Source organism: Bdellovibrio sp. ArHS (genome assembly GCF_000786105.1).
GTDB lineage: Bacteria > Bdellovibrionota > Bdellovibrionia > Bdellovibrionales > Bdellovibrionaceae > Bdellovibrio.
The window spans coordinates 57,672-112,465 of record NZ_JTEV01000012.1 but is presented as its reverse complement, the minus strand read 5'-3'; the positions used below and the strand labels follow the sequence as shown (position 1 = coordinate 112,465).

General features: G+C 45.3%; 62 protein-coding genes and 1 tRNA gene (2 of these 63 cut by a window edge). 42 read left to right on the top strand and 21 right to left on the bottom strand.

Going from position 1 to position 54,794, the window contains the following annotated elements:
- Window positions 1-71 carry the 3' end of an HNH endonuclease signature motif containing protein gene (locus tag OM95_RS17520; protein ID WP_363228101.1) on the top strand. 484 nt of this gene lie to the left of the window's left edge, so 71 of the gene's 555 nt are visible here — the last part of the coding sequence; its start codon lies beyond the left edge, outside the window; its stop codon occupies window positions 69-71.
- Window positions 72-116: 45 nt separating this feature from the next.
- Here OM95_RS17520 and OM95_RS06850 read toward each other — a convergent pair whose 3' ends face one another.
- The gene (locus OM95_RS06850) at window positions 117-656 is read right to left on the bottom strand and encodes a hypothetical protein (protein WP_041871771.1); all 540 of its coding nucleotides are present in this window, start codon (window positions 654-656) and stop codon (window positions 117-119) included.
- A 253-nt stretch (window positions 657-909) separates the two neighbouring features.
- Window positions 910-1,329: a helix-turn-helix transcriptional regulator gene (locus tag OM95_RS06845; RefSeq protein ID WP_041871770.1), complete on the bottom strand. Its 420-nt coding sequence runs from the start codon at window positions 1,327-1,329 to the stop codon at window positions 910-912.
- 106 nt (window positions 1,330-1,435) lie between these two features.
- Here OM95_RS06845 and OM95_RS17150 point away from each other — a divergent pair, with 106 nt between their 5' ends.
- The 7 genes from OM95_RS17150 to OM95_RS06810 all read left to right on the top strand — a co-directional run bounded on the left by OM95_RS17150 (window position 1,436) and on the right by OM95_RS06810 (window position 6,368).
- Window positions 1,436-1,696, top strand: a complete 261-nt coding sequence (locus OM95_RS17150) for a hypothetical protein (protein ID WP_291515753.1) — start codon at window positions 1,436-1,438, stop codon at window positions 1,694-1,696.
- Between the two features lie 84 nt (window positions 1,697-1,780).
- Window positions 1,781-2,077 carry a hypothetical protein gene (locus OM95_RS17145; protein ID WP_291515751.1) on the top strand — a complete coding sequence of 99 codons (297 nt, stop codon included), beginning with the start codon at window positions 1,781-1,783 and terminating at the stop codon, window positions 2,075-2,077.
- A 24-nt stretch (window positions 2,078-2,101) separates the two neighbouring features.
- Window positions 2,102-2,404: a hypothetical protein gene (locus OM95_RS17140; RefSeq protein ID WP_291515749.1), complete on the top strand. Its 303-nt coding sequence runs from the start codon at window positions 2,102-2,104 to the stop codon at window positions 2,402-2,404.
- Window positions 2,392-3,354, top strand: coding sequence for a recombinase RecT (locus tag OM95_RS06830; protein ID WP_291515747.1), 963 nt, complete (start codon window positions 2,392-2,394; stop codon window positions 3,352-3,354). The genes OM95_RS17140 and OM95_RS06830 overlap by 13 nt, the downstream gene beginning before the upstream one ends.
- On the top strand, window positions 3,341-4,060 hold the full coding sequence (locus tag OM95_RS06825; RefSeq protein ID WP_291515746.1) for a lambda exonuclease family protein: 720 nt from the start codon (window positions 3,341-3,343) through the stop codon (window positions 4,058-4,060). Before OM95_RS06830 ends, OM95_RS06825 begins: the two co-directional genes overlap by 14 nt.
- Window positions 4,060-4,302 carry a hypothetical protein gene (locus tag OM95_RS06820; RefSeq protein WP_041871768.1) on the top strand — a complete coding sequence of 81 codons (243 nt, stop codon included), beginning with the start codon at window positions 4,060-4,062 and terminating at the stop codon, window positions 4,300-4,302. Before OM95_RS06825 ends, OM95_RS06820 begins: the two co-directional genes overlap by 1 nt.
- Before the next feature lie 986 nt (window positions 4,303-5,288).
- A complete protein-coding gene (locus tag OM95_RS06810) occupies window positions 5,289-6,368 on the top strand; it encodes a site-specific integrase (protein WP_041871764.1) in 1,080 nt (359 codons plus the stop codon).
- Window positions 6,369-6,445: 77 nt separating this feature from the next.
- Here the strand turns inward: OM95_RS06810 and OM95_RS06805 are convergent.
- Window positions 6,446-6,521, bottom strand: a tRNA-Val gene (locus OM95_RS06805).
- A gap of 113 nt (window positions 6,522-6,634) precedes the next feature.
- Here OM95_RS06805 and OM95_RS06800 point away from each other — a divergent pair.
- The gene (locus OM95_RS06800) at window positions 6,635-7,249 is read left to right on the top strand and encodes a glutathione S-transferase family protein (protein ID WP_041871762.1); all 615 of its coding nucleotides are present in this window, start codon (window positions 6,635-6,637) and stop codon (window positions 7,247-7,249) included.
- On the opposite strand, the gene ttcA is transcribed toward OM95_RS06800, so the two are convergent.
- Together ttcA and OM95_RS06790 are read right to left on the bottom strand one after the other, a co-directional pair.
- Window positions 7,179-8,015 (bottom strand): tRNA 2-thiocytidine(32) synthetase TtcA, encoded by an 837-nt coding sequence (gene ttcA / locus OM95_RS06795; protein WP_291515744.1) that lies wholly within the window; start codon window positions 8,013-8,015, stop codon window positions 7,179-7,181. The two genes, OM95_RS06800 and ttcA, sit on opposite strands and share 71 nt — an antisense overlap.
- Window positions 7,996-9,054, bottom strand: a complete 1,059-nt coding sequence (locus tag OM95_RS06790) for a mechanosensitive ion channel family protein (RefSeq protein ID WP_041871760.1) — start codon at window positions 9,052-9,054, stop codon at window positions 7,996-7,998. Before OM95_RS06790 ends, ttcA begins: the two co-directional genes overlap by 20 nt.
- A gap of 111 nt (window positions 9,055-9,165) precedes the next feature.
- Here OM95_RS06790 and OM95_RS06785 point away from each other — a divergent pair, with 111 nt between their 5' ends.
- Entirely contained in the window at window positions 9,166-10,722 is a 1,557-nt protein-coding gene (locus tag OM95_RS06785) for a hypothetical protein (protein ID WP_041871758.1), read from the top strand.
- Window positions 10,723-10,803: 81 nt separating this feature from the next.
- On the opposite strand, the gene OM95_RS06780 is transcribed toward OM95_RS06785, so the two are convergent.
- Window positions 10,804-11,457 carry a DUF222 domain-containing protein gene (locus OM95_RS06780; RefSeq protein WP_041871755.1) on the bottom strand — a complete coding sequence of 218 codons (654 nt, stop codon included), beginning with the start codon at window positions 11,455-11,457 and terminating at the stop codon, window positions 10,804-10,806.
- A gap of 424 nt (window positions 11,458-11,881) precedes the next feature.
- On the opposite strand from OM95_RS06780, the gene OM95_RS06775 reads away from it, so the two are divergent.
- The 5 genes from OM95_RS06775 to OM95_RS06755 all read left to right on the top strand — a co-directional run bounded on the left by OM95_RS06775 (window position 11,882) and on the right by OM95_RS06755 (window position 17,106).
- Window positions 11,882-12,982, top strand: coding sequence for a hypothetical protein (locus tag OM95_RS06775; RefSeq protein ID WP_041871753.1), 1,101 nt, complete (start codon window positions 11,882-11,884; stop codon window positions 12,980-12,982).
- Window positions 12,979-13,686: a L,D-transpeptidase family protein gene (locus tag OM95_RS06770; RefSeq protein ID WP_291515742.1), complete on the top strand. Its 708-nt coding sequence runs from the start codon at window positions 12,979-12,981 to the stop codon at window positions 13,684-13,686. The genes OM95_RS06775 and OM95_RS06770 overlap by 4 nt, the downstream gene beginning before the upstream one ends.
- A gap of 141 nt (window positions 13,687-13,827) precedes the next feature.
- A complete protein-coding gene (locus tag OM95_RS06765) occupies window positions 13,828-14,571 on the top strand; it encodes a PilZ domain-containing protein (RefSeq protein ID WP_041871751.1) in 744 nt (247 codons plus the stop codon).
- A 63-nt stretch (window positions 14,572-14,634) separates the two neighbouring features.
- Window positions 14,635-16,446 (top strand): hypothetical protein, encoded by a 1,812-nt coding sequence (locus tag OM95_RS06760; protein ID WP_291515739.1) that lies wholly within the window; start codon window positions 14,635-14,637, stop codon window positions 16,444-16,446.
- Window positions 16,447-16,470: 24 nt separating this feature from the next.
- Window positions 16,471-17,106 (top strand): RDD family protein, encoded by a 636-nt coding sequence (locus OM95_RS06755; protein WP_041871750.1) that lies wholly within the window; start codon window positions 16,471-16,473, stop codon window positions 17,104-17,106.
- Here the strand turns inward: OM95_RS06755 and OM95_RS06750 are convergent.
- Window positions 17,083-18,252 (bottom strand): class I SAM-dependent RNA methyltransferase, encoded by a 1,170-nt coding sequence (locus OM95_RS06750; protein WP_041871747.1) that lies wholly within the window; start codon window positions 18,250-18,252, stop codon window positions 17,083-17,085. The two genes, OM95_RS06755 and OM95_RS06750, sit on opposite strands and share 24 nt — an antisense overlap.
- A 67-nt stretch (window positions 18,253-18,319) precedes the next feature.
- On the opposite strand from OM95_RS06750, the gene OM95_RS06745 reads away from it, so the two are divergent.
- Window positions 18,320-18,757: a hypothetical protein gene (locus OM95_RS06745; protein ID WP_291515737.1), complete on the top strand. Its 438-nt coding sequence runs from the start codon at window positions 18,320-18,322 to the stop codon at window positions 18,755-18,757.
- Here the strand turns inward: OM95_RS06745 and OM95_RS06740 are convergent.
- Entirely contained in the window at window positions 18,754-19,404 is a 651-nt protein-coding gene (locus OM95_RS06740) for a hypothetical protein (protein ID WP_041871977.1), read from the bottom strand. The genes OM95_RS06745 and OM95_RS06740 overlap by 4 nt on opposite strands.
- Window positions 19,405-19,466: 62 nt before the next feature.
- On the opposite strand from OM95_RS06740, the gene OM95_RS06735 reads away from it, so the two are divergent.
- Window positions 19,467-22,382 (top strand): M28 family peptidase, encoded by a 2,916-nt coding sequence (locus OM95_RS06735; RefSeq protein ID WP_041871744.1) that lies wholly within the window; start codon window positions 19,467-19,469, stop codon window positions 22,380-22,382.
- A 31-nt stretch (window positions 22,383-22,413) separates the two neighbouring features.
- Here the strand turns inward: OM95_RS06735 and OM95_RS06730 are convergent, their stop codons facing one another.
- Window positions 22,414-23,112, bottom strand: coding sequence for a hypothetical protein (locus OM95_RS06730; protein WP_041871741.1), 699 nt, complete (start codon window positions 23,110-23,112; stop codon window positions 22,414-22,416).
- A 163-nt stretch (window positions 23,113-23,275) separates the two neighbouring features.
- Between OM95_RS06730 and OM95_RS06725 the strand changes: the two genes are divergently transcribed.
- The 4 genes from OM95_RS06725 (at window position 23,276) to OM95_RS06710 (ending at window position 25,690) form a co-directional block, all read left to right on the top strand.
- A complete protein-coding gene (locus OM95_RS06725; protein ID WP_041871738.1) occupies window positions 23,276-23,674 on the top strand; it encodes a hypothetical protein in 399 nt (132 codons plus the stop codon).
- Between the two features lie 44 nt (window positions 23,675-23,718).
- Window positions 23,719-24,600, top strand: coding sequence for an alpha/beta hydrolase-fold protein (locus OM95_RS06720; RefSeq protein ID WP_041871736.1), 882 nt, complete (start codon window positions 23,719-23,721; stop codon window positions 24,598-24,600).
- Entirely contained in the window at window positions 24,597-24,920 is a 324-nt protein-coding gene (locus OM95_RS06715; RefSeq protein ID WP_291515735.1) for a KH domain-containing protein, read from the top strand. The genes OM95_RS06720 and OM95_RS06715 overlap by 4 nt, the downstream gene beginning before the upstream one ends.
- A gap of 140 nt (window positions 24,921-25,060) precedes the next feature.
- Window positions 25,061-25,690 carry a GNAT family N-acetyltransferase gene (locus OM95_RS06710; protein WP_291515733.1) on the top strand — a complete coding sequence of 210 codons (630 nt, stop codon included), beginning with the start codon at window positions 25,061-25,063 and terminating at the stop codon, window positions 25,688-25,690.
- Window positions 25,691-25,744: 54 nt separating this feature from the next.
- Here OM95_RS06710 and OM95_RS06705 read toward each other — a convergent pair whose 3' ends face one another.
- Both OM95_RS06705 and OM95_RS06700 read right to left on the bottom strand, forming a co-directional pair.
- A complete protein-coding gene (locus OM95_RS06705) occupies window positions 25,745-26,410 on the bottom strand; it encodes a hypothetical protein (protein ID WP_291515731.1) in 666 nt (221 codons plus the stop codon).
- A 222-nt stretch (window positions 26,411-26,632) separates the two neighbouring features.
- Window positions 26,633-27,106 (bottom strand): cupin domain-containing protein, encoded by a 474-nt coding sequence (locus tag OM95_RS06700; RefSeq protein WP_041871731.1) that lies wholly within the window; start codon window positions 27,104-27,106, stop codon window positions 26,633-26,635.
- 161 nt (window positions 27,107-27,267) lie between these two features.
- Between OM95_RS06700 and OM95_RS06695 the strand changes: the two genes are divergently transcribed.
- Both OM95_RS06695 and OM95_RS06690 read left to right on the top strand, forming a co-directional pair.
- Window positions 27,268-27,525, top strand: a complete 258-nt coding sequence (locus tag OM95_RS06695; protein ID WP_041871728.1) for a hypothetical protein — start codon at window positions 27,268-27,270, stop codon at window positions 27,523-27,525.
- Window positions 27,526-27,596: 71 nt separating this feature from the next.
- Complete coding sequence (locus OM95_RS06690) at window positions 27,597-27,947, top strand: VOC family protein (RefSeq protein ID WP_041871726.1); 351 nt, start codon at window positions 27,597-27,599, stop codon at window positions 27,945-27,947.
- 173 nt (window positions 27,948-28,120) lie between these two features.
- Here OM95_RS06690 and OM95_RS06685 read toward each other — a convergent pair whose 3' ends face one another.
- Window positions 28,121-29,476 (bottom strand): MBL fold metallo-hydrolase, encoded by a 1,356-nt coding sequence (locus OM95_RS06685; RefSeq protein ID WP_041871724.1) that lies wholly within the window; start codon window positions 29,474-29,476, stop codon window positions 28,121-28,123.
- 136 nt (window positions 29,477-29,612) lie between these two features.
- Between OM95_RS06685 and OM95_RS06680 the strand changes: the two genes are divergently transcribed.
- The 3 genes from OM95_RS06680 to OM95_RS06670 all read left to right on the top strand — a co-directional run bounded on the left by OM95_RS06680 (window position 29,613) and on the right by OM95_RS06670 (window position 34,029).
- Window positions 29,613-30,386, top strand: coding sequence for an NADAR family protein (locus OM95_RS06680; protein WP_041871722.1), 774 nt, complete (start codon window positions 29,613-29,615; stop codon window positions 30,384-30,386).
- Window positions 30,387-30,388: 2 nt separating this feature from the next.
- Window positions 30,389-31,570: an aminotransferase class V-fold PLP-dependent enzyme gene (locus OM95_RS06675; protein ID WP_041871720.1), complete on the top strand. Its 1,182-nt coding sequence runs from the start codon at window positions 30,389-30,391 to the stop codon at window positions 31,568-31,570.
- Between the two features lie 188 nt (window positions 31,571-31,758).
- Window positions 31,759-34,029, top strand: a complete 2,271-nt coding sequence (locus tag OM95_RS06670; protein ID WP_291515729.1) for a Fic family protein — start codon at window positions 31,759-31,761, stop codon at window positions 34,027-34,029.
- Here the strand turns inward: OM95_RS06670 and OM95_RS06665 are convergent.
- The 6 genes from OM95_RS06665 to OM95_RS06640 all read right to left on the bottom strand — a co-directional run bounded on the left by OM95_RS06665 (window position 34,007) and on the right by OM95_RS06640 (window position 40,211).
- The gene (locus tag OM95_RS06665; protein ID WP_041871715.1) at window positions 34,007-34,396 is read right to left on the bottom strand and encodes a hypothetical protein; all 390 of its coding nucleotides are present in this window, start codon (window positions 34,394-34,396) and stop codon (window positions 34,007-34,009) included. The genes OM95_RS06670 and OM95_RS06665 overlap by 23 nt on opposite strands.
- A gap of 3 nt (window positions 34,397-34,399) precedes the next feature.
- Window positions 34,400-35,554 (bottom strand): PQQ-binding-like beta-propeller repeat protein, encoded by a 1,155-nt coding sequence (locus tag OM95_RS06660; protein WP_041871712.1) that lies wholly within the window; start codon window positions 35,552-35,554, stop codon window positions 34,400-34,402.
- 12 nt (window positions 35,555-35,566) lie between these two features.
- Window positions 35,567-36,373: a hypothetical protein gene (locus tag OM95_RS06655; protein ID WP_041871709.1), complete on the bottom strand. Its 807-nt coding sequence runs from the start codon at window positions 36,371-36,373 to the stop codon at window positions 35,567-35,569.
- A 218-nt stretch (window positions 36,374-36,591) separates the two neighbouring features.
- Window positions 36,592-37,722, bottom strand: a complete 1,131-nt coding sequence (locus OM95_RS06650; RefSeq protein ID WP_041871707.1) for a Glu/Leu/Phe/Val dehydrogenase — start codon at window positions 37,720-37,722, stop codon at window positions 36,592-36,594.
- A gap of 126 nt (window positions 37,723-37,848) precedes the next feature.
- Entirely contained in the window at window positions 37,849-39,594 is a 1,746-nt protein-coding gene (argS, locus tag OM95_RS06645; protein ID WP_041871705.1) for an arginine--tRNA ligase, read from the bottom strand.
- Window positions 39,591-40,211, bottom strand: a complete 621-nt coding sequence (locus OM95_RS06640; RefSeq protein ID WP_291515727.1) for a hypothetical protein — start codon at window positions 40,209-40,211, stop codon at window positions 39,591-39,593. Before OM95_RS06640 ends, argS begins: the two co-directional genes overlap by 4 nt.
- A 352-nt stretch (window positions 40,212-40,563) precedes the next feature.
- Between OM95_RS06640 and OM95_RS06635 the strand changes: the two genes are divergently transcribed.
- Window positions 40,564-41,100: a site-specific integrase gene (locus tag OM95_RS06635; protein WP_291515725.1), complete on the top strand. Its 537-nt coding sequence runs from the start codon at window positions 40,564-40,566 to the stop codon at window positions 41,098-41,100.
- Window positions 41,101-41,193: 93 nt separating this feature from the next.
- On the opposite strand, the gene OM95_RS06630 is transcribed toward OM95_RS06635, so the two are convergent.
- Window positions 41,194-41,526: a hypothetical protein gene (locus tag OM95_RS06630; protein WP_041871703.1), complete on the bottom strand. Its 333-nt coding sequence runs from the start codon at window positions 41,524-41,526 to the stop codon at window positions 41,194-41,196.
- A gap of 190 nt (window positions 41,527-41,716) precedes the next feature.
- On the opposite strand from OM95_RS06630, the gene OM95_RS06625 reads away from it, so the two are divergent.
- The 14 genes from OM95_RS06625 (at window position 41,717) to OM95_RS06560 (ending at window position 52,772) form a co-directional block, all read left to right on the top strand.
- Window positions 41,717-42,331 (top strand): 2OG-Fe(II) oxygenase family protein, encoded by a 615-nt coding sequence (locus tag OM95_RS06625; RefSeq protein ID WP_041871701.1) that lies wholly within the window; start codon window positions 41,717-41,719, stop codon window positions 42,329-42,331.
- Window positions 42,331-43,083 (top strand): ABC transporter ATP-binding protein, encoded by a 753-nt coding sequence (locus OM95_RS06620; protein ID WP_291515723.1) that lies wholly within the window; start codon window positions 42,331-42,333, stop codon window positions 43,081-43,083. The genes OM95_RS06625 and OM95_RS06620 overlap by 1 nt, the downstream gene beginning before the upstream one ends.
- Window positions 43,080-43,835 carry an ABC transporter permease subunit gene (locus tag OM95_RS06615; protein ID WP_041871699.1) on the top strand — a complete coding sequence of 252 codons (756 nt, stop codon included), beginning with the start codon at window positions 43,080-43,082 and terminating at the stop codon, window positions 43,833-43,835. Before OM95_RS06620 ends, OM95_RS06615 begins: the two co-directional genes overlap by 4 nt.
- A 9-nt stretch (window positions 43,836-43,844) precedes the next feature.
- Window positions 43,845-44,777 carry an ABC transporter substrate-binding protein gene (locus OM95_RS06610; RefSeq protein ID WP_041871697.1) on the top strand — a complete coding sequence of 311 codons (933 nt, stop codon included), beginning with the start codon at window positions 43,845-43,847 and terminating at the stop codon, window positions 44,775-44,777.
- Window positions 44,778-44,953: 176 nt separating this feature from the next.
- Window positions 44,954-45,508: a DUF177 domain-containing protein gene (locus tag OM95_RS06605; protein ID WP_041871695.1), complete on the top strand. Its 555-nt coding sequence runs from the start codon at window positions 44,954-44,956 to the stop codon at window positions 45,506-45,508.
- Window positions 45,509-45,580: 72 nt separating this feature from the next.
- Window positions 45,581-45,766, top strand: coding sequence for a 50S ribosomal protein L32 (rpmF, locus tag OM95_RS06600; RefSeq protein ID WP_041871693.1), 186 nt, complete (start codon window positions 45,581-45,583; stop codon window positions 45,764-45,766).
- A 26-nt stretch (window positions 45,767-45,792) separates the two neighbouring features.
- Window positions 45,793-46,788 carry a beta-ketoacyl-ACP synthase III gene (locus OM95_RS06595; RefSeq protein WP_041871691.1) on the top strand — a complete coding sequence of 332 codons (996 nt, stop codon included), beginning with the start codon at window positions 45,793-45,795 and terminating at the stop codon, window positions 46,786-46,788.
- Between the two features lie 2 nt (window positions 46,789-46,790).
- Window positions 46,791-47,765 (top strand): ACP S-malonyltransferase, encoded by a 975-nt coding sequence (gene fabD / locus OM95_RS06590; protein ID WP_041871688.1) that lies wholly within the window; start codon window positions 46,791-46,793, stop codon window positions 47,763-47,765.
- A gap of 55 nt (window positions 47,766-47,820) precedes the next feature.
- Window positions 47,821-48,570, top strand: coding sequence for a 3-oxoacyl-[acyl-carrier-protein] reductase (gene fabG / locus OM95_RS06585; RefSeq protein WP_041871685.1), 750 nt, complete (start codon window positions 47,821-47,823; stop codon window positions 48,568-48,570).
- A 125-nt stretch (window positions 48,571-48,695) separates the two neighbouring features.
- Complete coding sequence (gene acpP / locus OM95_RS06580; protein ID WP_041871683.1) at window positions 48,696-48,932, top strand: acyl carrier protein; 237 nt, start codon at window positions 48,696-48,698, stop codon at window positions 48,930-48,932.
- A gap of 6 nt (window positions 48,933-48,938) precedes the next feature.
- The gene (gene fabF / locus OM95_RS06575) at window positions 48,939-50,207 is read left to right on the top strand and encodes a beta-ketoacyl-ACP synthase II (RefSeq protein ID WP_041871681.1); all 1,269 of its coding nucleotides are present in this window, start codon (window positions 48,939-48,941) and stop codon (window positions 50,205-50,207) included.
- An 8-nt stretch (window positions 50,208-50,215) separates the two neighbouring features.
- Complete coding sequence (locus tag OM95_RS06570) at window positions 50,216-50,686, top strand: RpiB/LacA/LacB family sugar-phosphate isomerase (protein WP_041871679.1); 471 nt, start codon at window positions 50,216-50,218, stop codon at window positions 50,684-50,686.
- Between the two features lie 182 nt (window positions 50,687-50,868).
- The gene (gene glyA, locus OM95_RS06565; RefSeq protein ID WP_041871677.1) at window positions 50,869-52,116 is read left to right on the top strand and encodes a serine hydroxymethyltransferase; all 1,248 of its coding nucleotides are present in this window, start codon (window positions 50,869-50,871) and stop codon (window positions 52,114-52,116) included.
- An 89-nt stretch (window positions 52,117-52,205) separates the two neighbouring features.
- A complete protein-coding gene (locus OM95_RS06560; RefSeq protein WP_291515721.1) occupies window positions 52,206-52,772 on the top strand; it encodes a M23 family metallopeptidase in 567 nt (188 codons plus the stop codon).
- Between the two features lie 181 nt (window positions 52,773-52,953).
- Here OM95_RS06560 and OM95_RS06555 read toward each other — a convergent pair whose 3' ends face one another.
- The gene (locus OM95_RS06555) at window positions 52,954-53,913 is read right to left on the bottom strand and encodes a hypothetical protein (RefSeq protein ID WP_291515719.1); all 960 of its coding nucleotides are present in this window, start codon (window positions 53,911-53,913) and stop codon (window positions 52,954-52,956) included.
- A gap of 431 nt (window positions 53,914-54,344) precedes the next feature.
- Here OM95_RS06555 and OM95_RS06550 point away from each other — a divergent pair, with 431 nt between their 5' ends.
- Window positions 54,345-54,644, top strand: a complete 300-nt coding sequence (locus tag OM95_RS06550; RefSeq protein WP_041871672.1) for a hypothetical protein — start codon at window positions 54,345-54,347, stop codon at window positions 54,642-54,644.
- Window positions 54,645-54,660: 16 nt separating this feature from the next.
- On the opposite strand, the gene OM95_RS06545 is transcribed toward OM95_RS06550, so the two are convergent.
- Window positions 54,661-54,794 carry the end of a hypothetical protein gene (locus OM95_RS06545; protein WP_041871670.1) on the bottom strand. It continues 478 nt past the right edge of the window, so only the last 134 of its 612 coding nucleotides appear in the window; the start codon falls outside the window, past its right edge — the gene reads right to left on this strand; its stop codon occupies window positions 54,661-54,663.

Here is a 54,794-nt window from a genome sequence, read left to right as displayed (position 1 = left end):
CGAATGGAAAGCGGCGCTGCCTTGTATGTCAAAAAAAGAACTCAAAGAACAGGCGTAAAGTGTTACTTTAAGTTCCAATTTAAGGGGCCATGCATTATAGTGCTTGGCCCTCGTTTTTATTCTGCAATTTCAGCGATAAATGACTTTTTCTTGCTGGCAACGGTTCGGCTCTTGCCGGAGTATTTTGATAGAAGATTGCAAGACTTGTCTTCGGTTCCACTTTGAATGTTATTCTCATTCAGTCCTGTTATTACATACTTTTTGCTATTTCTGAAAACTAAGGACGTGGCATTTCCTTCTGCTTTAACGCCAATAACATCGGAAGCGTCACCGCTTAGCTCAAATGTTTCCGGCTCTGTCCCGCCGCATGTACTATACGAGTAATTCACGGTGTACTTGTTTCCGTTTTTTGTGAATGTTCCGACCGATTTTCTGTAAATGAGGTTGGTTTGACTTACCGGAATGAAAATGGTCATGCCCTTAAAACTGTTTACTCCTTCAATCTTTAAAGCATGAACATAACTTCCCCCCTGAATGTTCTGAACTAAAAAATATTCTCCGGCGTACGGGTCATTTGATGCTGAACTGCCACCGCCACCGCTGTTGGAACAAGATGCTAAAGCCCAGACTAGACCGACCAGTAAAAAAAGTCTCATTATCGACCTCCACGCCAAAGTTTTCGGCCTGAAATAAACAGGGCTTTAATTAAATTTTCTTCACTAGGTGTCGATTCTGAACTTACGGGTTAAGATTTGCGCAAAATAAGCCCCTGTTTGTCGTTAAGATTTTGTTTGACCTAGCCGAAAGCATGGATGAGTTGAAAAGAGGGGTTAGTAAGTGGATCGACTCGATCAAGCCATTGCCTTGTTGCTTATGTTTAAAGCTGAGACATTGAAGTATCAGATTGAATCAAGACCCGATCTTGTTCTTATTCATGGAGGATTGCGCGGCGATGAGCTGCTTGATCGGACCGATCAGAGCCCTCACTTGCGAATCGTCGAGACTGTTGATGAGGTTGATTAGTTCGCCTCTATCTCCGGTTGGCACTTTGACTCTAGATTGTGCCTCCAATGATTCAATTCTTTTTAAGAGCTCGACAATGCTCACGTCGGTATTTTCTTGCTCATCAAAAAATGAATCATCAATTTTTAATTCCCGCTTAAGGGCCTCTTTGTACTCACCTGAAGGATAATAAACTCCCGTTTCCCAACGGGCTATCATAGGTTGATCTACGCCGATTCTATTTCCTAGGTCGGTTTGGGTGGCAAATCCCATTTCTTTACGGCGAGCCTGTAATTTTTTCCCAAACTTTTTCTTCAATGAATCCAACGCGTTACCTCATATGCAGCATATATTACGCATTGCCGCGCGTAAATATCGCATATAGCTACATATTATGCTTGCGATATAACAGTAACTGCGGCATATTGTGTTCATGACGACGAGCAATTCAATGATGAACGATAAAATTAGACAAAAGACAGTTCGTAAGGTGGGCGGGGTGCCGGTTCTTACGCGACTGATCGAGGCTGCACTTAGATGCTCTCACTCTAAAGCTACGAAGATCGCGGGTGGTCGATACCCAAGTCTTCCGATGCCAGTTGAGCGAGAAATTCTCGCAGCAAAAGTATTTGAATGTTCAGAGGCTGAACTGTTTCCCTGTTTGAACCAGGGACGCAATCAAGCAGCCTCCTAGTAGCTTAGTTAATTCAAATTTGAACTTTAAATTTAAAACTTTGAAAAAAAGTAAGGGCACTGCTTTGCCCAAAACGGAGAAAATATGCGCCTTATCAATAACGACGAAAAGCCAATCAATCCAAAATGGTCGGTTACTGCGATTGAAAAGGTCAGTAAGAGCCCATTCAGAACCCATGAGACAGTTTGTTACGTCCACCACTTCGAAAAAGAGTGCATGGGCTACGAAACTTACTGCTCTGTGCTTAACGACTGGGTTTTTGTGAGTGCGCTTGTCTTGGGTGAGTCAAAGAAAAATAAGCTCATGGAACTAGTCAAAGAGACTCAAGACTTCGAGAACGCGTGCTTTCCGAAGCAATTTAATAACGATGACATAGCTTAACAATCACTCAAAGGGGACATTGAGATGAAAAAAACAAAACACACGCCGGGGCCTTGGAAGGTTGGACAGAGGTCTTCTGAATACGAAACAGAGATTCACGACGGTCAACAATTTGGGAGAATAGGCACTGTTATATCCAATAACGCCCACCTAATAGCGGCGGCTCCTGAGATGTTTAAAACGCTTGATGATGTTCTGTCTGTATTGCTTGATTTAGACCAAGACCACCTCAGTAGAAGAGAAGAAAAAGAAGTTTGTGACGCAATTCAAGAGATTGAAGCTGTTTTAGCTAAAGCGAAGGGGGGAGGTTTAAGATGTCAAACCTAACTCTTTTCCAAAAATCAGAATCTCTAATTATGGCTCAAGCGAAGAAATTCGTCGAGCTGGCAAAATCGCACAAGGCTGTAAACTTCGAGCAAGAGGCGCACTTTGCGCTTCAGGCTTTAAAAGCTAATTCTTTTTTGGCTGATACCGCGGCGAAAAATCCAGATTCACTTATCAATGCAGTTCACAACATCGCATCGGTCGGGCTTTCTTTGAATCCAGCATTGAAGCACGCTTACCTTGTTCCTCGTGATGGGAAAGTTTGCCTTGATTTCGGCTATAAAGGCTTAGTGCATTTAGCGGTCGATTCTGGCTCTGTGATTTTTGCCCAAGCTGAAATCGTATATGAAAAAGACGATTTCGTTATAAAAGGCCGAGGTCAAGAGCCTATCCATAATAGAAATCCTTTTGCAAAAGACCGTGGAGCAATCCTTGGCGCGTACTGTGTTGCAAAATTATCTAATGGTGACTTCCTAGTCGAAACGATGAGTGTTGATGAGATCGAAACAATCAGAGACAAGACTCAAGCGTACAAAGCTTTCAAGGCAGGCAAAGCTAAGTCAGCGATTTGGGATACCGATTTCGCAGAGATGGCTAAGAAGACAATCATCCGACGAGCTTCAAAGTCTTGGCCGATGAGTAATGCGGGACGAGTTGAAACTGCGACCAAGATTCAAGATGAAGGTGAGATGGCAATAGACGTGTCGCCTGTATCTGTCGAGGCAACGCCGCAAATTGAAGGCCCAAATCCTCAATTCCAAAAGATCCGCGACCTTCTAGATTCTCTTGGAAAAGAAGAGTCTAAATTCATCGGGTACTTATCCACAGTTAACAATCGCAAGATTGAGGCAATCGAAGATTTGTCGCAAAAAGAAATCGATGCGGCTTTAGTTCAACTTTGTTCATGGGCAAAGGCGACTCAAAAAAAGGAAACTCAAAATGAAAACGCTTAATCAAATCGAAACGCAAATAAAAACTTTCCAAGATAAGTTCGGCGTGGATCTTCTTACAGCAGAGCAAGGCTCTTTGAATTGGCTTTATTCTCGCTTGGGCGTGATTACCGCATCTGAAGTGTCAAAGGCCGTAGCAAAGTTAGGCTCTGAGACTCGTAACACTTATATGTGTCAGCTTGTCGCTGAGGTAGCCACTGGAGTCGTAGAAGAGATCAATTCTAAATATATGGATTGGGGAAAAATGCACGAGGCGGCGGCTCGCGCATCCTACGAGTTTGCAAATGACTGCGAAATTCAGACTGTCGGATTTATCTTTAAAGATGACACCTTCCGTGAAGGCGCAAGTCTTGATGGATTCATTAAGGGGCAGAATAAGCTAGTCGAAATCAAGTGCCCATATAATCCGACTAACTTTATCAAGTTTGTCGTCGAAGACAAAATCAAGGCTGAGTACATGTGGCAGTATCAGTATCAGATGCGCGTGACTGGCGCCGATGTTGCTGACTTTGTTCAATTTGATCCAAGAATGAAAGTTAGTCCTTTTAAGGCTCTAACGGTCGAGCGCGATCCAGAGTATCAAGCGAAATTTGATGAGCTTATCCCTCAGTTTTTAATGGATATGGATACGATGCTTGAAATGATCGGTATAAAATATGGCGATCAATGGTCTCGCTTGGCAGTCAAAGAAAGTGCAGGAGTAGCATAATGAAAAAGAAATATAATCTAGCGGTGAAAACGGGTGAATATCAAAAAGACGGTCAAACAAAAGGCCGCTATCAAAATGTGGGTGCTGTTATGGAGTCTGAAAAAGGACAGTTCATTTTACTTGATAAGACTTTCAATCCCGCAGGCATCCAAGACGGAAAAAACTCTGTTTTGATCCATATGTTTGAAGAGAAAAAAGAGCAAAATAGCGACTCTTTTAATGACGATGTAATTCCATTTTAATCTCAGCGTCCCCTGAGAATCAAGGCCCTTGGGAAAGCCTACCCAAGTGACGGGCGGAGAAAGTGCCGCAGTTTGAATAAAACCCACTGGAAGCCATTGTTGCACAGATGGCCCGTGCAAGGGTCCCATAATTAGCTTGGGAATAGAAGGTGGGTTTTCTTGAGGCTGAAGCGTGGAAGCTGTGTTGAAATGTCGATTCTAAAGACACTCGAGGGAGAATGAGAGCCCATCTTCACTGGAGCACGCTGAATGGAATAGACCGTGGTTGTAAGCCTATGCGTAGCTAGCTTAGTGGCAGAGAACCCTTTCCAAAACGGCACAGTAGGAGTCGCGCCCTGCCAGTCTCAGTTTGAATGAAGTGCTTCCTTTGTTTTGGAGTCTGCGCAGATAAAAAAACATTGGTGTCCGGTTCGAGCCCGGATCTCTGAAGGGACCGGTTGCGCAGCCCTAACCACGGAGAATATGGTTTCACTATGAAGCACTTCCTTGAGACTAAGCGGGCCTCCCGTAAGGGAAACTTAACAAATTATTTTGTGTTCAAATCACGGGTAGCGCGAGTCTTTTTTTGTAGGGGGCGGCGAAATGAAACTGCTTGAAACAGTAGGACTAGGTCTTGGTTTATTTATCGGATTCTTGATTGGTCATCTTTATACAATTTGGGCAGTGGTTAATTTGCCGATTGGAAAGTGAGGAAACATGGGCGCGAGAAACTTGGCAACAAACAGTAGAAGGCTTCTGACGCTCCACGACGTTTGCGCAATGCTTCAATGCGCTCCATCTTTCATTTACGCAAGGACCGGCCCAAACGCACGACGTGAGCCCAGAATCCCGACAGTTAGAAACATGGGAAGTTTACGCTTCCATCCCGATGTTATAGAAGAATTGTTCTTTAAGTCGCCTTCGGCGGCTGAGAATTGTTCTTTGAAAAATAAAGAGATCGGGAAAAGCGCAGCTTTTAAAACCAATAAAAGGGAGAAAGAAAAGCTGTGGTAGCAAAAGTATATTTTTATCAAAACAACAACTCGATTCGAGTGCGAGTCAGAATGGGGCCTGAGAAGTTTGAAAAGACTTTTAAGACCAAATCGGACGCGCAGGATTGGGCGGGGATTAAGAAATTCCAGCTTGAGCAGGCGTATATGCGTAAAAGCTTGGGCGTTAGTGGAGTGTCCTCGGTTGATCCGAAGAAAATCAGTGATGCAATCAAGCACCATGTCGAAATGCGAAAGAAAAAAACTGAAGGCGAAGATAAGGGAGTGGATAAGGCCATTTTTGGGCGATTCTATGACTTTATTTTCGATCAGGGCCGAGATTACCTGCACGAGATTACTTGCGAGGATATGGAGGCATATCAAAGTGAGCTTTTAGAATCCATGAAAGCAAGCTCTGTGAATCGTCACTTTGCAAGCCTTGGCGGGTTTTTCAATCGGTGCATCAAAAGGGGATTTTTAAAAGAGTCGCCTATGCGGTCAGTCGAACCGCTTCAGGTTGAAGAGGTTAAAAAAGTTACCTGGACAGAGGATGAAATCAATATGGTTTTCCCCCTGCTGCCCAAGCATCTTAAGCAATATATTCTCTTCATCTATAGCACAGGTTGTAGACCCAAAGAAGCTACAAATCTAAAATTCAAAGAAGTCTATTTTGATGAAGGCTATTTAAAGCTTAAAAGCAAAAAGGGCGGGAAACTTTTGGAAAGAAGTTACCCCATCGTCGGCGATATTGAGGGCTTACTGAAGCAGATCAAAAAAGAGCGGCCCTTTTCAAAAGGCGACGACTTTGTTTTTTTGAACACAAAAGGCAACAAGATTGTGCCGGATGTTTTATCCGAAAAAGTTCGGGAGATCCGGCGAAGCCTTGGGCTTAGAGAGGCATTAACGCCGTATAAGCTTCGCCATACATTTATTACAGCTTTAGTAGCAAGCGACATAGGGCTGCCAAAGGTTCAAGCCTTGGCGGGCCACAGGCGTTATCAAACGACGCTTGGTTATGTTGATATGCCAGAAAAGGAACTAAAGGGCATCGTAGCCAGTCTCGACGAAAAGCGTCGGGAAAGGAGGGGTGCAATCTAGAGTTCTAAATCAGTTCTAAATCGTTAGTGACCTCTTCCTTTTTAGAACTGATTTTTGGTTAACTACTGGAAAAGACTTGGTGCGAATAACTGGACTTGAACCAGTGACCTCTTCCATGTCAAGGAAGCGCGCTACCAACTACGCTATATCCGCACAGAGGAATTAAATCTACCATCGTAAAGCGGGGGGCGGCAATCATAGATGCAGCTGGTCAGGGATAACCTTTTATAATTAGAGGCGTATGCTGGGGTTTTAAGAGGTAAGTCATGATTGAATTCTATACAGCGCAAACTCCCAATGGCCGCAAAGTGTCTTTAATGCTTGAAGAGCTCGCTATTCCCTATACTCAGCACAACATCGATTTGGGCAAACTTGAACAAAAGTCCCCCGAATTTATTGCAAAAAATCCCAACGGGAAAATCCCCGTCATCATCGACACTCATGGATCTTACGATCATAAAACCACGGTGTTTGAAAGTGGGGCGATACTTTACTATCTGGCGGAAAAACATCAGGCTTTCTTTGGCCATAGTTTGGAAGAAAAAGCGCATGTCATGCAATGGCTGATGTTTCAGATGTCTGCTATCGGCCCCATCTTCGGGAACTATTACTACGGGAAGCACACCTTGAAACCTGAAAATCCAGGTTTCATCGAACGTTTCGAAAAAGAGGCTCTTCGTCTTTTAGGAGTGATGGAAATCCAGCTTGAAAAGAACACCTATCTTGCTGGTGAAGCTTATACCATCGCCGATATAGCCACGTACCCGTGGCTCATTCACTATCTGCACACCAAACCGGAATGGTTTGAATCTAGACCTTCAATTCGTCGTTGGGCTCAGACTTTGGCAGAGCGTCCGGCGGTGAAGAAGGTGATGCCTTAAGGTTTTTAAAATCCCAAAGTTGCGAATCCATCAACTGGCTGGGTTTTACATTGCCCAGCGCAGTTTGAATGGAAGCATAAATATTGGGAATTTCTTTTTCCAAATCACGCACAAGTCTTTTAATGCGTTGGCGCTTTAAGCCATCTTGTGAACCGCAAAGATTGCACGGAATGACCGGAAAATTCCAGGCGGCGGCAAGTTCTTCGATGTCGCGCTCTGAAACATAAGTCAGGGGGCGAACCAAGATATTTCTTTCGTCATCGGATCTCAGTTTGGCAGGCATAGCGGCCATAGTTCCGACATAGAACAAATTCAAAAGTGCCGTGTGCACGACGTCGTCACGGTGATGTCCTAGCGCCAGCTTCGTGAAGCCTTGCGCGTGAGCATAATCATAAAGAATAGCTCGGCGCAGGCGAGAACACAGCGAGCAGTACGTAGCGCCTTGAACTTTTTCTTTGACGATGGAGTAGGTGTCTTTTTCGACAACATGCAATTTCACACCCAAGCTTTCAACCCAAACGCGAAAAGCTGTCGCATCGAAGCCCGGCTGTTTTTGATCTAAAATCGCCGCTTCGACTTGGAATTTTCTTTCCGAGCGTCTTTGAATTTCCGTCAGCAAAGCTAAGAGAACGCTGGAGTCCTTGCCGCCCGAAACGCAAACCATCACCTTGTCGCCGTCTTCAATCATATTGAAGTCGTTCAGCGCCTGGGTGATTTGTTTGCGAATTTTAATCGCTAGGGGATGCTCAAAATTTACCGTGTTCATGATTCACGGTTCTATCTGAAAATTCGATCACTTGTCGAGCTAATTTCAAGTTCGCAGCTCTTAACGCCTCAATGCCGCGGATAAGAACCTTGTCGCCAACATTAAACTGCGAGCCGTAGTTATCCAGGAAGTAAATGATCTTAATTTGAATCCAGTTTTCATTAGATTCATTCACATAAGCCCAGGGGGCTGGAATGCCTCTGATCTCGCCAATTCCCGCCACAGTGCGCTCCAAAACCTGTTTGGCCAGTTCCACATTTTCCCCATACGCCAAGCGGAAGACCTGACTGCGGACGATGGGTGTTTCAGGGGGCGAGAAATTGGAAATAGTGGCGTTCGCCATGAAGCGATTGGGCAAAGTGATAAGTTCGTCCGAGAAGCCCACCAGGGTTGTCGAACGCCAGGTGATCTCGCGAACCTGACCGGTGGTTTTTTGAATACCACTGACGATTTCCAGCCAGTCACCAATTTCGAAATTGCGATCCAACTGCAAAGAAATGCCGGCAAATAAATTTCCTAAAGTGTCTTGCAAGGCCAAACCCAGAATGACCGAAGCCGCGGCTGACGTTGCTAAGAGTGGACCCACTTGAAGTCCGAAAACGTGTGTGACTCCCCAGAAAAGCAGAACGATGGAAAGGAGCAGTGAAAAGATATTCACCAAGAGCAAAGGCACGCCATGCTTCATCGAGCCCAGGAAAAGATACTGCAAAACAATCAGGCGGCTGGTTTTAACAAAGACCACGTTCCCCCAAAGGAAGGTGACGATGGCGACATACGGAGTGATCTTCGCGACCGTGCCGATCTGGGGTTCAGAGGTCTGGAGAAAAATAAATAGCAAAAACAAAAAGCTCAAGACAATGTAGTGGCGTAATAAAGTCCGAAAGTGATTGCGAATACTACGATGTCTTTCCTCGGAGGCCTCCTTCAGGAAAAACTTATAAAACACCCACGTGATGGCGATTAAACAGCCCAAAAGAACGAAGGGTTCAAGCTCAAGGAGCCCGTAAAGTGCCTGAATTTTGATAAACTTTTCTGCCATATCTGCGATGTTCCTCGTAAGTCTGATTATAGTGGCTAAATTTTAGTCTAGTCGAGTCTAAAATTTGTGAGGAAGGTAATCTGTGTCGTAACGGCTGCCGATAAGAAAGGCATGAGAAAACACAGTTTATACTTCGCATTGGGCATGATGATGACAGCCTGCGCACCTCAAGGATTTGATGCGGTTCAAGATATCGCTTCAGAGACAGTGCAGGATATTGCCTGTAAGAATCAACAACTTGAAACCAAACTCTGGGATGGTCTTAAAACTTATCTTCTTGAGCAAAAGAGCATTCCTTCCGCCGACGTCCTGAAACAAGCGTTTCAGGAACAAGTCGACAAGCTTTCTGAACAAAATCCTCAATTGACATCCGCGCAAATCAAGCGTTTGAACCGGGATCTTGAAGCTCTGGTGGATTCTTTATTGAGTGAGGCCCCGGAAGGGGAAAGAGTGGAAACTCCAGAACAGCTTCTTTTACTTCTCTCCGCGATTGATGTCGGAGATCGCACCACTGTTTTTCGCTCGTACATGCAGGACAAGGTGCGTGGAAATTTCAATCAGTTACAAAAAACTGTTCAGGCCCTGGATGTGAATTGTTCTAAAGACAATGCCTCTTCAGGAGCGCCTGCAACGGGCGACGGCGGTCTTTCGACGGAAACTCCCTCGGAGCCCTCGGTTCCCGTGGTTGAAGAACCCAATCGTGATTATGAATGGCATAAAATGCAGGCCTTAAATTCGGGAACGCCTCTTTCTGTTTTCGGGGGACGCTGGGCCTTCGCGACAACTTATCAAAGTTGCCAAAGTGTGCAACTTCCATCGCTGGATGCGCAAGCACCCAATGTGCAGGGGATTAGCATCGTCGGCAAACACTCTGATGGCGTTGGCAGTAAACGCCAGATTGCCAGTTTGGCCAAGGTTCAAGGCTCGCATTACTACATTAAAGATATGACGACTTATGGTGAGGGGTGTTTCAACGTGCGCTCTAATCCGCTGATTTATGACTATGGTGGAAAACCCTATGCGACCACCGCCGCGAATGCGGAAATTGATATGTTCAAGAATAACGGAGACGGGACCAGTGTTCTTGGAATTGACTGCTCAGGCTACGTCTTTACTTCCATGGCTACGGCAGGACTTCGTTTGAAAGCCGGTCGCGCTTTGAAAGCTTCAGATGCTTGGGCGTGGGGATCGTCCTCTTACGTCGAGCCTCAGGATAACGGTCTGACGTGTTTAAATAAAATCTCTGTTTCGCCGGCCACCACGATAAAGGCGGGTGACATTGTCGCGGTCTATGGTCACGTTTTATTGATCGATAAAGTTGGCGCAGACCCCTTTGGTGTTAACAGCGTTAAGTCCGAAAGTGAGTGCGCGAAACTGACGTCTGATCGCTTTGATTTCGTCGTGGCGCAAAGTTCTCCGAATAAGGAAGGGATCGGGATTAACTACTACGAAGCTCGGGACTATCTTCCCACTAGCAGTAAGATGAAAACGGGTTTGGAAAAATACGCCTACTACACATGTCTTGCGAAGTTTAACGGCAAGACATACACCCCCAATGTGGGAACTCTTTCGATCGTTCGCCACAAGGGAACCGCCGACTGTGTGGCCCCCCGGGTGAAGATGGCTCGCGAAAGCTGTATTCAATCTTGTTCTTCGTTGCAGCGTTAGGCTGGATTCTCTATCGATAGTTAAGTTCTTCTACAAGGCCGAGAGGACTTTCCTCTCAGTCTTGTATGTTTGTGATTCAACCTATATCGCTTTTTTTTGATTATGATTTGTCTTAACACTCATTTTCGTTTTTATAAACTTTCTTGCCAATGTTGAAATGACGTCACTCCAAGATCCATCTGGACATGAATGCGAAAGAAGGGATCTGGCTTTACTTAGATCAGAGAAATCTTCTTGGCTTAAAGTCACCTCCAGACGAATACTGGCATCGGACTGAGGCTTTATGAGTGTCCTTTTTTGCGGGTATTGGTTAAACTCTTTGGCGAGAACTTTTTGGGTGTCATAGGTGTTTTTGTGCTCGATTTCTTTAAGAAGTGCTTTAGTATCTATTCTAGTTGCCCCGATGCCTGATGTACGTGTCTCTTCTCTGAGGCACTTATTCAATTGTGTGAGTTGGGATAAATTCAGAGCTCCGTTTTCCAATCTTTCTGCAACCTCAGGGATTTGTCTTAAAAGCCGCGCTGATTGAATACGGCGATAAGCACTGGATTCTGAATACCCCAACCCTTTTGTTAGATAAGAAAACATTCCATCGTAACCCAAATCAGCGTAAAGCCTTCGGGATTCAATTTCATTTATATGCTGTAAAATCAGATGTGTGATTTTTCTTTCTGTGCGCACAAGTTTTTCGAGACGACGAGTTAGTTCGTCATTTGGGATGTTCGTTAGGTTCATAGAAACCTCCTTGCTCAAAATGAATTTAGCACCATTTTTAAAAATCGATTTTAGAGTTTTTTTAATTTATTCGCGGTTTCTAAGTAAGGATGAAAAACCTTGTTATAGCCGCTAATAGACTAGCTAAAGAGACTTTCTTGATAATTCGAGAACCTTCGCGCGATAAAAATATCAATTGGTTTAATCGCGGTATAGAGATCCAAAAAACATGGCAAGTTCTTTTTTATTGAAATTCATTTTTAACTCATAGCTTCAGCGAAACGAAAATGAAAATACCTAAGCCTTATGTGTATCCTTTTAAAAAAGTGGAGAAAAAAGGGATCCGAGAGTAGGTGCCGAAAATGGACCGTGTTTAAAATTTAGACACCCCTATGAACGTACATTTTTACCCAAGGTGGGTCTTAGAATTGCTGTTAATAGCCTTATGGCTATTCTTAAGCTTTTCACTCTAATGGCTTTTCTTATCATTTCCGCATGCTCTTTTAAGAAAGGCAATGAGGAGAAATTTCCTATTGAATCACGAGTTGAGACCTCATCGAAAGAAGATCCTTTAGTTACAGTTGTCCGATCTGGTTCCAAAGAAGAAGTAGAACGGAATCTTGGCGAGAAGTCAGCCAAAGAGCTTGAGAATATTGTAGCCATTAATGGTGATTCTTTAATTTTGGTAGCAGCTCGCAGAGGGTCTATTGAGATCCTTGAACTTCTGAGAGAAAAGGGGCTAAGTCTTTGGTCGTCTAATAGGAAAACTGGCGAAAGTCTAATAACAGATATCAACATAATTTCGGCGGATGTTGATTCAGCCCTTAAAGGCTACTTGGAAAGTTCTCTGCGTAAAGATCTGGATATTGCCAAGCGATATTTTCATAAAGGTCACACAGCTGCAGGTATGAACATTCTTTCTAAAGCGCAAATTCCCTGTCGCGTGTTTACCAGATCTATGATGTTTATGCTATGGGCAAACCCTCATATTGAAGTGCCACCATTTATTCGTGAACTTGTGAAAACTAAAGAGTGCTTACCATCAAAATCTTCAGCTGAGGCGCAAGATTTCTTAATCTTAGAGTTTGCTGCAAGACTGAAGTATGGAGTGAATAATTTTGAAGTTTTAAAGATTCTCTCGGAAGAAGCGAATGTAAAAATACCTAAATTCGAGGCTTCGCCGATTGTAACCTCGCAAACAAAAGAGTTAACACATGCAAAGTTAGTATATTCTGCACTTGCTCTCATCTATTTGTCTGATAAAGCAGAACCTGCTGGGCTGCCCATTTCCAAAGAGGAAATAAGTAAAGCCGCTGCAGAGTTTGCACAGCTAAATGAAGAGCCCGAACTGGTGTTGCAAGTTACGATTCCTGATGAAAATGTCTCGATGAGTATTACTTATAGTGGGATTAAGTACCAGCAAGCCGATCTTTTGATGTTTGCTGATCACGTTAAAGCAGAGTTTAGTCATTACTATGCAGTTCTTTTTAAGAAGTATAACTTACAAAGGTACTCTTTGTATCCTGATAATGAGAGGTCGCAATGAAAGTTCTTTTAGTAGCTTTGTCAGTTTTTGGAGTAGCGCAAAGCGCACTTGCCGGGAAGTATAGCTGTAAGAATATCGATTCAATTGTGGAAGATCGAAACTTAGTAGATTTAACTGGAGAAAGTCTAGAGTCTCTCAGAAACAAAAGAATTCAAGGCACTAAAGTCATTGTTTCTAAAGAAGGAAAGCGTCTTTTCTTATTTAGCGGCGATAGTCTTTTAAGAGTTTATAATGTGGCCCTAGGTAGATCTCCGTACGGACACAAAACTCAAGAAGGAGATAATAAAACTCCGGAAGGAGTTTATCAGATTGATTTTAAAAAGAATGATAGTGAATACCATAAAGCTTTACATGTAAACTATCCAAACAAAGCTGATCTTGAAAGAACTAAAAGAATATCTCAAAACAAAGGTGTAGATTTGAGTCCTGGTGGTGACATCATGATTCATGGGTTACCAAATGACGACACTTCACGTTTTTTTGTTGATAAAGCTCATCCAATCATTAACTGGACACGTGGCTGTATCGCTGTCACGAACGAAGAGATTGATGAACTCTATCAGTTGGTCCCTGTAAAGACGGAGCTTGAAATTTGTCCTGCCAATGAGCGGGGAGCATCCAATAGTGCTTTGAAAATTGCGGAAGATATAGCTAAAGAAGAGAGTGACTTGAAGTCTATTTCTATCCCCGGTAAAGCTCAGTAGAAGAGCATGATTTAAATATTAGGCGAATAGACCACTCTGGTAGGGTGGTCTATTTTTTTTAATTCAACTAAGGTCTGGTATCTCAAAGAATTCGTGCCCCCCCGAGTCCGTTTCGTTTAGCATAATTTTTGGGGGAAATTCATGACACAGACACCACTCAAAAAGCCTACCGGGATTTATTTTCTGGCCGTGCTTTTTCTGTTGGCGCCCCTGGGAAATCTGGCAATCAGTTTCGCGGGAAGCGGGGTTCCCCACTGGTACTTACCACCCACGTTATTTGAATTTCTCAAAGCGGTGACACCTTTGGATTGGGTGTGGCTGGGGCTGCTTTTTTTGTCGGGAATTTTGCTTTTCAAACCGCATAAGACTTCTTGGACCCTGGCCATTTTGTCTCTTGTCTTCGTTCTGGTCGTGAATGGGTATCGTTTCAGCACCCACGCTTTGGTGGGGGACGGGCTTTTTAATCAAACTCATCTGGTTCTTTCCAGCTTCGTCACCGTCGGCGTTCTGCTTTTGGCCTTTTATTTTCGTTTTCCTTATTTGGATCGTCGTGCCCAATGGTTATTTCCAACCGCCCACCGCTATGAGTTTGCGACTCGCGCTGATGTGGTGGCGCAAGATATTTTTGAGGGTGTTACAGAATCTATTTCCGTTTCGGGAGCGCGCATCCGATTGAAAAGAGATATGGAAGCAAGTTCCCGGGGATTGCGCTTTGTGGATGTGATCTTCCCTGAGATCCGCAATGTGAAGATCAAAAGTAAGGTCGTGGAATATCACGAAAACGTGCTTCGTTTGAAATTTAAAGACTTAAGTCGTAGGGATCGTGGATATCTGCATGACTGGTTTCGGTCTCAGATTGAGACAGAACAGAAATCCAAAGGTTAAGTCTAGGTTCTCGTTAAGTATTTTAAAAAGTGTACCGAAAAGACTCAAAAGCATGAGGTCGATATGATTGGGAAGTTTAAACCAAGTTCTTTGCTAAAAAATCTCGCAGCAGGTGTTTCTGTTGTGACAATGTGTATTGCGCCCGTCGCGGAAGGTGCAGCAGCATCGAACCAGAAGAAGTTGATCAATCAATACCTGAAAGAAACAGGTCTGACGACAAAGAAAATGACGGTGGGTGAATACTGGCGCATGGTTCGTCACGTTTATCCGGAAAAACTGCAGTCGCAGATGGATCAATGGGTGGCTTTAAACCGCAATCAGATGATGCCGTCGATCGAGGCGAGCACTTTTAAAGACTCCCATGGCAACGAACAAGTGCGTTTGACTTTGACGAAAGACGGTCAAACGATGAACTTGAATTTCACGGGTGATGAAGAAAATCCGTTGAAGGTAAATGGCGTTCCTGTTCAGAAAAAAGAACTTCTTAACTATAACAGCTTTAATGCTTTAGCTGGCAAGTTAGCGAAACAAGATCCAACGATTAACAAAGCTCTTAAGACAGGTAAACAAAAGCCACTGGGCAGTGATTTTGTTTTATCCTACAAAGAATATGTGAAATTGTCTGCACGGCAAAAAGCAGAGTATATGATTCGCATGCGTCGCGCGATGGAGTCTGCTCAACGCGTTTATACCGCGATTTACGGCGCGCAAGCGATGAATGAATTCAACAGCAACAGCAAATATGAGTTCGTGATGAACTTCTTATTGGGAACCGAGGCTTATGCTGCGGGTCTTACGGGTAAAAACTGTATCGTGGCGGGTTACTTGTCCGTTTATGGCGAGAATGGTTCTTGCGGTGGTAACAAGCAAGGGGCTGACGATTTAAGAGCGAAAATGGCTGCGAGCGGAGCGTCCTGCTCAAACAACGGCGTCGCCTGTAATCCGATGGTGTATGGCTTTAACTCTTCCGGACAAGCATTCTGTGTCAGTCGTGCGGATGTGAAGTATGCAACGCGTACGTGTAACTCGATGTCGCCATTGAATGGCGGCGACGACAAAGCGACCGCTCTTAATAAAAAACGCATTATCGAATCCTATTTGAAAAGCAAAGGTCAAAACATTGATCTTCAATTGAATGATGAAAATAAAATTTCTGAAGAACAGTACAAGCAGATTTCGACGTATCTGACAGATTTGAAATCGTATATTTCTTCAGCAATTGGGGCTTGTGATACAGCACCTTTGAAAGACATCCAAAAACAACGTGAAGACCAGGTGAATGCCTGCCAAGAGATCAAAGACCGTGCATTTGAACTTCAGGCTTTCGCAGTCAACCCTGTACCACCAACGCCGCTTCCTAATCCGGATCCAGGTGTGGGCAATTGTACCGATCAGGGTCGCGGTCAAGCCGGCGCTGATGGAAAATGTAAATGTCCTGAAGGCCAGAAAGAAGGCGAAGGCGGCATTTGTATGATCGTTGAAACCGGCGGGAACGGCGATCTTCCAGGCGGAAAAGAAGTTACGACGGGCGCGAAAGAAGACAGTTGTGGTTTCTGGTGCCGTAATAAAAACTGGATCATCCCCGTGGGTGTGGGTTTGTTAGCTTTAGGTGCCTTCTGGTGGATTTTCAAAAAAGACAGCAAGGCGAAGAGCACAGATCCTGTTTACGTTCCACCAGCTCCTGTGCCAGAGCCCACGGCAACGGCCACAGCAACAGCAACTCCTGTGGAAACGCCACCTCCGGCGCCATGCCCATCACCAAACACTTTGGTGAACGGCGTGTGTGTGCCTCCGGTCGTTGTTCCGCCGCCTACCACCACGACCGAAGGTGGTACGAAGACGGATGATGGAATTAAAGCGGGCGGAGTTCGCTAACTCCGGCCCCTTGCAAGGATGCAAATGGACATTGAAAAAAATCACGAAAAGACCAATTCACAGCGGGCTCCTCTGAAAAGGGAAGCCCCTGTTCCGTTAATAGGCCCCGGGATTCGTCGCCGACGGGCGCCGACGCCTCCGGCCGGCTCTAATAAAGTTCAAGAATTATTCAAGGATCGCAGGCTGAATTTTGACCAGGGCACGGGATTTCATGGCGGAGCCTCACGACGCCAAGGCTACCGTCTGGCTCTTTGGTCGTGGCTGGCATCTTGCATCGATGCTCTGATTCTGATTTCAGCCAGTTGCGCCTTCATTGCCGCTTTTTCTTTGATCATGCGAACTTCCTTGGGGTCGCTATTGGGAACTTTGACTCACAGTCAGCATCAACTGCTATTTTTTGCTGAAGTGTTTTTTGTTTTTGGCTGGGTTTACATGATTTCCATTCGCAGCCTGATGGGTTCGACCATTGGCGAATGGGCGTGTGATTTACGTCTAGGTCAACCGCACGAGCGCTTACAGTCGGGTTATATCCTGCGTGTGGCCCTACGAAGCACATTGATTCTTGTGACAGGTGTGGTGACCTTGCCGCTGCTTTCTTTGCTTTTGGGGAAAGATCTGGCCGGGGTGCTTTCTGGTCTAAGACTGTTTTCTTTGAAGTAATCCTAAAACCTCATAATGATGTGTCTGCGGGAACTGATCAACAATAAAGGTTTCCTGCAACTCGTAGCCATAATCCTGCAAGCGGGCCATGTCTCTGGCCATGGATTCCGGGAAGCACGACATGTAAATGAAAAAGCGCGGGCGCTGGGCAAGTGAAAGTGCTCCTAGAGGATTTAAAAAACCCATCAGTCCTGATCGTGGTGGGTTCGCCATCACCCCATCAAAACGAGAAAAATCTTCAGTGAGTTTTTTTTGGAAATCTCCCCGATGAATTTGAATTTTACTTTGTAAAGAACGCAGGTCTGCAGGCACGCATTCGATTGTTTTACGCAGTCCCTCTAACGAGAGTTCATCAATCTCGCAGGCTAAAATGCTTTCGGCCACTGCTGCTGCGGGAAGCGTGAGATTTCCGATCCCTGAGCCAAATTCAATAAGGCGACTGCGTGGAAAGGTTTGAATCCACGTATTGATAATGTCACAGATAATTTTATTCGCGCGTAGACTGGGTTGGGTGAAGCTTGCGACCTGACAATATAGATCCACAGGGCGATTTTCTATCCAGGTTTGAAACCACACATGCAGTTCAGGATCTCGCAGTTTGTACTCTTGCCCCGTCCACACCGGAACTTTGCGTCTTTGGCCGATCTCAACGAAGGCCTGTTGTTGCAGTCTTCGCAACAAAGTCTGCTCATCCAAAAGTGCTTTAATATCGACATTTGCAAAATCCAGCCACACACCTCTGTGTCCTTGCGGGCCGACGCGCAGGCGGATTGATCCCTTTTTGAAAGGCCACTGGAACTGTTCACGGAAGTCACTCAACCAAGCACTCAGTTCAGGGGACAGTTGGGAGCAGGTGGGAAGATCTAAAATCTGCCGTTGTTCCTTACGATAAAGCCCCAGACGCCCTTCTTCCAGGCTGAAATCAAGACGGTCCCGCAAAAACGCCGGGCCTGCGCTGAAAGCCCGAATGGGCGACTTTGAATGCAGACTGAAAGAGCTAAGTAATTGCTTTAGTTGTTCTTTTTTTGCTTCAATTTGGGCCCCATAAGGAACTCCCAAGGATTGACATCCTGAGCAATCGTCTTTGTAAGAGCAGGGCACCACAGTCTGGTGGTCAAAGTTTTCTTTTTCTAGCAGGTTTGTCATTGAATGCTTGCCCCGACCTTATGAGTGATATATTTCTGAACCCCTATTTTAGCAGGTATTGGAGGGGATGATGAAGGTTTTCTTGCTTTCTATCATGATCATTTTCGCAGGATTTATGGCTCAAGCCGCTAACAACAATCCCTGGATGCGCACTTGTCGCATCGATCAAGGTCGATTTTGGACCGTAAAAGTGCCCGGGGACGAGCAAGCTCTTTGTCTTTTTGGCGACGCTGGCATCGGCGCTGAAACTTTCTTTCTTTTTAAAACAAATTCCGGCGTTCCTGAAGCGATTCACGCTTATAAAAATCGCAACTCTTCGTCCCCGCGTGGCGGCGTTTGTGGCGCTTTCGATGCCGAATTGGTTGAAGGAAAAGACACAACAGGACGCTCGTTCAATCTTTGCCAATTCAGCGATGGCTCTTTGATCGAAGAGACGACTTTATGGCTGGGCGCTGGCTCTGGATCGAATGAAGCTCTGGATAACGCCCTTTCTAAGACTTACTAGTTTTTAGCAGATTCTTCAGGACGTAAAGAATAGATACATGAGCTTGCGTCCTTAATCACACCATCTTCCAGATGAAGATCTCTTTTGGTAAAACCTAAAGTCACATGGGGATAAAAGGCCTCAGGATTAAAATCCTGAGCGCTGCCACCTTTGGATGTGTACAGCAGTTGAACGGCCTTTCTGATCTGAAAGAGGCGATCGGATTCAACCACTACGTAATAAGTGGACTCTTTATGGCCGCGATCCTCCACTTTTCCCTGACCCACGCAAAGAAGCTTATAAGGCGCCTTCTTTAAATCCATCTGTTCGGCTAAGGCGTTAATCTCCTTCATCGAGACTTTCTTCTGAATCTTTTTATACTCCGGAGGTGTAATGACCGTGATGTGCGCTTCGCCGCGATGTTGCAGGCTGACATGCTGAGATTTTTCAAGCTCTGTGCGGAGCTTTTCAAACGCCGTGTAGGGCAGTTCTAAAGAAAGATAGGACGAGGTGCTTTTCTTCTTATTCGAGTCGACAGAGGCAATGGATCTGCTCGACGTTTTGAGATCTGACTCTTTATAAGGCAAGGAAGAGAGTTTGTAGGGCGACGAACTTGCACAGGCAGTCAGTGAAAGTGAAATGATAATACAGTGAAACGTGCGCATCATAATCATTCTTTTCCTTCCGGCGAGTTGACATAAATAGGGCGTAATTTTAGGCTACACGCACTATGAAAAAAGTGAAAGTTCTTCTTACAAGTGCCTGCATTTTCTCGGCTATTTCCTGTCAATACAAGGAAGCAAAGCCTACTAAATCCAACTCTGAGACTTCAACTGCCAGCGGTTCTTTTATGAATGAGCCTAATCAGCTTATAAGCGAGGCCCGCCAAATGACCTTTGTGGGGCCTAAGTCGGGGGAAGGCTACTTCAGTCCTGATGGTAAGAAGATGATTTTTCAAAGTGAAAGACATCCCGGAAATCCTTTTTACCAAATGTATATTTTGGATTTAGTCAGTGGGGAAACAACCCGCGTTTCTCCTGGCGAAGGGAAAACGACATGTGGTTGGATTCATCCCTCTATGAAGAAGGTGTTGTATTCGTCCACACATCTGGACCCGGCAACAAAAAAGAAGACTCAGGAAGAATATGACAGCCGCAAAAAAGCCGTTAAAGCCCGCTATTCCTGGAGCTTTGATGACACCTATGACATTTTTTCTTCCGACCTGCATGGGAAGCAGATTCAACGCCTGACCAAAGAGAAAGGTTATGATGCTGAGGCTTCTTATTCACCGGATGGTCGATGGATCGCCTTTGCTTCGAATCGTGCTGGATATAACGAAAAGCTTGAAGGTGAGGATAAAAAATTCTTTGAACAAGATCCTTCCTATATGATGGATATTTACATCATGAAGTCCGATGGGACGCAGGTGAAACGTCTCACAAACTCTAAGGGTTACGACGGGGGACCTTTCTTCAGCGCAGATGGTAAGAAGATCACGTGGCGTCGCTTTGCTCCTAATGGCTCTACGGCAGAAATCTATACGATGAATGTGGATGGAACAGAGCAAAAGCAAATCACTCGTTTAAAATCCATGTCCTGGGCGCCATTCTTTCATCCTTCCGGAGACTACATCATCTTTGGCTCCAGTGTGTTGGGATATTCCAATTTTGAGCTTTTCATCGTTGATGCCGAAGGCAAGCATGCGCCTGTGCGGGTGACTTTCGATGACGGATTTGATGGACTTCCGGTATTTACGCCGGATGGCAACAGTCTGTCCTGGACTCATAGAAATGAAAAAGGGGAGTCACAAATCCTTATTTCCAAGTGGGATGATGTTCTTGCCAGAAAACTTCTTGGTCTTCCCGCCCAAGATCCAGCCACAGGCTCACTGTCCCCGGAAGTTCGCAGCGATGATATCAAGAAATGGGTGCACTATTTAGCGTCCCCTGAACATCAGGGGCGTGGCACAGGTACTGTTCAGGAAAAGGTTTATACAGAAAAGTTAGCGCAACTCTTTAAGTCTTGGGGCCTACAAGGTGCGGCCGCTAATGGCAGCTTTTTCGATACCTTTGAATTCACTTCAGGTGTTCATCTAGGTCCTCAGAACTCACTTGAAGTTGTGGGTTCTTATCAGAAGAAGTACGAAGTTTCTAAGGACTTTGAGCCAATTTCTTTTTCAAAAATTGGTGATTTCAGAGAAGCTCCTGTCGTGTTTGTTGGTTACGGCATTAAAGCTCCCGCCAGTGACAAAGAACCTGAATACAATTCTTATCAAGGCCTGGACGTTAAAGGAAAATGGGTTTTGGCTTTGACGGATTTGCCGGCAGATATCTCCTCTCAGCGTCGTCATTACTTGAATCTTTATTCGCGTTTGCAACATAAAGTGACAGTTGCCAAGAACGAAGGGGCTTTAGGGCTGATCATTGCAAATGGACCGGTCAGCGGTCTGCCTGAAAAATTTGGTAAGATCAAATTTGAAGGTTCACTGTCTGATAGCACCATGGCGGTGTTACGTTTATCGGCAGCAGCGGCAACAGATCTTTTGAAATACGCGGGACAAGACCTCGCGGCTTTGCAAAAACGTTTAGATAAAGGCGAAATGGCAGAGGCTGTGGTCATTCCTTCAGCCTACATCAAGGCCAAAGTGGACCTGCAGTTTCAGAAATCGACCGGCATTAACGTCGTAGCAAAACTTCCCGTGGTCGGGGCGAAAAGCTCGGTGATGATTGGCGCTCACGGCGATCATTTGGGTCATGGACAGTTCGGCAGTTCTTTAGCTCGCGGCAATGAGATTGGCCAGTCTCACTACGGAGCTGATGATAATGCATCGGGTGTTTCCGGTGTCATGGAGCTTGCGCACTATTACGCCCATCTTGCTAAAGTGTCTCCGGGAAAAATTAAAAAGAATTTGTATTTCGGCGTCTGGTCCGGAGAAGAGTTGGGTAATTTAGGTTCCACTCATTTTACGAAAAACATTGCGAAACATAACATCGGTGCCTATTTGAACATGGATATGATCGGTCGTCTGAAAGATCGTCTTTTTGTGCAAGGCTTGGGATCGGGGGATCACTGGGTGCCTTTAGCGGAAGAGGTGGGGATTCGTTCTGCAGTGCCCATGGTTGTGCAAGAGGATCCCTATCTTCCCACTGATTCATTGGCTTTTTATATGGCAGGCGTGCCCACGGCGAACTTCTTCACGGGTTCGCACGGAGAATATCACACGCCTCGCGATACGGCCGATCTGGTGAATTATGAAGGGGTCGTCAAGGTTCTTAAAGTCGTTCAGGGATTCAGTGACGTGCTGGCAGATTCTTCCATTCCAATGGTGAAATACGTCAAAGTTGCTGGCGCACAGAACAAAATGGAAGGTCGCAGTTTCCGCGTTTATTTGGGAACTATTCCCGACTATTCGCAGGAGGGTGTAAAAGGGGTTCGTATTACGGGAGCCTCGAAAGACAGTCCTGCAGAGGCTGCTGGCGTGAAGGAAAAAGACATCATTGTCGAATTTGATAATACAAAGATCGAAAATCTTTATGATTACGTATACACACTTCAGGCGGTGAAACCGAATAAAGAGACCCTCCTGAAAGTGCTGCGCGATGGGAAGTTGATTGAGCTTAAGATCACACCAAAACTAAAAGAATAAAAAAAAGCCCTCTTCGCGAGGGCTTTTTTGTTTAGGGCGTAAACGTCAATTGGGGACAGCGATTTTTCAGAAAGTTTGCCAAGTTCTTGTCGGAGTATTTAAAGTACACATCTCCTTCAGAGGTTTTCGCAAACACCTCACTGTTTTTAATTTTGCAGGTGTTGCCTTTTTCATCGGTCAATAAAGAAGAGGCCGACAAAACTTCCGTGGGAGCTTTGCCTTTAGTGAAGCCCGCATCCAGAAGAAGACCTTTGTAATGAGTGATCTCAACGCCACCGCGATTGGTTCGGGAGATGTCAGAGGCGACCTTGACGGTGGCTTCAGTGATAGACACGACGTCGGCGGTCTCATAGTCGAAATAAAAAACGTTTCCAGAGACTGAAAATACCTCAAGTTGGCGAGATTCTGGGTTCCATTTATACTGTGGAATGACATCTTTTCTTGGGAACAAATAGAACTCTCGGGCCCCTGTGTCTTCGGAGTTAGGGCCCTGGCCAAAGGAATTAAAAACCATGAAGTTGCTGTCTTGGGTGAACATGTAGTCCCGATAAATCAATCCCGAGCTTTTGCAGTTTCGTACGGACAGAAAGCATTCTCCACTTGAAAAGGTGCCCATTTGAATCTGAATGCTGCCACCGCGTTCCACGACATCTTTACAGACTGGGGGAGCGGCAAATGCTGACGGAAATAAAATACCGGTTAGAAAAAACAAACACAGTTTTGCTTTCATAAACACCTCGTTATTAAAGCAGAACTCACGGGAAAATCACTGTCAGTAAGAAAACAAAGACACATTAAAAAAAATGACGAAATCTGGACTCGAAGGTCCTCAAGGTTCGTGGTTCTATAGGGACATCCCCCGACAATTTCATTTCCCCTAGCCGTGAGGATTTATGTCATCTTTCGTGAAAGAATTTAAAAAGTATCAAAAACAAGAACGACTTCTAACAGGAGCCTTGGTTTTGGTATCGGTTTTGGCGCCGATTTCTTTCACGCTGATGTTGAATCAAAAAGTTCAGTGGCCCCTATGTAGCGCGGTGGGTTTTGTATTAGGTGTGACGGCATTATACCTGCACTCTCTGCGCAGCAATATCAGTGAAAAGTTGGTAAAAAAGTACGAAAAGCTAGAGGTGGGGGATGTTCTTTGTCGAAAAGTGACTCCGACAAATCCGGGGCGTTTTGTGGTGACCAACAGAGCCTACAACCATCTATTTTTAAAGTGCATGTACACGGGTGAAACTGTTCAGGTGTCCAAGGACAGAATCCGCGAAGATTTCGACATTGCAAATTGATTTTGTAAACGCCTCCTCCAGAATGAAATCTGAAGGGGGAGGCTATGAAAAGCGCATCTTTATTCTTGCTCCTTCTGCACGTTGCAGTGTTTTCCTGGGCGCAATCCAAAGAAGAAATTCAAAACGAAATTGAAATTGAAAGCCTGAATTATCAGTGCGGCGCGGACACCGTTCGCGGTATTGACTTTAAGTATTGTTATCGCAAGGCCAGGGCTACCAACAATGATGACATCGTCTATTTCTTTCATGGACTGTATGGCTCAGAAAAATCCTGGCAGCGTCAGTTTTGGGGAACTTGGTTTATTCAAAAGTGGTGGTATTTCAGAGGTTATCAGCCGCGCGTGATCTCTATTTCCTTCGGTCCTCAGTGGCTTCTTGTGAATAACAAAAAGTATCCGCTGCTGCCGCTATTTACTGAAGAGATCATGCCCATGATGGAAAAACGTCTGGGGGGATTGCGAAAAGGCAAACGCCATATAATCGGCCAGTCGATGGGTGGATTCAATGCCACTCAAGTGGCCCTAAGAAATCCGGGAATGTTTTCCCGTGTGGCTCTGCTTTGTCCCGCGATCACTCATATTGGTCCTTATGATTCAGAAAAAGACATTCAAAACTATGTTGCGCGGACCGGAGCGAAACTTCGTTTGGTCAAAAAAATGCTGACAGTTTCCCGGTCCTTTTTTTTAAACAAAGCGGATTGGGATCTTCACAATCCCTTTAATTTGTTAAAAAAATACAAGTCTTCTGAACGAGCCAAATTTTATCTGTCGACTGGCATGATAGACGGATATGGCTTCCAAGAAGGATCGAAAGATTTTTATGATATGGCTCACGGGAAATCCTTCTTTTCCAGATGGGTCCCTGTTCCTGGTGGTCACTGTAATTTTAATAGAAAAAACACGGCTTACTTCATCATGGGGGAATGACGTTTATGGGCGAGATGGAATCTTATAAATTTGAAGAACCGAAAAGCAAGAGTATGTCTATAGAAGCTCAAGAGGCTTATCGTGAAGAGATTCGCTCATTGGTTGAGCACATCACGCGACTGCTCGTCGATCAGCCAGAGACGGTGACAGTGACCACCTATGTCGGCCCTAAAACCACTGTTTATCGGGTGAATTGTGCCAAAGAAAATCTAGGTCAGGTCATTGGCAGTCAGGGTAAAACCATTATGGGCTTGCGCGCGGTGGTTCACGCCATGACAGCAAGGACGGGGATTCGTTCCATCGTGGAAATACCGGTTTAGAAGCGAAATCACCCCCTGCTTTCGCCCCTTGGTGTCCGTTCGCATTTTGTTTTCATTTAAAACTCAGTTTCTTTTCACTTAAAAGGCTTTTTAAGCCCAGAGTTGCTCTGGTTAGAAAGGCCTTTTAGAACTGGGCTTGTATGTCACATGCCGAGTTCGAGGTCTTCAACCATCGCACCAACAATTACTACGCCTTTCGACGTCTTTCTTTTGAACAGGATGTCGATCTTTACTGCCGATGGATGCAACAGCCCTACGTAGCGCAATGGTGGGGATTGAATTTATCCCGCGCGGATCTCGCGCAAAAACTGCTTGCAGAGCTTGAGGATACTCATCAGGAACTTTTTATCGGTCTTATTAATGGTCGACCAGTAAGTTATTTCGAAAAGTACTGGTTGCATGCAGATGCGTTGGGGCACTTTATTCATCATGAGCCCTTTGATCAGGGGCTGCATTTTCTTATCGGCGAACCAACCTATTTCGGACGCTTACACACGTCCTCTTCAATAGCGGCATTCACGAAACTCATCTTTACAGAAAAGCGGACCCAACGTGTTATCGGCGAGCCAGATATTCGTAATAAGGCCGCCCTTCTCTATGCAGAAGCCAATTGTTTTGTGCAAAGAGAAATCGTCACACTTCCGGAAAGAACCTCGGCAATAATGGTCTGCGAGCGGGAACAGTTTTTTTCGCGCTTCGCGAAAGAGGAAACTCAGCTTTACCGAAGATTTCCGGCTGCAAACGAAGCGTCCTTTTCAGCGAATCTTTAAATACAAAAAGCGCGAAGTTTCCTTCGCGCCGCTAAAAGTTAGTATTTGAAATTTCTATTCTTCTTCCACGAAATTTGTCGCACGTACGATATCGAATTCGTAGCGTTGCTGTAAATCCTCAAGACTTTTTGCGCGATAAGCACCAAAAATTTCGCCGACATAATAAGGCATTAAAACTTTCGGCATCTGGAAGTAAGCATTCTGCATCATAGAGACTTGAATGGATGGATATGAAACCACCTGACGGCCGCTCTTGCCGTCGATCACAAATTGCGCGCGATAGCCGGCTTTCTTCAGTAGGGCTTCTTCGTGATTTCTATTCATATAACAGTGTCCGATTTCATGGATCAGCAAGTTGTACAAAGGTGAAGCGTAACCGCTTTCTTTATCGTACACTCGTGTCGAAAAGAACTTTTTGTTCAGAACGATTTTCGTTCCGACGCCGTTGGCATCGCGGACACAGGACGAAGATTCACGTTGCAAGTGAGTCTTGGAAACGACCACCGGGATTTTACTCCAATCCACGTTAATGGAAAACTGGGCGGCATAATCACGGATCAGCGCCATGTTTTCGTCGACAATGTTTCTTTCTTCAGCGGAGGCCTCGTCCACAACAGACTCTGTTCCCTGAAGAACTTCTCCGGTCGGAGAATCGTCTGAAGAGTTAGCACAACCGATGAACGCCAATAATGTTAGGGGTAGTAGTATTAGTTTTTTCATGAGTCATAGTTAGCCATGCTTTGGTAGAGGAATGGAATTCTTAAATGGTCCGCTTGGTAACAATCAAAAATGCCGCACTCTGTGGTGTGATCTGCCGTAAAAGCTTCAGGAAAAATCGACAACTGACAGAATTTAAGAGTAATTTCTAAACTGCTCTTAAAGAAAAAATATCAAAGCGGCAATAAAAATAAATCAAGTCGGGCAGGATCGGGGACGGCAGACCTAGTAAGGCCTTCCGTCTTTATGTGTAAAAATCCACTTTCCATTTTCGCCAAGCACAGCTTTCAGATCATCCGCAGGATAAGACGCTTCATCATGGGGACTACGATCTCCCATTTCAAGATAGATCACCGGATCTGGTGATCTATTTATGAGTTTATGGGCTGGACCTTCAGGGGAAAATCCAGCGCAATCACCGGGTGCAAGAAGATATTCACCCTCATCCGTGACCAAGGTGGGTTGTCCCTCCAGGATAAAAATAAACTCTTCCTGTAAAGAGTGCTTATGCAATAACGCGGATTCCGCACCGGGCCTCAGAGTGGTCAGATTGACGCCAAATTTTTTGATTCCAAAGAGGTCTCCTAAAGGTCTTTTGTCTCGTCCATTCATGCGCACAGCAAATTCGGGAGGGTAATTCGAAGGGGTGGTCCGTAACGGCGCCTCAGAGGCTTTAATAAATTTTTTATTTATCGACATAGTCTTAGATTAAAAGACAAAGCGAGACGCGGCAATGTCAGCGTCTGAATTCCATACCTGGCTGTCCACAGAATCTATGAAAATTGGCATGTTCTATCATTTATCATGGCTAAAATAAAGTCCGCCTACCTATCCTTGAGTCATCCACGGAGGAGGAATAAATGAAGAAATGGATTGCGGTTTTATTTGCAAGTATTTGTTTAGCCAGTCTTAATGCACATGCTGAAGATATACAAACGACCGACGAAATGCCTTGGGATGCGGTGATTGAGCCAATGTTGGGCGGTTGTCCCTCAGGCACTCGTCCTGTCGCTAAGTACTGTTGGAATGAGTATCGCGGCTGTCTAGTGAAATGCGGAACTCTTTGTCAAAAAGTACCAACACCACCACCAACTGGCGGAACACCAGACCCTGAATAGCAGATAAAAGGCGCAGAATTTCTCTGCGCCTTTTAGACGACATCTTCTGAAGTATCAGGTGAAATCAAGAAATGAAAGTAAAACGAATCGTCGCAAACATCGAAACCAAAAAGATCTCAGCCGCGCGCCGTTTTTATGAAAAAGTTTTGGGCTTGGATGTCCTTATGGACCACGGCTGGCTTGTTACTTATGGATCCAGTACAAAAATGACGGTGCAGATTAGCTTTGCATCTCAAGGTGGATCGAATACGAAAGTGCCTGATTTATCGATTGAAGTCGATGATGTTAACGAGGCATATCGCCGCATGAAAAAAGCCCGATTTAAAATCAAATATCCTTTAACCGAAGAACCTTGGGGCGTACGAAGATTTTTCGTTCAAGATCCTTTTGGTCAGACAGTGAACATTTTGGAACATCTTTAAGACACAGCTTTGGACTCAGCATAACCCCGCATAATGCGGTCGGTGACTTAATTACTGAGACTTAAAGAAGAGACATTTTTAATGAGAATTTACCTTCAGGAAGGTCCAGACATATTCTTCTGATAAGTTATATTATGTAACGATGTATATATATCAGCTTTAGAATATACGTCTTAAAGCCTGATAATTTGGTTCATTTCTGGAATTTCCACATCCCACTTTAAATCGGCTTTAATACGCGATCCAAGCTCTTCCGATGCAGACCTTTCCCCATGCACTAAAAAGACTTTCTGCGGGCTTATAGGAGCTTGTTTTAACCAGTTCATCAGATCACTGCGATCTGCATGGGCTGAAAACGAATCCGAAGGAACGACTTTGCATGAGATATCTACATACATACCATGCATTTTGATTTCCTTTTCACCATCCAGAATGCGGCGACCACGAGTTCCAGCACTTTGAAAGCCTGCCAATAGCAGAATATTTCGTGGGTTTGGCGCAAAGGCCTTTAAGTGATGTAAAACTCGGCCTCCAGTCAACATACCACTGGCGGCAATGATCACCATGGGGCCTGATTGCTCGTTTAAAAGCTTCGAATCTTCGGCGGTTTTGACATTGTGAACTTCTGACAGAATTTCCGCAAATTGACCTGGACCTAGACGATGGAAAAACGGGTAGGCCTCATACAGATCTGAGATCTCTTGTCCCATGGGAGTATTTAAATAAACGGGGATTTGCGCGGGGACTTCCCCTGCCCTTTTTAACTCTACAATTTCGTACATCAGATTCTGCGCGCGGCCCACGGCAAAACTAGGTATTAACAGCACCCCTTTGGATTTTGCGATCTCTAAGATACATTGTTTCAAAATCTCTTTTGAAGGGATTTCTGAATGGTCGCGATTCCCATATGTAGATTCCATCACGATATAATCCGCTTCTTGAGGCGGCTCTGGAGGCCACATCAAAGGATCGTTATTGCGTCCCAAATCCCCGGAAAAATAAACTTTCTTTTCACCATTAGAAACTAAGACAGAAGATGCGCCCAGGATGTGTCCTGAGTTAAATAATTCGATGGATAAGGTGCCAATTTTAAATTCCTCATGCACTTTATGCGTTCTAAACAGAGGCAGAGTGCGATTGACGTCTTCAACGGTATAAAGAGCCAGAGCGGGATGATGTTTAGAGAACCCTTTTTTATTGGCGTATTCAGCATCTTCTTCCTGAATTTTTGCGGAATCCAGAAGAATGATCTTCGTGACTTCAAGCGTGGCTTCGGTGCAGTGAATCTCCCCTTTAAAACCTTTTTTTACAAGTAATGGCAAAGCTCCACAATGGTCCAAGTGAGCATGGGTTAAGACCACCGCATCGATGTTGTTTGGTTCGATTGGGAAATCAGACCAGTTGAGTTGGCGCAATTCTTTAAGGCCTTGAAACATGCCGCAATCAACAAGAATACGGGTTCCGTCATTATGAACCAAAAATTTGGATCCAGTCACAGTGCTTGCACCGCCAAGAAAACCAATCTCCACAAAATCCCCTCTCGCTGATTTCTTTAATAATAGCCTTATTCCTGACCGTATTTTGACCGTTTACGCATACAGTCAGAATTGTATTCGGTGCAAAGCTCCGCTAGTCTTTGCGGGCGTTTTTGCACAAGGGGGATTCATGGCTAAAACGATATTTATTTCTTTTTTTGTGTTCTTGTCGGCCGTTCTAATTTCTTGTTCAGATTCCAGCTCGAAAAACCCTCAAATCGTAAATCCTGCCAATAAAGCAGATAATTCCTGGCAAGCCCCCTATCCAGCCCATTGGTGGAAGAGTGTTCCGCGCGAGCAGGCAAAATCCTGGGAAATTCTTCCTCAGGATGCAGGCATTATGGAAGTTGTTTTGAGCAAAAGAAATGAATTAGGTCTGCTTTCTAATTTCGCCGACGCGTCTTTCGTGTTCCACGGCGTGTGTTACCCGACAGTGGAAGCTTTCTGGCAAATGATGAAATATCCCGAGACCGAAAATGATCCGCGCTGGACCTGGGCAAAAAAATGGAAATACACGCGTGAAGAAGTATCACAGATGAACGGCTATGCTGCAAAAAGTGCTGGGGGCTACGCCAACTTTCTGATGGAAAAGAACAATGCCAACTGGGTGACTTTCGAAGGCAAAGTTTTTCCGTTTGCGACGAAAGAACCCGCCGAACACTACAATTTGATCTATGCAGCCCTGATCGAAAAGCTTCGTCAAAACCCGATCGTGCTTGAGGTTCTGATGAAAACAAATGATTTGAAACTTCTCCCCGACCACGGTGTTTCAGAAAAATCGCCTCGTGAATGGCATTACTATTTATTGTGGATGGATATTCGCGAACAGCTGAAAAAGAATCAGTTGTCTTTGGTAACGACGGAGGATCTCTCTTTGAAAACCTGTAAAGGTCACAACAACTAATTATGTTTCAGGATTTTTCGACTGATTTTAAGAAGTACAAGGACACCTCTTTTGTAAATCTGAATAACGGCACGCTGGGGCTTTGTCCTTCGGCTGTTATTGACCAGCAAAAAAGAGAGCTCGAACTCTTCGAGTTGAACACTTCTTACAGTCTAGGGGCCTCGTGGTCGCGTTTATGGAGTCTGCAGCAACAACTGGCGGCCTTCTTCAATGCCGACCCTCAGGATCTTTTCCTGCGCCCCAATGTCACGCTGGCATTAAATGAAATTGTCATGGGACTTCCTCTGCCGAAAGGCTCTGAGATCCTGACCACGAACTTTGAGTACGGTGCCGTCGTTAATATTCTGAAATTCAAAGCACGTAACGAGCAACTAAATCTGCGCTTTATGAATGCTGATTTTCTTTACTCGGATATCAGTGCTGACGAGGCTGTTGCCAATTTCGCCAAAGAAATTTCCGAACAAACCCGGGTGTTGGTAGTCAGTCATGTCTTTACCGGCAATGGCATTCAACTTCCCTTGGCAAAACTTGCGAAAGAACTGCGTAAGAAAAATGTGTGGCTGGTGGTGGACGGCGCTCATGCTCCGGGATTGTTTAATCTGGATTTTAATAAAGATCTTCAAGATGTCGATTTCTATGCCGGAAATTTACATAAATGGTTCATGGGGCCAAAGGGCACTGCCTTCGGCTGGGTGAATCCCGCACTCCAGAGTCAGCTTTTTCCTCGATATGGCTCATGGACAACGGAAGCAGAACTAGCTCCCGTCATGGGAGAATTCAGAAATCATCCCTTTGCCGCCCGCATGCTATGGTCACACTCACAAAACTTTAGCTCGTATTACGGCCTGGAATCGACTTTGGCCTTTTGGTCCCGCTCAGGAAAAAATCAGATCTTCGCTGAAATTCAAAAACGCCGAAACTATCTTGAGGACGGATTGAATCGTTTGCAGATAAAGCCACTTAAAAGCCGTCATTCAGAAATAGCTTCATCTTTGTTATGTTACAAAATTGAGGATTTCAAGGGGTTGCATTTTGACGATTTGATCGTGCGCGATTCCAATCCCAGAATCCAGGTCGGGCTGCCTCGTGTTCCAGGCAGTCCTGTAATGCGACTGACCCCGCATATTCACAACTCTCAGGCTGAACTGGACACGGCTCTTCTTACCCTTGCAAAGTTTGTCTAGTGTCTTGACGTCTGTCGACACAAAATGCCTCTTTCTCAAAATGAGACAGGGAGCCGCCCCCGCCTTTTCTTTTTATTCAATATAAAGGCCTTTGATTGAGCACAGGCATTGCTCTGGTAATGCTTCGAAGAAGAGGTGTCTCTATGCCTGTGCATAAGATGGTTTATAGGTTCGTATTAACTTTGATAATGGCGCTCAGCTTTTTTGGACCGGCACATGCCGCCCAAATGTGCGAGTATGTCTTTACAGAGCCGCAGGTCAAAGCTCGCGGCGCGGATTTTGGTCTGCGATCTGAAGCAAGACAGCCCGAAACTCCCCTTGAACTTTTGCAATTTAAAACAATCAAAGGCGATCTTTGGGCCACGCTGGAAAAAATCCCGCCACAACGCAAAGCTCAGATCGAGCACCTTCTGGCATCGGTCGAGTTCTTCGATTACACCCACACGGCCGAAAAGATTCTACCTAACTTCCTTGAAGGCAAGCGCGAAGTTTTGGATTTTTCTGTACTCTACGATCGCGCGGGAGAAGAAAGATCGGCCCCTTTTAAGGGGTTCTTGCGAGCTCGTGATAATTTCCTAAGAAAAGAACAGCCTCCCATCACGGCTGAACTTTTGTCGGAAATCCATAAGCGCATCATGGAAAATGGTGTTGAGGGTGTTCGTCTTCAACAGCTCGGCGTGTGGCGCGATGGTCATTGGACCGGGAATGTTGCTGGCGCCTTCAAAGTCACTCCGAAAGAAGCTGAGATTTTAAGAGAAAATCCCTATCTAAGTTTTGAGGAAGGGGCCCGCTCAGACAGCACGCTGAATGAAAATGTTTGGAAAAATGTAAAAATCTGGGGATCCCACCGCAACATGGTTGCCGAAACAGGCAATGCCGTCGAGATCTCCGGCCGTATTCATTACCCCTATGTGAAGACGCCAAAGCAAGAGACCGTCGATCTGATTAAGAATTCTCATCCGGAAGTTTACAAACAGATCATGGAATACCGTGAACAGCATGGTACTTCCTACTCAGGCCAAGGTCCTCAAGCTTTAGAACAAGCCTTCACCAAAGCTCTTGTTGAGGAACGCTTTGCACGTTTCAATGCCGAACGCGCCGCTTTGGGCGAAGTTAAAATTGGCATTAATGAACACAGATATATCGACCTCGTCGCAGATCTTCAGCGTGACCTGGTTGCGATCCACCCGGTTCTTAATGGGAATGGTCGCACGACAAGACTCTTGATGAACTACATGCTGACGAAGGAAGGTTTGCCTCCGGTTCGTCTAGTGGATCCTTTTTTAGATGTTCAGGTCTCTCAAAAAGAGTGGCGTGAATACGTTCATAAAGGCGTGGTTAACAACGCAAAACTACAGGCAGATGTTCTGTTCCGCCTGAAAAATGGCCTGACAGTTGAGCACTCGCCAGAGTTATTGTACCCAGGTTTGCCGGAAATGGTCAGTATCTCGCTAAAACAACAGGGCAAGACCAAGGAAGTGCAGAACTACGCCCAAGCAAAAGTGGATGCAGGACAGTTCAATGCCTTCATCAAAGCTTTGATGCAAAAACACCCTGAATTGACAACTGAGATTAAGAACAACCGCCTGCGCGCGATGTCTCGTATCGCTGATTTGTTTGTTGAGTACTACAGATCAAAAACGGTTCGCTACATCCACGATAAAGATGGGGAACGCGAGATCGGCTTGCGCCTTGTTGACCCGGACTTTGTGGATCTGTTTGCCGTTAACAGATCCGGCAATAAAACACTTTGGGACGCAAAAATCGACCGCTGGTACGACAAAGACATGCTTGTCTGGCGTGGTCTTTCCAATAAAACCAAAGAGCCTATTCGTCAGGAGTTATTGGACTACTTCAAAAAACCGACTTCTCACCTGGTTTCCAATAGCGTGTTAAGAGCTCTTCGTGCGGGCACGCCACTGGTTCAGGCGATCAAGGCTGACTTTGCTCTGTTTAACAAAGAATCTTTGAATGGCGATATGGTTGAAATGGCTATTGATCACCATAGAAGTGGTCCTAAATACGGCATCTCCTACGGATATTCGACGTCTAAGCGTGAAGTAGTTGGTAAAGCCTTTGCGATGGGCGCGATGGTTGTCGGCGAGTATGGTAAACACATGGATCCGGCGCTTCAGGCGCAACTGAAGTCTCGTATCAATGTCGCCTCTTACCGTGCACTTAAAGACGTTGATTTGGGTCGTTTAAAGGCGTTTGATCCCGAGTTTTCCTACACCTATGGCCGCCAAGCCGAAGTGATGGGTATCGGAGGTACAGATCCAGATGCCGTGATGTTAATCCAAAAATTGGATGCGACCGGTAAAGTTATGGAAACGCTTCTAAGAAACGTTGAAAAGCCAAATGAAGTTTTGGTTATCGACGGTCGCTATGTGCCGGGAGAAGGACCTCTCCCGACAGAAAGAATCAAAGAGCGCCTGCTTATTCAGCCAACCACTCCTTAAAACCCAGCTTTAGGGCAGCCTCAATGTCTTTGCGATCAATTTCGTAGACATTGGAGTTGCCCGTAGGGCTTCCACAAACCTGAATACGCATCATTCCGTCGTTTTGGTTTGAAGCGGAATAAACCTTGATGTCTTTCAGTTGTTTCTGCATTTCCGCAACAGGAATCGCTTTACCCTGACCACATTGCAAAGATCCGTCGGGCTTAAAAACTTTTACTCGATCTGTCGCCGCTGACTTTGTCACAGGAACCTCACTTTGAGTTGCTGTTACCTCGCCTTTGCCAGGTTGCTTTTGCGTGCGGCAGTTGCCGTGAGTGCAAGCCCCTAGAACCAAGACAAAAGGAAGAACGGCTAAAAGTTGTTTCATCTCTTACTCCTTAAAATAAGGTGTTTTAATCCAACCCGCTTGAATCGCAAAAAGATTGGCTTCGCCTGAAATGAAATACACTCGTCCCGCCTTTTCATCGACTTGAGGGGCAGAAAGAATGCCCCGGCCAGGCTCGATACTTCCTAAAGAAACTCCCGTATTTGGATCTAAAAAGCGCAGACTTCCTTGCGATTCACCAAAGACCAGAGTGCCTTTGTAAGTCTTCACCTGCGAAGCGATACCTTCGTTAATTTTATAGGACCATACTTTGTCGCCATTGGATTTTTTGAGCGCCCAGATTTCACCCGTCGTGGTCGGATAGAAAATCTTATCACCCGTCATCGTGACGGCACTATAGCCGCCGCCATCAATCCGCCACAGGACCTCGCCCTTATCGATCGACACACAGTAAAGTTTGTCATCGTAGCCAGCGATGTAAAGCTGATTTCCGTCGATCACAGGAGTGGCATCAATATCCCGGAAACGCTTGTTGCGATTTAACTGAAGCTCCCAAACCACAGCCCCAGTCTGTGCATTTAAAGCGACCAACGAGCCATCTGAAAAGCCGACGTACAACGTCCCTTTATTAAAGGCCGCCTGACTGCCGCCACGGATAGAAAACTGCGAGGTGTCCTGACGAGAATAAAGCCACAACTGCCGCCCCGTGGCCGCATCTAATGCGTAGAAAACGTTATTTCCAGCCAGGAAGTAAACAACACCGTCTTCCAAAAGAGGCGCCGATAAGTTTTCTGCCTTAGTGGCAAAGGACCACTGAATTTCACCAGTACTTGCGGAAATGGAATAGAAGTTGCCATCACTAGCGCCAACAAAAAGACGATCGCGGATAAGAGCCGCGCTTGGCTCGACCCCGTTTTGAATTGGCAGACGCCACTTCAACTGACCGCTTTCTTTTTCGTAGGCAACAAGTCCATCCAGACCATTTCCCTGGATCACCAAGTCGCCGACGATAACTGGCGTCATGCGATTGATTTTACGAAAGCCCAGATTGTCTTTTTCTGTTGTCTGACGAACCCAGGCGGTTTTGACTTCGTATTCTCTTTTAAGATTGTTTTTAGAACTCCATTGCTCCAGTGTGCGATCTAGCGTCGTACACCCAGCAAGACTTAATAAAAGAGATCCTAGAAGCAAATTCTTCATTAAAGCCCCAAATTAAAGATTCTTTTTCGCTTTTAAAAGACGCAGATATTTTTGCGCTTCACGTGCTGCCGCAAAATCAGTTGTGTTTTGGTCTTCTTTTTTTGCGATCTCTGTATAAAGCTCTTCCGCCTTCGTAAGATCGTTCATAGATTCAAAACAAAGGCCCATACGAAGCTTCGCTTCATCGTGCGCAAAAGCTAAAGATTTATGACCCGTCAAAGCTTGCCATTTTTCAATCGCGCCTTTGCAGTCATTTTTAGCAGAAAGCACATTCCCCATTTGCATCAATACCAAAGCCGTCAGCATATCATCTTTATCAAGACCGGCTTCCACCTTTTGTAGCGTTACAAGGGCTTCTTCCTGTTTTCCGTAGTTGGAATAAATTTCGCTGACGTTCAATGCCGCCATCTGGGCCGCTTTGGTTTTTGGAGCTTCAGCAATAAAGCTTTCAAAGCCGGCGATCACAGTACCGTAGTCTTTTTGCAAATCTCCCGAAGCCTTTTTAGCTGGATCAAATGCGGGAACGTTCTTTTTATCTTTACTTTGAGCCGCCATAAGTTCAGCGCGGGCCGCCTCTTCAAATCCAGCTTTCTTTTCGTTATACGCCTTCTCTAGCAAGAAGTATTTTTCCTGCTGCGTGACTTCTTTCTTTTCAGATAGATACCCAGCAATAGAAGTGCCTAGACCAATAACAATAAAAGCGATCACAGCTACGATCACTATTTTTGAATGCGTTGTGGTCCAGATAAAACCTTTTCGCAAAGTTTGTGTGACCTGATCTGGGGACTTCAAATCTTCTTTAGAAATCTTTGTGCTCAAGATAATTCCTCGCTGTTAATAAATACTTACGATGAAAGATTGTTCTTTGGTCGAGGTGGGTTGTCAAGAGATGGGGAAGGGAATTGAATATCACTCGCCGCATAAAAAAGGGGCTCAAAAGCCCCTTGAATTTCGCTGGAAAGATGTGCAGCGCTAAGACGGCTTCAGCTTCGGCGGCACTCCGGCCGCCTGTGCTTTGCTGGCTTACGCCAGGACTGTTAGCGATTATAAACTTCTTTAAGCGTCGTGAATGAACGAGAAGACTTACCTGGGTGACGTTGTTTCAAGCGACCAATTGTGTTGATACGCTCTTCAGCCAAACGGTCTGCCGCTGTATGAGTTCCGATATTGTCACGTTTTGCAATTTCGTAAACTTTAAGAATGTTGTCATAAACGCGCTTCGTTTTTTCGAACGCACGCTCTTGCGAGTAACCTTCAAGCTCGACAAAGACGTTCATCAGGCCGCCAGCGTTGATGACATAGTCAGGAGCATAAAGAATACCCAGTTCCTTCAATTGATCACCGTGGCGAGCTTCGGCAAGAATGTTGTTCGCGCCGCCGGCGATCACCTTTGTTTTGAACTTCGTGATAGTTTGATCGTTCACGATCGCACCCAAGGCACACGGTGCCAAGATATCACACTCCACATAAAGGATTTCGTCAGGAGAAACGGCTTTTGCGCCAGAAGCTTCTGCAACTTTTTTAGTGCGGCCCATATCGATGTCAGCAACTGTAATTTCAGCGCCTTCTTCTTTCAAGTACTTCACCAGGTTGGAACCCACGTTACCAAGACCTTGAACAGCAACGCGAATGCCTTTCAAAGAATCCGTGCCAAACTTTTCTTTTGCCGAAGCTTTGATACCCATCAAAACACCGTGCGCTGTGTAAGGAGAAGGATCGCCCGATCCGCCGAAATCCTTAGGAATACCGGTCACCCAAGGAGTCTCCATGTAGATGTGTTCCATATCTTGAACAGAAGTACCCACGTCTTCCGCCGTGATGTATTTGCCGTTCAATGAGTTTACAAATTGACCGAAAGCCCTGAAAAGACCTTCTGATTTTTGCGTTTTTGGATCACCAATGATAACCGCTTTACCACCACCCAAGTTCAACCCTGAAGCCGCTGCTTTGTAAGTCATACCTTTAGACAAACGAAGAACGTCTACCAAAGCCTCATCTTCATTCTTGTAGTTCCACATGCGTGTACCACCAAGAGCAGGCCCCAAAGAAGTGTTGTGAATAGCGATGATGGCTTTAAGACCAACGTGAGGGTCGTTACAGAAAACAACTTGCTCATGGTCTCCATGCTTAGAAATAAGCTCAAAAGTTCCCAAAGTAGGCTCCTTCATTTATTTAAGTGCGAGGAGATCATGTGGCCATTTGAGTAAAAAGACTAGCGTTAATGCGGCGAATATGTTCGCCGCATTAATTGCCTAGAAAGGGAGCGAGATCCCTCTGAAAAAAGGGATTTCAACTTACATTTTCTCTGGCGCCGGCATCCCGAGAACAGAAAGACCATTTTTAAGCGTCACACCCACTGCGGAGGCCAAAGCAAGACGAGCTTCACGGATGCTTTCGTCTTTTTCTGTCCCAATCGGGCACTCATGATAGAAGACATTGAACTTCTTTGCCAGCTCATACAAGTACGTGCAGATCGCGGCGGGTTTGAAGTTCTCCGCTGCCTGAGCCACCGCCGAATTAAAGCCGAAAAGAGCTTGCATCAACTGTCGCTCTGAAGCATGCGTAAGTTTCGACCAATCCACTTTTGCAGATGTGCGTGAAAACTTACGCCCTAAGCTTGCAATCCGCGCGTAGGAATACTGCACAAAAGGCCCCGACTCACCATCGAGCTTTAACCATTCATCCATATCAAAGACGATTTTTTTATTCGTATCAATACGAAGCATGCCGTAGAAAATCGCTCCCTTAGCCACCTGCTCAGCCGTGTGTTTGATTTCGTCCACGGTCCATTCGTTTTCATAGCGACTAAGGTAGGTTTTCTTCACATGGTCTTCCATGCGGTGAACCAACTCAGTCAAAGGAACAATATTTCCTTTTCGAGAACTCATCGCACCGTCTGGCAACTCGACATAATTGTATTGAAGATGGAAGCAGTTTTTCGCCTGTTCAAAGCCCAACATCTCTAGGACGCGAAAGACCTGCTTGAAATGCAAGGCCTGACGCATATCCACGACATAGACGCTTTTTTCGATATGAACGTCTTCAAATTTATGTTTGGCTAAAAGCAAATCTTTGGTCGCATACAAACCCGTGCCATCAGATTTTAAAAGCATGCAGAAGCCTAGATTTTCAGATTCTAAATTCTTACCGATAGCTCCTTCAGACTTTTCAAGCTTTCCTTGCGCATACAAGTCCTTAACCCAGGCGACGGACGGCGAATCCATCTCGGATTCAAAATACCATTCGTCAAAATGAACACCAGCCCACGCATAAACCTTTTTCATCAGAGCGATCGACCACTCTCGCGTTTCTTGCCACAATTCGAAATAAGGGCCGGTCTTAGACTCTAATTGATGAAGAATGTCGGTAAGCTCTTGTCTATTAATGGCTTCCTGGGGAGTTCCGTTTTGATCTTCCAAAAGTAAATTCGCCTTGGAATACATCCGCCCCAACCATTCCCCTTTTCCTGTTTCAGGAACCGGCTCTTGATTGTGCTTTTTCATATACCAAAGACATTTTGCCACATGCGTCCCCATATCGCCCGGGAACGTCGAAGCGACAATATCGCGACCCGAATAGCGCAGCATTCGCACAATCGCATCCCCCAAACAAAGGTTCCGCATGTGACCAACATGCAGTTCTTTATGAGTATTGGGTTGAGAGTATTCGATCATTGTCTTGGGGGATTTTTCGATCAAAGGCTTTCTAAAAAAGCTTCCATCCAAAATGGTCTCAAGGACTTGCGTTCCATGACAGACAGGCGAAAAAGTAATATTTAAATAGGGGCCCGCCGATTGCACCTTTTCAATCAACGGATCTGCGGAAAAATTTATTGCGATTTCGCCGGCAATTTGCGGAGGAGCTTTTTTTAAGGCCTTAGCTAACGTGAAACACCCAAAAGCCAGATCGCCCATTTCAGACTGCGGGGGTTCAACGAGAGCCTTATAGATTTCATCTTCTGTAAGGGTTTGCCCCATTTTTTGAATGGCTTCAGAGATTTTTTTCGTAGCTAAAAGTCGAATTGAGTCGTGCTTAATCATAGGCCTTTCCAAAACCAAAAAACGGCAAACCAGGATAAACTAATTAAAAGGATGACTATACTCACCTTCTTATGAAAATTCAGGTCTTTTTTAAGCGAAGAAATCTCGCCGCGAAGAGCATCGCGCTCATAGCCGATGCTTTCTAATTTTGCTGATAAATGAGCCATGTCTTCCATGCGCTGTTGACGTTCTAAATCGACCTCTTTCAAGGCCTTTTGATGCAAAACTTGCGGGTTGGTGCTGATAAAATACTGGGGGGTTAAGCCCGGGATCTTTTCGCGCAGGGCCATATACCATTGCAACGCCCTCCAAATATGCGGAGGAGCTTCATCATCTTGTTTCGTCCAACGTGTCCAACTTGAAGGATCAACCAAAAGAAGTTGGGCCATTTTACGTTGCGAAAGCCCTAAAACACCCCGAATCTCCTCCAAATTTCCGATCTGCTTTTGGATTACAGAGACCTGAGCCTCGTAATGAATGCGCAAAGATGTCTTTGAACGAGGCCCTATATCGCCCTCCAAAAACCCCTCTTTTAAAGTGGTCTTTTCATCCTCACCTAGACCTAACCCTAGATCGCCCATTTCCATCCGAACCCCTTCAGGACTATTGTTTTTCACAACATTTATATTGTTTTTTACAATATTTGACGTTGTATAATACATATATAATCATAGAGTCGCATTCAGGGAGTCAAGCTAAGTCATTGAAACAACAAAAGAATATCCACAGGGATGCTGGGATATGCCCTTTTTCAAATTCACCTAAAGCTTATAGTTATATTATTTAGTGTTAAGTATTTGATATTATTGAATAATATTTATTGGTATTTCGGGTTGGATATTCGTAATGCAGTGCATATATTTATTATTCATTGCGTCTAAACAAATATTTTATACCTATCACTACTTTGAATGCGTCGCATTATGAATATCGGTTGTCAAAGCCACCTGGACTCTCGATGATGGATTCATGGCATCCTCAGCACCTCGGTATCAACTCAATAAGAACAAATATCTCCTGGCGCCCGAATCAGAACGTTTGCGAAAAATTCTCACGGATTTTGAAGATCGGGATCCCCGGAATTGTTTGATGATTTGGATGGCCTTAAGGACGGGCGCCCGGGCCCAAGAAATTTTGAACATCCAGCGTAATGATTTGAACCCTTATGATGAAACGGTCTTTATTCGGGGCCTCAAAAACTCTAACGACCGGGAAATTCCACTTCATTCGCAACTTTTTGGCAGACTTCATCGCTTCGCCGAAAATCAAGGCGGCAATAAAGTTTTCCCCATCACCTACGATCGCCTTTATCAGGTCTGGCAGCTATATCGCCCCGTCCCAAAGAAGTTCCATGCTTTAAGGCATACTTTTGCCATTGAGCTTTATCAGAAGACGAAGGATTTGCGTTTAGTTCAGGTGGCATTGGGGCACAGGAATATCACCAATACCATGATCTATGCGGACTACGTTTACTCCCAACAAGAGCTGCGCAAACTCATTCTTTAAGCCCTTTACCAACGAAAAGTTTCTAGGACATTAAATAGAAAAAGCGCCTTCGTTTTAGGAAGGCGCTTTGGTGGTTCATTTTTAAAGCTTTATTTATTCTTCAGAAGAGCTGATCTCAGAAGCAAGACGCTCAAACTGTTTGGCCTCGGAAGCACGGTGAGATCTTCTTTCTTTTTTGAAAGCCAAAAGATCTTTTTTGGTCGGAGAGTTATAAGACACGCCTGAATTTTCCACAACCACAATGCGCTCACGCACTTCCGCAGCCGCCACTTGATCGCGGGCGTCGTCGATATTTTGTTTCACTGTCGAGTGCAACTCGCCCTGAGCTTTTACGTTCTCAGAAATAAGAGCGTTGAAGTCAGAGATTTTAGCGAAGCTCACAGCAGGAATCATGGCGATGATTGTTACAAGAACTTGCTTTTTCATAGTTTCACTCCTTGTGGATACTGATTACTTAAGCAAGGCTAATGCCACCTAGAACCCCGATAATTTCGCTTTAAAAGGGTCTTGCCGAAAAAGCGCCTGACACCTGTCTAACTCCTGGTGAACTTCTTGATATGAGACGAAATTCCCTCTATCTTAAGGGCACACATCGCTATGACAAAGGTGTCTCAAAATGATCAAAACCCTGTTCCCCACCTTCATTTATTATTCCCCCTTAAGTGTTAAAGGCCAACCCCATCTTCTTAAAGAGTTAAAACAAGAGGCCCTGAAATTTGCAGAGATCGACGAAGAAGGACAGATTTGGTCTAAGAAGAACTACAAGGGCGGCTACACCTCCTATGGATCACTGGCGCAGTTGCATCGCTATTCCTCCACCTTTGAAACTTTGGAAAAAGAAATCAATAAACATGTGCGTAAGTTCGTCAAACATCTTGAAATGGATATTGATCCGAAAGAATTGAAGATGTCGTCATGCTGGGTGAATATCATGCCTACGGACGTCATTCACACCATGCACATCCACCCCCTTTCCGTGATTAGCGGAACTTATTATGTTCAGACCCCAAAAAATTGTTCGTCCATCAAATTCGAGGACCCGCGCCTGGATTCTTTCATGGCCTCGCCACCGCGCAAACACAACGCCAAAGATCACAATCAGCGGCACTACTCCCTAGCACCGCAAGAAGGGCATGTTGTGCTCTTTGAAAGCTGGCTGCGCCACGAGGTCCCCAAAAACGATGCGAACAAAGAGCGTATTAGCATCAGCTTTAATTACGACTGGGTCTAATGATGACAGAGGGCCTAGGCATTCACATTCAGAACCTTCACAAAAGCTTCAAAAAGCGTGAAGTCATTCATGATTTGAGTTTGGATATCGCGGCCGGTTCTTTTGTTTCGTTAGTCGGCCCTTCTGGCTGCGGCAAATCGACGTTGTTACGTTTGATTGCAGGTCTAGAAAATCCCACAAACGGGGAGGTGAGTCTCTCCCCGCCTGGCAAAAACATTTCCGGCTTCGTCTTTCAAGAGGCCAATCTGCTGCCTTGGCGGAATGTTTTTGAAAACGTCGCCCTGCCTTTTGAACTACGACCCGAGTTTCAATCTTTGCCTGAAAAAGACAAAAAACTTCGTGTTCTGGCGGCTCTTAAAAAAGTCCAGCTTGAGGGTTCAGAAAATCTTTTTCCTCATGAACTTTCAGGGGGCATGAAAATGCGGGTTTCTTTAGCACGCGCTGTGGTTCACACCCCTCGACTTTTGTTGATGGATGAACCTTTCGCAGCCCTAGATGAAAACACACGTTTTGAAATGCAGAATCAGCTTTTAGATTTGTGGAAAAAAGAAAAGATGACCATCGTCTTTGTCACCCATTCGTTGTTCGAAGCGGTCTATTTATCTGAACGAATTATTATGTTAAAAGGCCCTGACGCAAGAATCGTGATTGATGAAAAAGTCGACCTGCCTTTCGAACGCACCGAGGATCTACGGACATCAGAAAAATTAAATCAACTTGTCAGAGGCGTTTCCGCGAGGTTGAGAGCATGAAACGCTTATACCCGGCGCTGTTAAGCTTTTTACTTCTCACTTTACTTTTAGAAATCATCGTTCAAAACGGCCTTGTCAGCAATACTTTAATACCAGCCCCAACGTCCATTATCGCGACTCTGCAAGAGTTGCATGAAGACTTTCTTCTGGCGTTTAAAGAAACTTTTCTAAATGTTTTAGCTGGGCTCGCGCTAAGCATCTTGGTCGGGAATCTGATTGCCTTCGTCTTTTCGCTTTCCGAAATCCTCAAGCGCGCCATTCTGCCTTTTGCCGTCTTTTTTCAAACAGTCCCGATCATCGCGATAGCTCCCCTGTTAGTGATCTATTTCGGCTTCGGCGCCCCGACGGTGATCGCCTCTAGTTTTATCGTGTCACTTTTCCCGATTATTGCGAACACTTTGATGGGGCTTGAAAGTGTCAGCGATTCGCAGAAGGATCTTTTTCGTATTTATCACGCGTCTCGCTGGCAGATGCTTGTAAAGCTGCGGGTTCCGGCGGCCTATTCCTATATTTATTCTGGCCTTAAAATCTCTGCGGGTCTTTCCATCATTGGCGCTATCGCGGGCGAATTTGTGGGCGGTGGCGGCCTGGGCGCACTGATTGACTCTGCACGCACGCAGCAAAGAGTGGACATCGTGTTTGCTGCGTTATTATTGTTATCACTCATGGGTTTACTATTTATGGGAGCTTTGGCCGTGATCCATAAACTGATCAGCCAACGTCGCCCCTTCGCCTTGGACTCACAAGAATAAGGACTTAAAATGAAAAAATGGCTTTTACTGATCAACTTCCTTGTCATCTCCCCAGCGTTTGCTGAGTCACTTGTTCCAACTACCTTGGCTTTAAATTGGAAAGCCGAACCTGAATTCGGAGGTTTTTATACAGCCGCCCTTCAAGGTATTTACAAAAAACACGGCTTGGATGTGAAGATTCTTGAGGGAGGATCAGGGACACCCACGGTGCAAATGTTGGCCAATGGTAAAGTCGAATTCGCCATTGTCAGTGCGGATGAAATCATTTTGTCTCAGGATAGAAATCCTAAAAATAAAGTTAAAGGTCTTTTCGCCGTTTATCAGACGTCTCCGTACATCGTGATGACTCATGCAGAAAGAAACTTGAAAACTCTTCGCGATGTTTTTATGTCTGAAGGGGTTCTTTCCATGCAGTCTGGATTGCCTTATTACCAATTTCTAGTGCAAAAATTCGGAAAACCTCAGGTAAAAGTGGTGCCCTATGCCGGGGGTGTTAGTAATTTCTTAAACGACAAAAGCTTATCCCAGCAAGGATTCATCACCACCGAGCCTTTAAGCGCGGAAAAAGCCGGCGCCAAGGTGAAGACCTTCCTGATTGCCGATGAAGGATTCAACCCCTATCTTGTCGTGATTGGCGCCACCGAGGACACACTTAAGAAGAAACCTGAAGTCGTAAAAAAGTTTGTGGCCGCCTCACGTGAAGGCTGGGCTGCTTATTTAAAAGACCCGCAGGCGACGAATGAATACATGGCTAAACTTAATAAAGCCTTTGATCTGGCGACCTTTAATAAAGCCGCCGAAGTGCAAAAACCCCTTATTGAAACAAAAGGCCCCTTAGGCGCTATGAGCTCCAACCGCTGGGAGACGCTGGTACAACAGCTTAAGGATTTAAAGCTGATCAAGGTTTCGCCCAAAACTGAAGACCTCTATCAAAACTTCTAATCCAGTTTGGAGTGTGGCAATTTGAGGTCTTTTTACATCTAAGATCTCAAAACCCGCTTATTTCCACCTAAAATCCATTCCCAAATCAGGGCTTGACCTAGCGCTTCAAAATGCCTTAAAACATCCTGCTTGCCATTAGTTAAAGTGCTGATTTTGGCCGCACTTAAGGAGTTCCTATGAAAATCAAACTGACCGAAGTTCCTGAAGAGGGACGCTCTTATTCCTGGTCCACGGAAACCGGCGAGGCCAATGCCGTCTTGAAGGATATTGTCGGTAGCAATCACTATCAGGCCGAATTCTTCATTAAACCTTTAAATTCCAGAGACTTCGACCTTACCGGGCGCATTGTAACGAAAACCCCCGAGATCTGCTCTCGTTGTGGCATCGACATCAATTATCCGGTCAACGAGAAGTTTCACGAGATTCTGATCCCGAAACAGGATCAGCCTCGCAATAGCAAGTATTCTAAAGTCAATCATGTCAGCGACCTTCCTGCCGACGGGCCTGAGGTCTCTGAATACGAAAATATGGTTTTTGATATGGGTGAATTCCTTCACGAAATCGTGGCTCTTGCTGCGCCTTTTAATCCAGCATGTCCCGAAAACGTGGATGGAAAGCCTTCGGATTGCAGAATTCCTGAGGAAGGACAGCTCTTTAGCTACAATGAAGAGATGCCCGTAGAGAAGCCTCAGAATCCTTTTGCGGTTCTAAAGAACATCAAACTCAATTAAAGGGTTGATTTTTATCATTCTTTGGTTAAATTAACGTGCTTCAATTATAAATGACTCAAAAAGAGGTTTGAAATGCCAACTCCTAAGAAGAAAACGTCTCGCTCTCGCCGTGACATGCGCCGCTCTCATGATGGTCTAACTGCTCCAGCAGTAGCTGTTGAAAAGAAAACTGGCGAGCTAGTACGCCCTCACCGTGCCACTAAAGGCGCTGACGGTGCGTTGTACTACAAAGGCAAACAAATCAGCGCAGCTAAGTAATCACTTATTACAGCAAGGTTGACTCCATGGCAGGAATGTATCGATCTCGAGTTTCAGGGATAGGCTCGTATTTACCAGAAAAGATTCTTTCTAATAAAGATCTTGAAAAGATGGTGGAGACGAACGACCAATGGATCGTTGAAAGAACCGGGATCGAACGCCGCCATATTGCTGCTGAAGATCAGGCAACGTCTGATCTTTGCGTTATTGCCGCAAAAAGAGCTCTTGAAGACGCCAACTTAAAAATCGAAGACATCGATATGATTCTTGTGGGCACCGTCACTGGTGACCATCAGATGCCTTCGACCGCAGCCTTTGTGCAGGCTAAGTTGGGCGCAAAAAACATTATGGCTGTAGACTTAAATGCTGCATGCTCTGGGTTTCTTTACGGTGTCTCTATCGCAGATCAATTCATCCGCACAGGTATGTATAAAAACATCCTCGTGCTAGGCGCTGAAGTTCTTTCTCGTTACATGAATTACAAAGATCGTGAAACTTGCATCCTGTTTGGTGATGGTGCAGGTGCTTGGGTGCTTTCGCGCGCACAAGAAGGTGACAAAAACCTTATTGAAAGTTCGCATCTGCATGCCGATGGAAGTTTGGCAGAGTTGCTGATTCTTCCTTCCGGCGGAAGTCGCATTCCGCAGTCGCACGAAGCGATCGATCAAGGCCTGAACTTCATGGCTATGAAGGGCCGCGAAATCTTTAAAAATGCTGTTCGCACGATGGCGTTATGCTGCCAAGAAGCTTTGGAACACAACAAGGTGTCTCCTGAACAAGTGGATTGGATTGTTCCACATCAAGCCAATAAGCGTATCATCGAAGCTGTGGCTGATCAGTTTAAGTTCCCTATGGAGCGCGTGATTGTGTACCTGCAAGAAACAGGTAACACTTCCGCAGCCTCTATTCCTCTTGCCTTTGATTGGGCAGTTAAAAATGGAAAAATCAAACGGGGTCAAACGATTCTGCTAACCGCATTCGGAGCAGGTCTTACTTCCGGCAGTATTCTATTGAGGTACTAAAAATGTTTACATTAGCATTCCCTGGACAAGGTAGCCAGCAACCTGGCATGGGCCGTTTTTTGTTTGAGAACTTCAAAATCGCTCAAGAAGTTTTTGAAGAAGGCTCTGAGGCTCTTAAGCAAGATATGAAAAAACTGTGCTTTGAAGGCAGTGAATCCGAACTTGCGCTGACTGAAAACACCCAGCCGGCTTTACTTCTTGTTTCAACAGCGACGCAAAAAGTTCTTCGCCAAGAATTCAATCTTAAAGTTATCACAGCTGCGGGACACTCTATCGGTGAATACGCCGCTTTGGTATCAGCCGATGTCATTCGCTTCGACGAAGCTATGCGCGCAGTCCGCACACGCGGGCAAGCTATGCAATCCGCCGTTCCTGTTGGCAAAGGCGGCATGGTGGCGGTTCTCGGTTTAGAGCCAGAACAAGTTGAAACTCTTTGCAACTATGTTGTTAAAAACTCGGGTGCAGGCCCTCTTTCTCCGGCCAATTTCAACTCTCCTGGGCAAATCGTTATTTCGGGCTCTCAAGCGGCGATTAGTTGGCTGAAAGATAACTTCAAACCTGAAGTTATCTTTGCGGATGCTCCGAAGCGAGCTAAGTTAATTCCTCTGTCTGTATCAGCGCCCTTTCATTGCGAAATGATGAAACCTGCAGAAGATAAAATGCGCGAAGTGCTGACTGCGATGGAATTTAAGACGGCCGCATTCCCCATTATTCAAAACTTTCATGCAAAGGCGGAAACAGAAGGCGCTATCTTGCGCGAAAATCTTATTCGCCAAGTCTCTGCGCCTGTTCGCTGGACACAAAGTATGGAAACTTTAAAAGCTCTAGGACACTCACAAATCATCGAGTGTGGCGCTGGTAAAGTTCTTCAGGGCCTGCTAAAAAAGATCGATGGCGACTACTTCAAAGTGATGACCACGACTAGCATGGAAGATATTAAAAATATTGAGGATTTTTTGAAAGCTTCGAGTCATTGAAATTTCTTGAGCTTTACTCTGAGTTCAGCCAAAGTGTGCTGAAAAGGACTTGCACATGAGTGGAAAATCTCTTCAAGGAAAGAAAATCGTTGTCACCGGTGGCAGCCGCGGTATTGGCGCTGCAATCGTAAAACTTCTCGCGGAAGAAGGCGCACAAGTCGCTTTCACTTACTCTTCACGCGAAGAAGCCGCACAACAAGTTGCGCACACTCTTTCTGGCGAAGGTCATTTCTATATTAAAATGGACATCGCAGACGAAACTTCCGTCAACGAAGCTGTTGAACATATTCTAGAAAAGTGGCCCGAGGTCGACGGCGTTGTGAACAATGCCGGCATCACCAAAGATCAACTTCTTTTGCGTATGAAAGCGGAAGATTTTGATGCTGTTGTTAACACGAACTTGCGTGGCACTTTCTTGGTCACAAAGGCCTTTACTAAATCAATGATGAAGGCGCGCAAAGGTTCCATCGTCAATATCACGTCCATTATCGGAGAAACTGGCAATGCCGGACAGGCGAACTATGCCGCTTCTAAAGCTGGCACGATTGCCTTCGGTAAATCAGTGGCGCTGGAATTGGCATCAAGAAATGTGCGCGTAAATAACGTGGCTCCGGGCTTTATTGGCACTGAGATGACAGATGTTCTTTCCGAAGACGTCAAAACGAAGATGATGGAAAAAATCCCTTTAGCCAAGATTGGCGAAGGTGTTGACGTCGCTCAAGCTGTCAGATTTCTTTTGAGCGACGAGTCCAAATACATCACGGGACACACCCTAGATGTAAATGGTGGCATGCATATGAATTAATTTTTTTGCTGAAGAGAACTCATTTTTCCAAAGCTCTTCGCAAAAATACAAAGTCAAATGCGGCTAAACGCAGATGACGACTAGACTTGTGAATTAAATTAGATGAACGCATATTAGGAGGACAAATGGCAATTCATCCAAAAGTAAAAGACATCATCGTTGAGCAATTAGGTGTAGATCCAGATAAAGTGAAGCCTGAAGCTTCTTTCATCGACGACCTAGGTGCAGACAGCCTTGATATCGTTGAACTTGTGATGGCTATGGAAGAAGAATTCGATCTTGAAATTCCAGACGAAGACGCTGAGAAACTGAAAACAGTTCAAGACGTCGCTTCTTACCTTGAGAAAAAAGGAAAAGCTTAATTTTTTATGAACTCCCGATTTGAACGTCCATCAAAACCGCAAAGAAGAGTTGTCGTCACTGGTATTGGCGCCGTCACTCCCCTGGGTAACACCATTGAGGAGAGCTGGGCTGCTGCCAAACGCGGGCAATCTGGTATTGCCAAGATTACAAAATTCGATACGACGGGTTTCGATGTTACTTTTGCCGGCGAAGTGAAGGGTTTTAATCCGGATCTTTATGTCGAGAAAAAAGAACAGAAGAAAATGGATGAATTCATTCACTACTCGATTGCTGCCTCAAAAATGGCGATCGAAATGGCCAAGCTTGAGCTGACGCCAGAAGTGAAAGAGCAAACGGGAGTGATTATCGGCGTGGGCATCGGTGGTCTTCAGACTATCGAAGATACGTCGATTAAATTGAAGGAGAAAGGACCTGGACGTATCAGTCCTTTCTTCATTCCTTCAGTCATCACAAATTTGGCGGCGGGACAGGTTTCCATCGCTTTAGGACTGAAAGGTCCTAACTACTCTATCACTTCCGCATGCGCATCGGGCGTCCACTCTATCGGTGATGCCGTTCGTTATATCCGCGATGGAAATACCGAAGTCATGCTAGCAGGTGGTGCCGAAAGCACAATCTGCGGACTTGCTGTGGGTGGATTTGCATCCATGCGAGCTCTTTCTACCCGCAACGACGCTCCTGAAAAAGCCAGCCGTCCATGGGATAAAGATCGTGATGGATTTGTACTTGCTGAAGGTGCTGCGGTTCTTTGCCTTGAGTCTTTGGAACATGCGGAAAAGCGTGGTGCTCAGATTCTCTGTGAAGTGACTGGTTACGGTGTTTCTTCTGATGCTTACCACATGACATCGCCAGCGCCGGAAGGTGAAGGCGGATACCGTGCGATGAAGATGGCTTTAGAGGATTCAGGCCTGAAGACATCTGATATTCAATACGTAAATGCTCACGGCACAAGCACACCTATGGGTGATGGTCTTGAGTCCGCGGCCATCAAACGTCTTTTAGGAGACCACGCTAAGAACGTCTGGGTTTCTTCAACGAAATCAATGACGGGTCACGCACTAGGTGCGGCGGGAGCAATTGAATCGGCTTTCTGCGTGATGGCGATTCGCGATCAAGTGGCGCCTCCGACAATCAATCTTGAAAACCCAAGCGAAGACTGCGATTTGGACTATGTTCCTAACAAAGCTCGTGAAGGAAAAATCGATAACGTTATTAACAACAGCTTCGGGTTCGGCGGAACAAACGCGTCGATCATATTCTCAAAATTGAAATAGGGTGAAACATGGTTGTGTATATAGGTTGTGATCACGCAGGGTTGGATTTAAAACTGAAAGTGATGGCAGCCTTCCCCGACCTTCAATGGAAGGATATGGGCACACACAGTGTTGACTCTGTTGACTATCCCGATTTTGCCGACAAGGTTTGCAAAAATATTGTTGAAGTAGAACTTCAAAACCAGAAAAACAATATTCAAGATTCACTTGAAGGTCCTGCTTTAGGTATTTTGATCTGTGGCTCTGGCCAAGGCATGGCCATCCGAGCAAATCGCTATCCACAAGTACGCGCGGCCCTTTGTTGGGACGAAGATGTTGCCCGCCTTTCCAGGGAACATAATAATGCCAACATACTTTGCATGGGGGCTCGCTTCATAGCGCCTCAATTAGCCACAAAGATGATCAAAGCATTTTTCGAGACCAAGTTTGCTGGCGGCCGACATCAAAACCGTGTTAGCAAATTAGCCAGCCCTTGCTAGAATTCGAGTTCTAAGAGCTTTCCTGGGAAAGAACTCAGCAAGAAGCGTTGTTTCATAGCTGCCGGTTTCGCAATTCCTAAAAACTTAGAATAATCCTGCCAGCGACACTGGTTGTTGAGGCTTTTCATTAAGTCCCATTCAAGCAATAATTTTACAACCTAAAGTCACTGAAGGAGCTTTTCATGCACGCGACATCTCAATCATTAGCCCAAGTCGATCCCGAAATTTTAGCGGCGATCAACAAAGAGTCTGAACGCCAACAGTACGGCCTTGAGATGATTGCTTCCGAAAACTACACTTCGCGCGCCGTGATGGAGGCACAGGGCTCTATTCTGACAAATAAATACGCGGAAGGTTATCCGGGAAAGCGCTATTACGGCGGCTGCGTGAACGTCGACACTGTCGAAAGTCTTGCTATTGAACGGGCAAAAAAACTTTTCGGTGTGAGTTTTGCGAATGTTCAACCACACTCAGGCTCTCAGGCAAACATGGCTGTCTATCTGGCGGCCTGCAAGGCCGGAGACACGATTTTAGGAATGGATCTGTCCCACGGCGGCCATCTAACCCATGGCTCTCCCGTTAACTTCAGTGGTCTTTTATTTAAAGCGGCTTCCTACAAACTAGACGCAGAAACGGGCCGCATCAATTATGATACAATCCGTGCTACGGCGAAAGAAACTCAACCGAAACTGATTATTGCCGGTTATAGTGCGTATCCGCGCCTTTTGGATTTCGCAAAATTCAAAGAAATTGCCGACGAAGTCGGGGCTCAACTTTTAGTTGATATGGCTCACTTTGCGGGTCTTGTGGCCACAGGCCATCATCCGTCCCCCGCCCCTTATGCTGATTACATCACAACGACAACTCACAAAACATTGCGCGGCCCACGCGGCGGTATGATCCTGACCAACTCAGAGGAAAAGGCAAAAATATTGAACTCGCGCATTTTCCCAGGCATTCAGGGCGGGCCTTTAGAACACGTGATCGCCGGTAAAGCCGTCGCCTTTGGTGAAGCTTTGAAACCGGACTTCAAAAAATACAGTGAACAAGTCATTCAAAATGCGCAGGCTCTTGCTGAAGAATTGCTTTCTCAAGGTTTCAAGCTAGTCACTGGTGGTACGGACAATCATCTGATTCTCGTGGACTTGAGTGACCGTGAAATCACAGGAAAAGTGGCAGAAAACTCTTTGGATGAGGCCGGCATCACGGTGAATAAGAACACTGTGCCAAATGAAAAGCGCTCTCCATTTGTCACCAGTGGTGTGCGCATCGGCACTCCAGCCTTGACCACCCGGGGTATGGGAACTTCAGAGATGAAGCAAATAGCGAAGTGGATTGCGCAAGTGCTCAACAACCCTGAAGATGTCGCTGTGAAGGCGAAAATCCACGAAGATGTGAAGCAACTGTGCACGCGATTCCCTATTTATTAGTCTAAGAACATTGTATCGTTTTGGAATTATCATCTGGTAATTCCAAAATAATGCTTTGGATCCGCGGGGTTATTAAGTATACTCGAAGAATGACACCAGGATGGAATCAGCTAGTTAAATCTGCAGGATGCATTTTCTTCGCGGGAGCTTTGGGCTCTTGCACGACTTTCCACACGCCACTTTCGCGCGAATACCTTAAGCCCGGCAACACCACCCAGGCACGTTCCGTGGCTTCTGATCAAAGCCCTACGCTACAACAAGCATTGACCTTTGATTGGCCTGTGGATCGCGCACGCATGACTCGTGGCTTTTTACCCAATAAAAAAAGACCTCATTTAGGTATTGATTTGGCCGCGCCAAAAGGAACGCCTATTTTGGCAGCCCAGGGCGGAACTGTCATCTATGCTGGCCGTGAGTTCCGTGGCTATGGAAAAATGGTTTTGCTTGAGTCTGGTGATGGCTGGGCGACTCTTTATGCGCATTTCGATAAGATCTTAGTGGCTGAAGGGCAAAAAGTGCATCAAGGCGAAGTTATCGGAGCAATGGGACGCACTGGGCGCGCAACGGGCGTTCATTTGCATTTTGAGATTCGCAAAGACCGCGGACCTATCGATCCCCTGCCACTTCTTCCCATGTCAGCGACCGCAAAACTTTAAGACCCTCGCTGGCTGCCACTGTGGCGGTCAGCCACTGCGGTAAATTACCAAACAAAAAAATCCAGGTAATACTTCGGAATCGGTGAAAACTTCGCACGCTGCGACTTATCATCGTTTCCGAATAAAAAAACCCACAGCTTTTGGCCGTGGGTTTTCTTTCGCTCTTATTGAGTTGTTCTAATTAGAACAAGTTCAAGTTAGCAGATACAGCTACGTTTGTGCGGTCGTCGCGCATATCTTTAGGAGTGAATTGTACGTTTGGATAAACGTAGATATCACGAGTTACAGAGATACCAACACCAACTGATTGGTATGGTTCAAGCTGGTAAAGACCTGCTTCAGTGTAGTCTTCGTATCTAGCAAATTGGAAGTAACCGAAAACTGTTCTGAAAGAGAACGTGTCGTTGAAAGTGTACTCAGCAAATGGGAACAAACCTACGCCGTAGTCGTAACGAGCGTCAACTTGGTCCATGTTACCTTTAGCGATGTCTTTATCGATAGAGATAGAAGCACCACCAGACCAGTTAGAAGAACCGAAATCAGCAAGCACAGTTTGGCTGACTGATACGTTACCCAAAAGGTTGTAGTAATCAGTAGCGTCTTCTTCAGTGTAGTGAGAGTAAGTCACGCTAGAGATCATTTGCATGTTGAATGCACGGTAACCGTGGCTGTAATCAAGGTATGGAGTAGATACTTGAGAACGGCGAACTTTACGGTTTGCATTGCGAGGATCTTGGAAATCCTTCGTGATGTCACCGTGAAGAGGATCCATGACAACGATACCAGTACCGAAAGAAAGGTTACCACCTTTAGAAATACGGTAGTTAACACCAACGTTACCAGACAATTGAGTCAAAGACTCGATAGAAGCAGATGCACGATAGTTAGGACGGATAGAATCGAATGGCTGTTTTAGAGAGCCACCGTTGTAGCCAAGGCTTGATTTGAAAGACCATTGAGATTTCGAACCAAGTTCAGAACGCATACGAGCATTCGTGATCTCTTCGTCGATATCTTTTTTCTGTTCTTCTTTGTTTTGAACATCAGTCACTTTTACAGTGCTAGTGTTCGCTGTTTGGTTTTGTGCTTGCTCTTCTGCATGAGCAGCTACAGTAACCATAGTTCCCAAAATCAGTGACATCAAAATTTGTTTTTTCACTGGTTTCCCTTTCCTTAATGGTTTTGTGTTCTTGTTAAAATCCAAAAACTAAATTTAAAAAATACATCACTCTTTTTTCGGCTCCCAAATAATCGGGGCTGAAAAAAGGAATCAAACTGGTCCCAAATTGGAGCCACGGATCCCTAATGAGCAAGTAAGGTGCCACGACTTCAGTCCCGTTTCAACACCATTTCTTAACTTAAACTTAAAATAAAACCCCTTTTATTTCGATTTGGTGGAATTTGGTGGGTCCAAAATGACTTTAGACACGGATGGCCAGCCGTTAAGAATGAGTAAATCACAAACCTCATTGAAAATTATTCAGCTTTTGAACGCGGCGAGAACAAGCCGTGCAAAGCTACAAGTTGCCCACCGCGTAAGAGCCTTTGATACTGAGAGGAAGAGGAGGTCTTATGGACGAGTCGGAACGTCAGCTTTACCTGGAGCGTGATTATCTTCACCGGATCGGCGTGGCGCTGAATGCGGCTCTTTTTATCGTCGACCGCTTGACCGAAGAGATCAAAGAGGAGGAAGGGCGGCTTGAAACGGACTCTGAAATTGAACGCCTTTTCTACCACCTTGCCGACTATCTTTTAAAGATCGATGCCATTGTAAAAACCCGAAATACGCACCTGTCAGAGATCTTGAATAACGAAATTCAAAAAGGAAAAACGGAGATATCTCGCAAGAACTCTCCGTCGTCTTTAGTTTAAATTTTCTAAAAGAAGTCTACTTGATGCGGCTTGAGCCCAGCACGGCTTGAGTCGTATTGAAATATCCGACCATTCCTGTCGGATCACTCACGCCACCGCTTCCAATAAGAGGTAAAGACTCTTCGGGTTTAAACCACTGATAGCGATCTT

What these genes read in the sequence shown, in the direction of transcription:
- OM95_RS06850 (WP_041871771.1), bottom strand. Translation starts at nt 656, where the DNA reads ATGAGACTTTTTTTACTGGTCGGTCTAGTCTGGGCTTTAGCATCTTGT.
- OM95_RS17150 (WP_291515753.1), top strand. Translation starts at nt 1,436, where the DNA reads ATGACGACGAGCAATTCAATGATGAACGATAAAATTAGACAAAAGACA.
- OM95_RS17145 (WP_291515751.1), top strand. Translation starts at nt 1,781, where the DNA reads ATGCGCCTTATCAATAACGACGAAAAGCCAATCAATCCAAAATGGTCG.
- OM95_RS17140 (WP_291515749.1), top strand. Translation starts at nt 2,102, where the DNA reads ATGAAAAAAACAAAACACACGCCGGGGCCTTGGAAGGTTGGACAGAGG.
- OM95_RS06830 (WP_291515747.1), top strand. Translation starts at nt 2,392, where the DNA reads ATGTCAAACCTAACTCTTTTCCAAAAATCAGAATCTCTAATTATGGCT.
- OM95_RS06825 (WP_291515746.1), top strand. Translation starts at nt 3,341, where the DNA reads ATGAAAACGCTTAATCAAATCGAAACGCAAATAAAAACTTTCCAAGAT.
- OM95_RS06820 (WP_041871768.1), top strand. Translation starts at nt 4,060, where the DNA reads ATGAAAAAGAAATATAATCTAGCGGTGAAAACGGGTGAATATCAAAAA.
- OM95_RS06800 (WP_041871762.1), top strand. Translation starts at nt 6,635, where the DNA reads ATGATTGAATTCTATACAGCGCAAACTCCCAATGGCCGCAAAGTGTCT.
- ttcA (WP_291515744.1), bottom strand. Translation starts at nt 8,015, where the DNA reads ATGAACACGGTAAATTTTGAGCATCCCCTAGCGATTAAAATTCGCAAA.
- OM95_RS06790 (WP_041871760.1), bottom strand. Translation starts at nt 9,054, where the DNA reads ATGGCAGAAAAGTTTATCAAAATTCAGGCACTTTACGGGCTCCTTGAG.
- OM95_RS06785 (WP_041871758.1), top strand. Translation starts at nt 9,166, where the DNA reads ATGAGAAAACACAGTTTATACTTCGCATTGGGCATGATGATGACAGCC.
- OM95_RS06780 (WP_041871755.1), bottom strand. Translation starts at nt 11,457, where the DNA reads ATGAACCTAACGAACATCCCAAATGACGAACTAACTCGTCGTCTCGAA.
- OM95_RS06775 (WP_041871753.1), top strand. Translation starts at nt 11,882, where the DNA reads ATGGCTATTCTTAAGCTTTTCACTCTAATGGCTTTTCTTATCATTTCC.
- OM95_RS06770 (WP_291515742.1), top strand. Translation starts at nt 12,979, where the DNA reads ATGAAAGTTCTTTTAGTAGCTTTGTCAGTTTTTGGAGTAGCGCAAAGC.
- OM95_RS06765 (WP_041871751.1), top strand. Translation starts at nt 13,828, where the DNA reads ATGACACAGACACCACTCAAAAAGCCTACCGGGATTTATTTTCTGGCC.
- OM95_RS06760 (WP_291515739.1), top strand. Translation starts at nt 14,635, where the DNA reads ATGATTGGGAAGTTTAAACCAAGTTCTTTGCTAAAAAATCTCGCAGCA.
- OM95_RS06755 (WP_041871750.1), top strand. Translation starts at nt 16,471, where the DNA reads ATGGACATTGAAAAAAATCACGAAAAGACCAATTCACAGCGGGCTCCT.
- OM95_RS06750 (WP_041871747.1), bottom strand. Translation starts at nt 18,252, where the DNA reads ATGACAAACCTGCTAGAAAAAGAAAACTTTGACCACCAGACTGTGGTG.
- OM95_RS06745 (WP_291515737.1), top strand. Translation starts at nt 18,320, where the DNA reads ATGATGAAGGTTTTCTTGCTTTCTATCATGATCATTTTCGCAGGATTT.
- OM95_RS06740 (WP_041871977.1), bottom strand. Translation starts at nt 19,404, where the DNA reads ATGATGCGCACGTTTCACTGTATTATCATTTCACTTTCACTGACTGCC.
- OM95_RS06735 (WP_041871744.1), top strand. Translation starts at nt 19,467, where the DNA reads ATGAAAAAAGTGAAAGTTCTTCTTACAAGTGCCTGCATTTTCTCGGCT.
- OM95_RS06730 (WP_041871741.1), bottom strand. Translation starts at nt 23,112, where the DNA reads ATGAAAGCAAAACTGTGTTTGTTTTTTCTAACCGGTATTTTATTTCCG.
- OM95_RS06725 (WP_041871738.1), top strand. Translation starts at nt 23,276, where the DNA reads ATGTCATCTTTCGTGAAAGAATTTAAAAAGTATCAAAAACAAGAACGA.
- OM95_RS06720 (WP_041871736.1), top strand. Translation starts at nt 23,719, where the DNA reads ATGAAAAGCGCATCTTTATTCTTGCTCCTTCTGCACGTTGCAGTGTTT.
- OM95_RS06715 (WP_291515735.1), top strand. Translation starts at nt 24,597, where the DNA reads ATGACGTTTATGGGCGAGATGGAATCTTATAAATTTGAAGAACCGAAA.
- OM95_RS06710 (WP_291515733.1), top strand. Translation starts at nt 25,061, where the DNA reads ATGTCACATGCCGAGTTCGAGGTCTTCAACCATCGCACCAACAATTAC.
- OM95_RS06705 (WP_291515731.1), bottom strand. Translation starts at nt 26,410, where the DNA reads ATGAAAAAACTAATACTACTACCCCTAACATTATTGGCGTTCATCGGT.
- OM95_RS06700 (WP_041871731.1), bottom strand. Translation starts at nt 27,106, where the DNA reads ATGTCGATAAATAAAAAATTTATTAAAGCCTCTGAGGCGCCGTTACGG.
- OM95_RS06695 (WP_041871728.1), top strand. Translation starts at nt 27,268, where the DNA reads ATGAAGAAATGGATTGCGGTTTTATTTGCAAGTATTTGTTTAGCCAGT.
- OM95_RS06690 (WP_041871726.1), top strand. Translation starts at nt 27,597, where the DNA reads ATGAAAGTAAAACGAATCGTCGCAAACATCGAAACCAAAAAGATCTCA.
- OM95_RS06680 (WP_041871722.1), top strand. Translation starts at nt 29,613, where the DNA reads ATGGCTAAAACGATATTTATTTCTTTTTTTGTGTTCTTGTCGGCCGTT.
- OM95_RS06675 (WP_041871720.1), top strand. Translation starts at nt 30,389, where the DNA reads ATGTTTCAGGATTTTTCGACTGATTTTAAGAAGTACAAGGACACCTCT.
- OM95_RS06670 (WP_291515729.1), top strand. Translation starts at nt 31,759, where the DNA reads ATGGCGCTCAGCTTTTTTGGACCGGCACATGCCGCCCAAATGTGCGAG.
- OM95_RS06665 (WP_041871715.1), bottom strand. Translation starts at nt 34,396, where the DNA reads ATGAAACAACTTTTAGCCGTTCTTCCTTTTGTCTTGGTTCTAGGGGCT.
- OM95_RS06660 (WP_041871712.1), bottom strand. Translation starts at nt 35,554, where the DNA reads ATGAAGAATTTGCTTCTAGGATCTCTTTTATTAAGTCTTGCTGGGTGT.
- OM95_RS06650 (WP_041871707.1), bottom strand. Translation starts at nt 37,722, where the DNA reads ATGAAGGAGCCTACTTTGGGAACTTTTGAGCTTATTTCTAAGCATGGA.
- argS (WP_041871705.1), bottom strand. Translation starts at nt 39,594, where the DNA reads ATGATTAAGCACGACTCAATTCGACTTTTAGCTACGAAAAAAATCTCT.
- OM95_RS06635 (WP_291515725.1), top strand. Translation starts at nt 40,564, where the DNA reads ATGGCATCCTCAGCACCTCGGTATCAACTCAATAAGAACAAATATCTC.
- OM95_RS06630 (WP_041871703.1), bottom strand. Translation starts at nt 41,526, where the DNA reads ATGAAAAAGCAAGTTCTTGTAACAATCATCGCCATGATTCCTGCTGTG.
- OM95_RS06625 (WP_041871701.1), top strand. Translation starts at nt 41,717, where the DNA reads ATGATCAAAACCCTGTTCCCCACCTTCATTTATTATTCCCCCTTAAGT.
- OM95_RS06620 (WP_291515723.1), top strand. Translation starts at nt 42,331, where the DNA reads ATGATGACAGAGGGCCTAGGCATTCACATTCAGAACCTTCACAAAAGC.
- OM95_RS06615 (WP_041871699.1), top strand. Translation starts at nt 43,080, where the DNA reads ATGAAACGCTTATACCCGGCGCTGTTAAGCTTTTTACTTCTCACTTTA.
- OM95_RS06610 (WP_041871697.1), top strand. Translation starts at nt 43,845, where the DNA reads ATGAAAAAATGGCTTTTACTGATCAACTTCCTTGTCATCTCCCCAGCG.
- OM95_RS06605 (WP_041871695.1), top strand. Translation starts at nt 44,954, where the DNA reads ATGAAAATCAAACTGACCGAAGTTCCTGAAGAGGGACGCTCTTATTCC.
- rpmF (WP_041871693.1), top strand. Translation starts at nt 45,581, where the DNA reads ATGCCAACTCCTAAGAAGAAAACGTCTCGCTCTCGCCGTGACATGCGC.
- OM95_RS06595 (WP_041871691.1), top strand. Translation starts at nt 45,793, where the DNA reads ATGGCAGGAATGTATCGATCTCGAGTTTCAGGGATAGGCTCGTATTTA.
- fabD (WP_041871688.1), top strand. Translation starts at nt 46,791, where the DNA reads ATGTTTACATTAGCATTCCCTGGACAAGGTAGCCAGCAACCTGGCATG.
- fabG (WP_041871685.1), top strand. Translation starts at nt 47,821, where the DNA reads ATGAGTGGAAAATCTCTTCAAGGAAAGAAAATCGTTGTCACCGGTGGC.
- acpP (WP_041871683.1), top strand. Translation starts at nt 48,696, where the DNA reads ATGGCAATTCATCCAAAAGTAAAAGACATCATCGTTGAGCAATTAGGT.
- fabF (WP_041871681.1), top strand. Translation starts at nt 48,939, where the DNA reads ATGAACTCCCGATTTGAACGTCCATCAAAACCGCAAAGAAGAGTTGTC.
- OM95_RS06570 (WP_041871679.1), top strand. Translation starts at nt 50,216, where the DNA reads ATGGTTGTGTATATAGGTTGTGATCACGCAGGGTTGGATTTAAAACTG.
- glyA (WP_041871677.1), top strand. Translation starts at nt 50,869, where the DNA reads ATGCACGCGACATCTCAATCATTAGCCCAAGTCGATCCCGAAATTTTA.
- OM95_RS06560 (WP_291515721.1), top strand. Translation starts at nt 52,206, where the DNA reads ATGACACCAGGATGGAATCAGCTAGTTAAATCTGCAGGATGCATTTTC.
- OM95_RS06555 (WP_291515719.1), bottom strand. Translation starts at nt 53,913, where the DNA reads ATGTCACTGATTTTGGGAACTATGGTTACTGTAGCTGCTCATGCAGAA.
- OM95_RS06550 (WP_041871672.1), top strand. Translation starts at nt 54,345, where the DNA reads ATGGACGAGTCGGAACGTCAGCTTTACCTGGAGCGTGATTATCTTCAC.